At 59.7% G+C, this 56,790-nt stretch carries 51 protein-coding genes and 1 pseudogene (2 of these 52 cut by a window edge); 26 read left to right on the top strand and 26 right to left on the bottom strand.

What is annotated here, in order from left to right:
* On the bottom strand, positions 1-1,107 hold the 5' end (the start) of the coding sequence (locus ACYZTY_RS29910; protein WP_461956620.1) for a TonB-dependent receptor. 1,119 nt of this gene lie to the left of the window's left edge; 1,107 of the gene's 2,226 nt are visible here — the first part of the coding sequence; its start codon is at positions 1,105-1,107; its stop codon lies beyond the left edge, outside the window.
* Positions 1,108-1,313: 206 nt separating this feature from the next.
* On the opposite strand from ACYZTY_RS29910, the gene ACYZTY_RS29905 reads away from it, so the two are divergent.
* Positions 1,314-2,354 carry a LacI family DNA-binding transcriptional regulator gene (locus tag ACYZTY_RS29905; RefSeq protein ID WP_461956619.1) on the top strand — a complete coding sequence of 347 codons (1,041 nt, stop codon included), beginning with the start codon at positions 1,314-1,316 and terminating at the stop codon, positions 2,352-2,354.
* A 45-nt stretch (positions 2,355-2,399) separates the two neighbouring features.
* On the opposite strand, the gene ACYZTY_RS29900 is transcribed toward ACYZTY_RS29905, so the two are convergent.
* The 3 genes and pseudogenes from ACYZTY_RS29900 to ACYZTY_RS29890 all read right to left on the bottom strand — a co-directional run bounded on the left by ACYZTY_RS29900 (position 2,400) and on the right by ACYZTY_RS29890 (position 4,064).
* Positions 2,400-2,864: a type II toxin-antitoxin system HicB family antitoxin gene (locus ACYZTY_RS29900; RefSeq protein ID WP_461956618.1), complete on the bottom strand. Its 465-nt coding sequence runs from the start codon at positions 2,862-2,864 to the stop codon at positions 2,400-2,402.
* A pseudogene (locus ACYZTY_RS29895) lies at positions 2,861-3,044 on the bottom strand (type II toxin-antitoxin system HicA family toxin). The gene ACYZTY_RS29900 and the pseudogene ACYZTY_RS29895 overlap by 4 nt, the downstream one beginning before the upstream one ends.
* A 129-nt stretch (positions 3,045-3,173) precedes the next feature.
* Positions 3,174-4,064, bottom strand: a complete 891-nt coding sequence (locus tag ACYZTY_RS29890; RefSeq protein WP_461956617.1) for a LysR family transcriptional regulator — start codon at positions 4,062-4,064, stop codon at positions 3,174-3,176.
* 129 nt (positions 4,065-4,193) lie between these two features.
* Here ACYZTY_RS29890 and ACYZTY_RS29885 point away from each other — a divergent pair, with 129 nt between their 5' ends.
* Together ACYZTY_RS29885 and ACYZTY_RS29880 are read left to right on the top strand one after the other, a co-directional pair.
* Complete coding sequence (locus ACYZTY_RS29885; protein ID WP_461956616.1) at positions 4,194-4,934, top strand: SDR family oxidoreductase; 741 nt, start codon at positions 4,194-4,196, stop codon at positions 4,932-4,934.
* Positions 4,935-5,097: 163 nt separating this feature from the next.
* Complete coding sequence (locus tag ACYZTY_RS29880; RefSeq protein ID WP_461956615.1) at positions 5,098-5,358, top strand: hypothetical protein; 261 nt, start codon at positions 5,098-5,100, stop codon at positions 5,356-5,358.
* 18 nt (positions 5,359-5,376) lie between these two features.
* Here ACYZTY_RS29880 and betT read toward each other — a convergent pair whose 3' ends face one another.
* Positions 5,377-7,332, bottom strand: a complete 1,956-nt coding sequence (betT, locus tag ACYZTY_RS29875) for a choline transporter BetT (protein WP_461959415.1) — start codon at positions 7,330-7,332, stop codon at positions 5,377-5,379.
* A 536-nt stretch (positions 7,333-7,868) separates the two neighbouring features.
* A complete protein-coding gene (epsC, locus tag ACYZTY_RS29870) occupies positions 7,869-8,795 on the bottom strand; it encodes a serine O-acetyltransferase EpsC (protein ID WP_131060555.1) in 927 nt (308 codons plus the stop codon).
* Positions 8,796-8,985: 190 nt separating this feature from the next.
* Between epsC and ACYZTY_RS29865 the strand changes: the two genes are divergently transcribed.
* From ACYZTY_RS29865 to ACYZTY_RS29800, 14 genes are all read left to right on the top strand, one after another.
* Positions 8,986-9,978 carry a D-cysteine desulfhydrase gene (locus tag ACYZTY_RS29865; RefSeq protein WP_461956614.1) on the top strand — a complete coding sequence of 331 codons (993 nt, stop codon included), beginning with the start codon at positions 8,986-8,988 and terminating at the stop codon, positions 9,976-9,978.
* 350 nt (positions 9,979-10,328) lie between these two features.
* The gene (tcyJ, locus tag ACYZTY_RS29860) at positions 10,329-11,123 is read left to right on the top strand and encodes a cystine ABC transporter substrate-binding protein (protein WP_461956613.1); all 795 of its coding nucleotides are present in this window, start codon (positions 10,329-10,331) and stop codon (positions 11,121-11,123) included.
* Complete coding sequence (tcyL, locus tag ACYZTY_RS29855; protein ID WP_461956612.1) at positions 11,123-11,788, top strand: cystine ABC transporter permease; 666 nt, start codon at positions 11,123-11,125, stop codon at positions 11,786-11,788. The genes tcyJ and tcyL overlap by 1 nt, the downstream gene beginning before the upstream one ends.
* A gap of 4 nt (positions 11,789-11,792) precedes the next feature.
* Positions 11,793-12,548, top strand: coding sequence for an L-cystine ABC transporter ATP-binding protein TcyN (tcyN, locus tag ACYZTY_RS29850; RefSeq protein WP_461956611.1), 756 nt, complete (start codon positions 11,793-11,795; stop codon positions 12,546-12,548).
* Between the two features lie 490 nt (positions 12,549-13,038).
* Positions 13,039-13,803, top strand: a complete 765-nt coding sequence (locus tag ACYZTY_RS29845) for a hypothetical protein (RefSeq protein WP_461956610.1) — start codon at positions 13,039-13,041, stop codon at positions 13,801-13,803.
* A gap of 324 nt (positions 13,804-14,127) precedes the next feature.
* Positions 14,128-15,369 (top strand): SfnB family sulfur acquisition oxidoreductase, encoded by a 1,242-nt coding sequence (locus ACYZTY_RS29840; protein WP_461956609.1) that lies wholly within the window; start codon positions 14,128-14,130, stop codon positions 15,367-15,369.
* A 38-nt stretch (positions 15,370-15,407) separates the two neighbouring features.
* A complete protein-coding gene (locus ACYZTY_RS29835) occupies positions 15,408-16,601 on the top strand; it encodes an SfnB family sulfur acquisition oxidoreductase (RefSeq protein WP_461956608.1) in 1,194 nt (397 codons plus the stop codon).
* Positions 16,601-17,959 (top strand): LLM class flavin-dependent oxidoreductase, encoded by a 1,359-nt coding sequence (locus ACYZTY_RS29830; RefSeq protein WP_461956607.1) that lies wholly within the window; start codon positions 16,601-16,603, stop codon positions 17,957-17,959. The genes ACYZTY_RS29835 and ACYZTY_RS29830 overlap by 1 nt, the downstream gene beginning before the upstream one ends.
* A 143-nt stretch (positions 17,960-18,102) precedes the next feature.
* The gene (locus tag ACYZTY_RS29825; protein ID WP_461956606.1) at positions 18,103-18,912 is read left to right on the top strand and encodes a MetQ/NlpA family ABC transporter substrate-binding protein; all 810 of its coding nucleotides are present in this window, start codon (positions 18,103-18,105) and stop codon (positions 18,910-18,912) included.
* A 2-nt stretch (positions 18,913-18,914) separates the two neighbouring features.
* Positions 18,915-20,036: a methionine ABC transporter ATP-binding protein gene (locus ACYZTY_RS29820; RefSeq protein WP_461956605.1), complete on the top strand. Its 1,122-nt coding sequence runs from the start codon at positions 18,915-18,917 to the stop codon at positions 20,034-20,036.
* The gene (locus ACYZTY_RS29815; protein ID WP_461956604.1) at positions 20,026-20,670 is read left to right on the top strand and encodes a methionine ABC transporter permease; all 645 of its coding nucleotides are present in this window, start codon (positions 20,026-20,028) and stop codon (positions 20,668-20,670) included. Before ACYZTY_RS29820 ends, ACYZTY_RS29815 begins: the two co-directional genes overlap by 11 nt.
* A gap of 155 nt (positions 20,671-20,825) precedes the next feature.
* On the top strand, positions 20,826-21,884 hold the full coding sequence (locus tag ACYZTY_RS29810; protein WP_461959414.1) for an IS110 family RNA-guided transposase: 1,059 nt from the start codon (positions 20,826-20,828) through the stop codon (positions 21,882-21,884).
* 786 nt (positions 21,885-22,670) lie between these two features.
* Positions 22,671-23,027 carry a DUF6124 family protein gene (locus ACYZTY_RS29805; protein ID WP_461956603.1) on the top strand — a complete coding sequence of 119 codons (357 nt, stop codon included), beginning with the start codon at positions 22,671-22,673 and terminating at the stop codon, positions 23,025-23,027.
* Positions 23,028-23,185: 158 nt separating this feature from the next.
* Positions 23,186-23,812: a class I SAM-dependent methyltransferase gene (locus tag ACYZTY_RS29800; RefSeq protein ID WP_461956602.1), complete on the top strand. Its 627-nt coding sequence runs from the start codon at positions 23,186-23,188 to the stop codon at positions 23,810-23,812.
* A gap of 134 nt (positions 23,813-23,946) precedes the next feature.
* On the opposite strand, the gene ACYZTY_RS29795 is transcribed toward ACYZTY_RS29800, so the two are convergent.
* The 3 genes from ACYZTY_RS29795 to ACYZTY_RS29785 are packed head-to-tail and all read right to left on the bottom strand — an operon-like array spanning position 23,947 to position 29,164.
* Positions 23,947-27,000, bottom strand: coding sequence for an efflux RND transporter permease subunit (locus ACYZTY_RS29795; protein ID WP_461956601.1), 3,054 nt, complete (start codon positions 26,998-27,000; stop codon positions 23,947-23,949).
* Entirely contained in the window at positions 26,997-28,064 is a 1,068-nt protein-coding gene (locus ACYZTY_RS29790; protein WP_461956600.1) for an efflux RND transporter periplasmic adaptor subunit, read from the bottom strand. The genes ACYZTY_RS29795 and ACYZTY_RS29790 overlap by 4 nt, the downstream gene beginning before the upstream one ends.
* The gene (locus ACYZTY_RS29785; protein WP_461956599.1) at positions 28,061-29,164 is read right to left on the bottom strand and encodes an efflux RND transporter periplasmic adaptor subunit; all 1,104 of its coding nucleotides are present in this window, start codon (positions 29,162-29,164) and stop codon (positions 28,061-28,063) included. The genes ACYZTY_RS29790 and ACYZTY_RS29785 overlap by 4 nt, the downstream gene beginning before the upstream one ends.
* A 304-nt stretch (positions 29,165-29,468) precedes the next feature.
* Between ACYZTY_RS29785 and ACYZTY_RS29780 the strand changes: the two genes are divergently transcribed.
* Entirely contained in the window at positions 29,469-30,629 is a 1,161-nt protein-coding gene (locus ACYZTY_RS29780; protein ID WP_461956598.1) for an AAA family ATPase, read from the top strand.
* 135 nt (positions 30,630-30,764) lie between these two features.
* Here the strand turns inward: ACYZTY_RS29780 and ACYZTY_RS29775 are convergent, their stop codons facing one another.
* From ACYZTY_RS29775 to ACYZTY_RS29725, 11 genes are all read right to left on the bottom strand, one after another.
* The gene (locus ACYZTY_RS29775; RefSeq protein WP_461956597.1) at positions 30,765-31,628 is read right to left on the bottom strand and encodes a transporter substrate-binding domain-containing protein; all 864 of its coding nucleotides are present in this window, start codon (positions 31,626-31,628) and stop codon (positions 30,765-30,767) included.
* Positions 31,625-32,407 (bottom strand): amino acid ABC transporter ATP-binding protein, encoded by a 783-nt coding sequence (locus ACYZTY_RS29770; RefSeq protein ID WP_461956596.1) that lies wholly within the window; start codon positions 32,405-32,407, stop codon positions 31,625-31,627. The genes ACYZTY_RS29775 and ACYZTY_RS29770 overlap by 4 nt, the downstream gene beginning before the upstream one ends.
* Complete coding sequence (locus ACYZTY_RS29765) at positions 32,404-33,063, bottom strand: amino acid ABC transporter permease (protein ID WP_046047295.1); 660 nt, start codon at positions 33,061-33,063, stop codon at positions 32,404-32,406. Before ACYZTY_RS29765 ends, ACYZTY_RS29770 begins: the two co-directional genes overlap by 4 nt.
* A complete protein-coding gene (locus ACYZTY_RS29760) occupies positions 33,044-33,709 on the bottom strand; it encodes an amino acid ABC transporter permease (protein ID WP_008148239.1) in 666 nt (221 codons plus the stop codon). The genes ACYZTY_RS29765 and ACYZTY_RS29760 overlap by 20 nt, the downstream gene beginning before the upstream one ends.
* Positions 33,710-34,267: 558 nt before the next feature.
* Complete coding sequence (locus tag ACYZTY_RS29755; protein ID WP_461956595.1) at positions 34,268-35,050, bottom strand: MetQ/NlpA family ABC transporter substrate-binding protein; 783 nt, start codon at positions 35,048-35,050, stop codon at positions 34,268-34,270.
* Positions 35,051-35,353: 303 nt separating this feature from the next.
* The gene (locus ACYZTY_RS29750) at positions 35,354-36,283 is read right to left on the bottom strand and encodes a sigma 54-interacting transcriptional regulator (protein ID WP_461956594.1); all 930 of its coding nucleotides are present in this window, start codon (positions 36,281-36,283) and stop codon (positions 35,354-35,356) included.
* Between the two features lie 72 nt (positions 36,284-36,355).
* Positions 36,356-36,937, bottom strand: coding sequence for an alpha/beta hydrolase (locus tag ACYZTY_RS29745; protein ID WP_461956593.1), 582 nt, complete (start codon positions 36,935-36,937; stop codon positions 36,356-36,358).
* A gap of 279 nt (positions 36,938-37,216) precedes the next feature.
* On the bottom strand, positions 37,217-37,618 hold the full coding sequence (locus ACYZTY_RS29740; protein ID WP_003220570.1) for an ExbD/TolR family protein: 402 nt from the start codon (positions 37,616-37,618) through the stop codon (positions 37,217-37,219).
* A 1-nt stretch (position 37,619) separates the two neighbouring features.
* Entirely contained in the window at positions 37,620-38,345 is a 726-nt protein-coding gene (locus ACYZTY_RS29735; protein WP_461956592.1) for a MotA/TolQ/ExbB proton channel family protein, read from the bottom strand.
* Between the two features lie 44 nt (positions 38,346-38,389).
* Positions 38,390-39,199 carry an energy transducer TonB gene (locus ACYZTY_RS29730; protein WP_461956591.1) on the bottom strand — a complete coding sequence of 270 codons (810 nt, stop codon included), beginning with the start codon at positions 39,197-39,199 and terminating at the stop codon, positions 38,390-38,392.
* A 264-nt stretch (positions 39,200-39,463) separates the two neighbouring features.
* Positions 39,464-41,815, bottom strand: a complete 2,352-nt coding sequence (locus ACYZTY_RS29725) for a TonB-dependent receptor (RefSeq protein WP_461956590.1) — start codon at positions 41,813-41,815, stop codon at positions 39,464-39,466.
* A gap of 166 nt (positions 41,816-41,981) precedes the next feature.
* Between ACYZTY_RS29725 and ACYZTY_RS29720 the strand changes: the two genes are divergently transcribed.
* Both ACYZTY_RS29720 and ACYZTY_RS29715 read left to right on the top strand, forming a co-directional pair.
* Complete coding sequence (locus ACYZTY_RS29720) at positions 41,982-42,926, top strand: LysR family transcriptional regulator (RefSeq protein ID WP_461956589.1); 945 nt, start codon at positions 41,982-41,984, stop codon at positions 42,924-42,926.
* Between the two features lie 243 nt (positions 42,927-43,169).
* Entirely contained in the window at positions 43,170-44,744 is a 1,575-nt protein-coding gene (locus tag ACYZTY_RS29715; protein WP_461959413.1) for an alkaline phosphatase family protein, read from the top strand.
* A 105-nt stretch (positions 44,745-44,849) separates the two neighbouring features.
* Here ACYZTY_RS29715 and ACYZTY_RS29710 read toward each other — a convergent pair whose 3' ends face one another.
* On the bottom strand, positions 44,850-45,770 hold the full coding sequence (locus tag ACYZTY_RS29710; protein ID WP_461956588.1) for a TauD/TfdA dioxygenase family protein: 921 nt from the start codon (positions 45,768-45,770) through the stop codon (positions 44,850-44,852).
* Between the two features lie 183 nt (positions 45,771-45,953).
* Between ACYZTY_RS29710 and ACYZTY_RS29705 the strand changes: the two genes are divergently transcribed.
* Positions 45,954-46,874, top strand: a complete 921-nt coding sequence (locus ACYZTY_RS29705; RefSeq protein ID WP_461956587.1) for a LysR family transcriptional regulator — start codon at positions 45,954-45,956, stop codon at positions 46,872-46,874.
* 96 nt (positions 46,875-46,970) lie between these two features.
* On the opposite strand, the gene ACYZTY_RS29700 is transcribed toward ACYZTY_RS29705, so the two are convergent.
* The gene (locus ACYZTY_RS29700; RefSeq protein WP_461956586.1) at positions 46,971-47,984 is read right to left on the bottom strand and encodes an ABC transporter substrate-binding protein; all 1,014 of its coding nucleotides are present in this window, start codon (positions 47,982-47,984) and stop codon (positions 46,971-46,973) included.
* 384 nt (positions 47,985-48,368) lie between these two features.
* On the opposite strand from ACYZTY_RS29700, the gene ACYZTY_RS29695 reads away from it, so the two are divergent.
* The 3 genes from ACYZTY_RS29695 to ACYZTY_RS29685 are packed head-to-tail and all read left to right on the top strand — an operon-like array spanning position 48,369 to position 52,404.
* Entirely contained in the window at positions 48,369-49,967 is a 1,599-nt protein-coding gene (locus ACYZTY_RS29695; RefSeq protein WP_461956585.1) for an ABC transporter permease, read from the top strand.
* A complete protein-coding gene (locus ACYZTY_RS29690) occupies positions 49,964-50,779 on the top strand; it encodes an ABC transporter ATP-binding protein (RefSeq protein ID WP_461956584.1) in 816 nt (271 codons plus the stop codon). Before ACYZTY_RS29695 ends, ACYZTY_RS29690 begins: the two co-directional genes overlap by 4 nt.
* Positions 50,780-50,793: 14 nt before the next feature.
* On the top strand, positions 50,794-52,404 hold the full coding sequence (locus ACYZTY_RS29685; protein WP_461956583.1) for an arylsulfatase: 1,611 nt from the start codon (positions 50,794-50,796) through the stop codon (positions 52,402-52,404).
* 132 nt (positions 52,405-52,536) lie between these two features.
* Here ACYZTY_RS29685 and ACYZTY_RS29680 read toward each other — a convergent pair whose 3' ends face one another.
* Positions 52,537-53,610: a fatty acid desaturase gene (locus ACYZTY_RS29680; protein ID WP_461956582.1), complete on the bottom strand. Its 1,074-nt coding sequence runs from the start codon at positions 53,608-53,610 to the stop codon at positions 52,537-52,539.
* 100 nt (positions 53,611-53,710) lie between these two features.
* Here ACYZTY_RS29680 and ACYZTY_RS29675 point away from each other — a divergent pair, with 100 nt between their 5' ends.
* Positions 53,711-54,715, top strand: coding sequence for an AraC family transcriptional regulator (locus ACYZTY_RS29675; RefSeq protein ID WP_461956581.1), 1,005 nt, complete (start codon positions 53,711-53,713; stop codon positions 54,713-54,715).
* A 215-nt stretch (positions 54,716-54,930) separates the two neighbouring features.
* Here ACYZTY_RS29675 and ACYZTY_RS29670 read toward each other — a convergent pair whose 3' ends face one another.
* From ACYZTY_RS29670 to ACYZTY_RS29660, 3 genes are all read right to left on the bottom strand, one after another.
* The gene (locus ACYZTY_RS29670) at positions 54,931-55,179 is read right to left on the bottom strand and encodes a helix-turn-helix domain-containing protein (protein WP_461956580.1); all 249 of its coding nucleotides are present in this window, start codon (positions 55,177-55,179) and stop codon (positions 54,931-54,933) included.
* A gap of 110 nt (positions 55,180-55,289) precedes the next feature.
* On the bottom strand, positions 55,290-55,655 hold the full coding sequence (locus tag ACYZTY_RS29665; RefSeq protein WP_461956579.1) for a response regulator: 366 nt from the start codon (positions 55,653-55,655) through the stop codon (positions 55,290-55,292).
* Between the two features lie 70 nt (positions 55,656-55,725).
* A complete protein-coding gene (locus ACYZTY_RS29660; RefSeq protein WP_461956578.1) occupies positions 55,726-56,412 on the bottom strand; it encodes a Crp/Fnr family transcriptional regulator in 687 nt (228 codons plus the stop codon).
* Between the two features lie 84 nt (positions 56,413-56,496).
* Between ACYZTY_RS29660 and ACYZTY_RS29655 the strand changes: the two genes are divergently transcribed.
* A protein-coding gene (locus ACYZTY_RS29655) for an Mpo1 family 2-hydroxy fatty acid dioxygenase (RefSeq protein WP_131060527.1) crosses the window boundary here: on the top strand, positions 56,497-56,790 show its 5' portion. 225 nt of this gene lie beyond the right edge of the window; 294 of the gene's 519 nt are visible here — the first part of the coding sequence; its start codon is at positions 56,497-56,499; the stop codon falls past the right edge of the window.

The raw sequence follows: 56,790 nt of genomic DNA, 5'->3' as shown, positions 1-56,790 counted from the left end.
CAGCTCTTGCGAGTACTGATCGAACGCCAGATCGCCCTTGTCGGCGGTGCCGGGGAACGCGGCGGTGATCGTACCGAGACGGTCGCCATCCTGATATTGGGTGTTGTCCCAACCGCGCCACGCGGTAATCGAGGTCAGGGTGTAATCGCCGAAGCTCCAGTCGAGTTGCCCGGACAGACCTTTGTTTATGTCATCGACATGGGTGCGCGTATCGGTGTTGATCTTGCGGTTGTCGCTGGACGCCCGAACAGGGTTCAGGGCATTGGCAAAGGCTGGCGTCAGAGACTCGCTGACCACGCCATTCGGCGCATCGTCGTGGGACTGCATGTAGTCGGCGATGAAGGTGAATTTGAGCTCATCGTTAGGCGTGAACTCCAGCTTGCCTCGCGCGCCTTTGTGGTTGTAGCCGTTGACCTCCTGGCCGTTGTGCTCGTTGTCGACGTTGCCGTCGTAGCTGCCGAACAGCGTGCTGATCGACCCCTTCAGGGTGTCTGGAATCAAGCTGCCGCCGAGGCCGAATCGGGTACGGCTTTCGTTGCCGCTGTAATACGACTGATCGATGTAGCCGTGGGTTTCGGCGGTCGGTGCCTTGCTGGTGATGTTGAGCACCCCGGCCGAGGCGTTCTTGCCGAACAGCGTGCCTTGCGGACCGCGCAGCACTTCGACGCGCTCCAGATCCAGCAGGTCGAGGGTCGACTGACCCGGACGGGCGTACACCACGCCATCGATCACCGTGGCCACGGTCGGTTCGACGCCGGGCGAGGTGGAAATCGTGCCCATCCCGCGTACGAACAGCGACGTGTCCTTGTTGGAAGCGCCGGTGCGGAAGTTCAGCGAAGGCACCTGCTGGACGATGCTCGCCACGCTGTTGCGGTTGTCGCGCTCAAGCTGCTCGCCATCGATGACGGACACCGCGACAGGGACTTTTTGCAGCGACTCTTCGCGGCGCGTAGCGGTGACCGTGACGGATTTGAGTGTAGGTTCCTGATCAGCGCTGTCGGCGGCGAACGCCGTGGGCAGCGGCAACGCCGCCAACCCGGAAAGTAACCAGCCGGCGGCGCGAATCGATTGCGCCAGTTTTTGTGTTGCCCCAGGAAAATTGTGCATGGTCTGCCCGCTCGAAAGTGTGCCCTGAACCGCTGCCGTTCTACGACGACAACGCCTGAAATGTGTCTTGGGCATTCGCTCGAGCGAGTAGCAGACAGAACGCTTTGTTAGCGCTAACATCCTCAGTATCTGCAAGCGTCACATAGACCGTCCAATACTGAAAAATTACTTTTATATGCCTTTTGGTTTTTAAGAAGGATGACGAGTTGAGCGAAGACAAACCCCGTAAACGCCGTGGCGCCGGCCGCGTGACGCTGAACACTGTGGCGCGGCAAGCCGGAGTTTCGGCGATTACCGTGTCGCGCTATTTCAACCAGCCGGAACAGGTTTCGCCGGAGCGCCGCGAGCGTATCGCCGAAGTGGTCGCCGAATTGGGCTACGTGCCGAACCTGGTCGCCGGCGGGCTGGCGTCGGCGCGGGGGAAAATCGTCGGCATGGTCATCCCGAACATCTCCGGGCCGATCTTCGCCAACACCATTCAGGGTTTCAGCGACACCCTCAGCCGCCATGGTTATCAGCTACTGCTGGCGTCGAGTTACTTCAGCGCCAAGCAGGAAGAAAGCGCGGTGCGCGCATTCCTCGGCTGGTCGCCTGCAGCGTTGGTACTCACCAGCCATTTCCACAGCGCGGGCACCGAAAAAATGATTGCCGAAGCAGACATTCCGGTGATTGAAACCTGGGATTACCAGCCAGAGCGGGAGCCGATGCAGATCGGGTTTTCTCACTTTGAAGTGGGCGTCACCGCTGCGCGCTATCTCCATGGAAAAGGCTATCGACGCATCGCGTTTGTGCAGAACAGCGCGGCCGGAGACTTCAGTGCCCTGGAGCGCCGCGATGGTTATGCGCAGACGGTTCGTGAATTCGGATTGGAGCCTTGGGTGTTCGCACCGGATGTCGATCGGGCGCCGTTCGAGGCCGGGAAGCAAGCAATGGAAGCGCTGATGCAAGTCTCTCCAGCTCCCGATGCGATTATCTTCGCCAACGACAACCTCGCGGCCGGCGGCTTGCTGGCGGGGCAACGAGCCGGGCTGAAAATCCCCGAGGAGTGCGCGGTACTCGGGTTCGGCGACTACCCGTTTGCCGAGATGTTGCTGCCAAGTCTGAGCACCATCAAACCACCGGCGCTGGAGATTGGCGTACTGGCCGCAACGCGGGTATTGGAGAGCCTGGGGGTGCTGCCGGTGGAGGATGAGATTCAGCGGCTGAATTTGCTGGAGTGCCGAGTGATTGAGCGGGAGAGTGCCTGAAAACGGAAGGAGCCGAGCTTGCTCTGGCTCCTGGAGGTTTTCAAGTCAGGCGGATAACTCACGCAACGCGGCAGCAGCCAAAAAGCCAGACCGTGAGTTGTAACGCTGGTCCCGCCTGACCGTTTGATCGATACGCTCAAGCAGCTGTTCCGGCAATGTCGCGTTGAAACGCACTGACTTGCCGAAGTACGGCGTGATATCGAACTCGACCACACCCCACACACCACCCGCGTAATCAGGGTTATCAAGATGAGCATCGATCTCGCGTATCTGCGGCAATGGATCACCATCGGCAACCAGGCCTTCGTAATGCAATGACAATGCTTCTTTCACGTTTTCAAATGCCTGAGCAACAGTAGCGCCTGCGGAGAAGCAACCCGGAACGTCCGGGATAATTACTCCGTAGTCTGAGTCGGCATCCTTGTGCAGAACGACCGGGAATTTCATTTCAGTGAGTCCTTCCTGTGATGTGGCCTCTTCGAGGCTCTCGTTTCCGATCTCGGGCCTCATTTCAGAGCCGCCTGTTTCAATATGCTGTTGATCGTGCCTTTTGGAAGATCCGAGTCAGGGTGTTTTATCGTCACCCTTCCCAGGCTTGCACGGATGCTTGTACTGATGGTGGCTACCTTTCACGGCTACCAGATACCAACCATCCTCTTCGATCATCCTGATCATTTCTCGACTTCGCATCACCTTCGTCCTTGTGGGCAGCTTCTGCTGCGCACATTACGCGACGAACGTCTTTTCAATACACACCATACACACTCTGATAAATATTAGCCGTTCCGGCCCAACGCTTTTTTGCTCTCGGACCGGCGGCTATCGGGCCTCAGCAAACACCTCCCCCAACCAATCCACAAACACCCGAACCCGTGGCGACATGTGTCGGTTGTGGGGATACAGCACCGAAACCGGCATTGGCGGAGGTGGCGTGTCGATCAGGACTTCCTGCACCAGGCCTTGGGCAATCTGAGTTTCCATTCGGTAATGCGGGCATTGGATCAGGCCGAGCCCGGCAATCGCCGACGCTGCGTAAATTTCCGCACCGAACACTGAAACCGTCCCATCGATGGTGACCTCTTTAAGCTCGCCATCGACCATAAATTCGAAGGGGAACACCTTGGCGGTGGTGCGCGAGACGTAATTCACCGCCCGGTGGTGTTTCAGGTCTTCAAGGTTTTTCGGTTCGCCGTATTTGCGCAGGTACGCGGGGCTGGCGCAGGTGATTTGGCGCAGATTGGCGATGCGTTTTCCGATCAGCGCCGAATCGCTCAACGTGCCGGCGCGCAGCACGCAGTCGACGCCTTCTGCGATCAAGTCGACAAACCGGTCGGCCTCGCTGATGGACAGCTCGATGTCCGGGTAACGCGCCATGAACTGCGGTAATGCGGGGATCACAAAATGCCTGGCCAGGGTGCCGTGCACATCGACGCGCAATCGGCCTTTGGGTGCGCGGCCGCGAAAAGCCAGTTCGGCCTCTTCCAGCTCTGCCAGTAACTGCACGCAACGCAGGTAATACGCCTCGCCATCCAGGGTCGGGCGCACCTTGCGTGTACTGCGTTCAAGTAATCGCGTACCGAGCCACGCTTCGAACTGATTCAAGGTGTGAGTCAACGTCGCACGCGGCAGGTTCATGTCTTCGGCGGCCAGCGTAAAGCTGCTGCGCTCGTAGATACGTACGAACACCTTCATCGCTTTGACTTGATCCACGTTGCGCTCCCATCCATCGATTGTTGGCGATTATTGAACAGTCAAGGCAACTCTCGTGCATTTATCGGCTTGAGTAAACATGTGAATCTGGCTTCACCCCAAGCAAACACCTTCAAAGGAATCACCGCCATGACCACTCAAACTTCGAAAGTTGCCATCGTGACCGGTGCCTCCCGCGGCATTGGCGCAGTGATCGCCAGACAATTGGCCCGCGAAGGTTTCGCCGTCGCCATCAACTACGCCAGCAGCGCCACCGAAGCCTCAAAGCTAGTTGTTGAATTGCGCCAGGCCGGCCATCAAGCCATAGCGATCAAGGCCGATGTGGCCAGTGCCGATGACGTGCGCCGGATGTTCGACGAAACCGAAGCGCAACTGGGCAAGGTCGATGTGCTGATCAACAACGCCGGCATTCTCAAGGTGATGCCGCTGGCGCAACACACCGATGAGCTGTTCGACCAGACCTTCAACATCCATGCGCGCGGCACCTTCAACACTTTGCGTGAGGCAGCAACGCGTCTGAATAACGGCGGGCGGATCGTCAACTTCTCCAGCAGCACCGTCGGCCTCAACCTGCCGGGCTACGCCGTGTACATCGCCAGCAAAGCGGCGGTGGAATCCCTGACTCAGGTGTTCGCCAAGGAAATGCGCGGTCGCAACATCACCGTCAACGCCGTAGCCCCAGGACCGGTGGCGACCGAGCTGTTTTTGCATGGCAAGAGCGAAGAGCAGATTCAGAACTTCGCCAAGATGCCTCCGCTGGAGCGTCTGGGTCAGCCGGAAGACATCGCTCGCATCGTGTCGTTTTTGGTTGGGCCGGATTCGGCTTGGGTCAATGGACAGATTCTGCGGGCTAATGGTGGATTGGTTTAAGCTGGTTTGCAGGCAGGCCAGGCGCCTTCGCGGGCAAGCCTCGCTCCTACAGGGATCGCCAGTGAACATAATGCTTGTGTTCACCGGAGACCCTTGTAGGAGCGAGGCTTGCCCGCGAAGGCGGTCTTGAGGGCGACACACATCTGAAGGGAGGACACGCATTATGCACACCACGATCATCATCACCTTCGGCCTGATCCTGCTGGCGCTGATGCTGTTCATCGGCGAGAAAATCGGCTTCAGCCGCCAGACCCTGGCCTACAGCTTTGTCGTGCTGTGGCTGGCACTGACGTTGATCAACGGCGCGGTCGGCATGGTCCATGCCGGCCAGCCGTTGAGTACGGAACTGGTGGTCGGCAGCGCGGTGTTCGGTGTACCGGTGGCGGCGCTGGTGCTGTTCATGGTGCTGAGCACCGAAACGTGAGCGGCACCGCCCCGGCGATCAACGCACCAGATGCAAGAACTGCAAATGCCGTTCGTACTGATCAAGGATGTCGTTGATGATCTGCTCCTTGGTGTAACCCACCAGATCGTAGTCCTGACTGCCCTCGCTCAAATGCACTTCAGCCCGGTAATAACGACGGTTGTTGAGTTCCTTGGAACCCATGCCGCCACGGGCAAACGATGGCGTGAAGTAACCACGCATCTGCACCTGATAGATAAACGGATGCTCCTCGCCGTGACCGATTTCCAGGCTGACGTTGTCGTTGGCCGGGTCCGGCTGAGTGACCACGTTCAAACCTTTCTCGACGAACACCGCCGAGACTTCTTCAATTGCCGGGCGCACCGTCGTATCGAGGAAGCGATAAACCTCATCGCGAGACGGGAAATGCACGGCCTGGGTCAAGCGTTGACGCCAGCCGCCACGCCGCGATCCGGACACCGGTGCCAGGGAATGCAGTTGCGCGATCTGCTTCTGCGACTCCAGATAGAACGCCTTGTGCAGCCCCCACATCATCAGCAGCAAGATCAGCGAGAACGGCAACGAGGTCAGCACCACCGCGGACTTCAGCGCATCGATACTGCCGGAGAACAGCAGCGCACTGGTCACCAGCGCGGTCATTGCGCCCCAGAACACTCGCAGCCATTTCGGCCCGTCTTCATCGGGATTGCCCCCCTTGGCGGACAACGTCGACAACACCACGGTGCCGGAATCGGCAGACGTCACGAAGAACACGAAGCTGATGAACACCGTCACCGCGATCACGGTTTTGCTCCACGGATAGGTTTCCAGCAGCAGGTAGAGGGTCATCGACGGGTTGTCGATGGCCGACATACCGAGCGCGGTCATGCCGTGGTTGAGGACTTGGTCGATGGCGCTGTTGCCGAAGATCGACATCCACGCCAGGGTGAAACCGAGCGGAATCAGCAGCACGCCGAAGACGAATTCGCGGATGGTCCGGCCACGGGAAATCCGTGCGATGAACAGGCCCACGAACGGCGACCACGCGATCCACCAGGCCCAATAAAACACCGTCCAGCCGCCTAGCCAGTCGCTGGGTTTGTCGTAGGCATACAGGTCGAAACTCTTCATCGGCAACGCGCCGAGGTAGTCGCCGATGTTCTGGATCAAGGTGTTGAGCAGGTGCTGCGTCGGCCCGGCAAACAACACAAACAGCAGCAGCGCACAGGCCAGCAGCATGTTGATGTCGGACATCACGCGCACGCCTTTGTCGACGCCGGACACCGCGACGATGATCGCCGCGCCCATCATCAGCGTGATCAGGCCGACCTGAATCCACTGGGTGTGAGCGATGCCGAACAGGTAGTCCAGCCCCGAGTTGAGGTGCAACACGCCGAAGCCCATGTCGGCGCCGAGGCCGAACACGGTGGCGATGATGCCAAAACCGTCCACCGCGTAGCCGATCGGGCCGTTGATGCGCTTGCCGATCAGCGGGTAGAGCGCCGAGCGCAAGGCCAGCGGCAGGTTATGTCGATAAGCGAAGTATGCCAGCGCCATACCGACAAAGGCGAACACGCCCCAACCGTGCAGGCCCCAGTGCAGAAACAGAATCTGCATCGCCTGACGCGCCGCATCCGCCGTGCCGGCCTCGCCTTGCGGCGGTTGCGCCAAATGGGTCAGTGGTTCGGACACGCAAAAGAAAAACAGCGTGATGCTGATCCCGGCGGCGAACAGCATGCCGGCCCAGGACAGGTAACTGAATTCGGGCTCGTCGTGGTCGGCACCGAGCTTGATCTTGCCGTAGCCGGACAAGGCGGTGACCACCACGAAGACCAGATACAGCGTCATCGCGAGCATGTAATACCAGCCGACCGTATTGGCCGCCCAGTTTTGCGCTTCCAGCAACCAGGCGCCGGCCTGTTCAGGCATGGCGATGACGACGATGCCGAACAGCAGAATGAAGGTCGCCGCGAAATAAAATACCGGCGGATTCATGCGGACCTGGCCGCTTGGAGGGAGGGACGATGCACTCATGAAAGGTGCACCTCGAAAGGGTGAAACAGGTCAATCAATAACGGACTCGGCAAGGCAAGCCTCCTGTTGTGAACGGGCAGCAAACCGGCGGTTTAACTTGAATGAGCGTTCAAGTTAAACATGGATAGGGTGCTAAGGACTAATCGCAAGGCTCGGCGGTACTCTGTGGCGAGGGAGCTTGCTCCCGTTGTGCCGCGCAGCGGCACCCGGTTTTTGCAAAGGTACGGCTGCTTCGCACCCGAGCGGGAGCAAGCTCCCTCGCCACAAAATCTTGTGCCTTTACGCTAGCTCAAGGATGGGTATGACGGGGGATTTGGAGGATTCGTTCAGAGGGAAATTAGCTAAATGCCGGTATTGGGCTCGGCTTGAAACCATTCGCGGGCAAGCCTCGCTCCTACAGGTTTTGTGTCGATCACAAAATTGTCGTTCGACATAGACCCTGTAGGAGCGAGGCTTGCCCGCGAAGAGGCCGGGCCAATCAGCCGAGATTTCGGGTCTTATTTCTGCGTCCCATCATCATGCTGCAAATTCGCCTGCGTCAGGTTGCACCCGGCCGGCACACTGCGGGTCAGCCAGACGTTGCCGCCAATGGTCGAACCCTTGCCGATGGTGATCCGTCCCAAAATCGTCGCGCCGGCATAGATCACCACATCATCCTCAACAATCGGATGCCGTGGATGGCCCTTCTGCAACTGGCCGTCCTCATCCGACGGGAAGCGCTTGGCGCCCAGCGTCACGGCCTGATAAATCCGCACGCGCTCACCAATGATCGCCGTCTCGCCGATCACCACACCCGTCCCGTGATCAATGAAGAAGCTGCGACCGATCTGCGCGCCTGGATGAATGTCGATACCGGTGGCCGAGTGCGCGATTTCCGCGCTGATCCGTGCCAGCAGCGGCAGCCCCGCGCGGTACAAATGGTGCGCCAGGCGATGGTGGATCACCGCCAGAATGCCCGGATAGCAGAGCAACACTTCATCGACGCTACGCGCCGCCGGGTCGCCGTGATAGGCCGCCAGCACATCGGTGTCCAACAAGCTGCGCAGCCCCGGCAATGCGAGGGCGAAGTCCTGAATGATCGAAATGGTCTTGGCCTCGACTTCGGTGTCGGCCTCGGCGCTGTGGCGAGCGGCGTAACGCAGTTCGAGTCGCGCCTGCGCCAGCAATGCGTTCAACGCGACGTCCAGCGTGTGGCCGACGTAGAAGTCTTCACTCTCCTCACGCAAATCCACCGGCCCCAGACGCATCGGGAACAAGGCGCCGCATAGCGCTTCAAGAATCTCCGCCATGGCCGCTCGGGAAGGCAACTCGCGACCGCCCTGCTCGCCGCTGGCGCGGCCATTTTGGGCGCGCCACTGGTCGCGCGCTGTACGCAGTTGGCTGACGATGGTCTGCAATTGCCAATGGCTGGAACGTTCGCTCACGGTAAAAACTCCTCACGGGCGGCCGGACTGCCTGGCCACGCTGACGGCGATTACTTTACGGCAAGGTCTTGAAGCCGAATTAAGAACCAATTGTGCTGTGTTCAGCACTTTCGGATATAAGCGATTGGCGGTTGCCCCCACTTATAGCCGTGCCTATAGTCCTGAGATCTTCCTCCGCCAGTACGGACCCATGATCAAACAACAGCTCGCCCGTTTTGACCGCCTCGACCTCCTCGGCCACCCTACCGCGCTTGAAAAACTCGAACGCTTGTCGACCTGGCTCGGACGCGATGTGTACGTCAAACGCGATGACCTGACACCGCTGGCCATGGGCGGCAACAAGCTGCGCAAACTCGAATACCTGGCGGCCGATGCCTTGGCCCAGGGCGCCGACACGTTGATCACCGCTGGCGCGCTTCAGTCCAACCACGTGCGTCAGACCGCCGCCATTGCAGCCAAACTTGGCCTTGGCTGTATAGCGTTGCTGGAAAACCCGTTGGGCACCGACGACCCCAACTATCTTGGCAACGGCAATCGGCTGCTGCTCGACCTGTTCGATGCCAAGGTCGAGCTGGTGGAGAACCTCGACAACGCCGACGAGCAACTGCAAGCCCTGGCCGATCGTCTGCGCAACAACGGCAAGAAGCCGTACCTGGTGCCGATTGGCGGCTCCAACGCACTGGGCGCCTTGGGTTATGTGCGCGCCGGGCTGGAACTGGCCGAACAGATCAAGGACACCGGCCTGGAATTTGCCGCCGTGGTTCTGGCCTCGGGCAGCGCCGGCACCCACAGTGGCCTGGCGCTGGCACTGAGTGAAGTACTGCCGGATTTGCCAGTGATTGGCGTCACGGTTTCCCGTAGCGATGAAGATCAGCGCCCAAAGGTCCAGGGCCTGGCCGAGCGCACTGCCGAGTTGCTGGGCGTGAGCCTGCCGGCGAGTTTCAAGATCGAACTGTGGGACGAGTATTTCGGTCCGCGTTATGGCGAGCCGAATGCCGGGACGCTTGCGGCGGTGAAGTTGCTGGCGGGTCAGGAAGGTTTGTTGCTGGACCCGGTGTACACCGGCAAGGCCATGGCCGGGTTGCTCGACGGCATCGGTCGTCAGCGCTTCAACGATGGCCCGATCATCTTCCTGCACACCGGCGGGGCGCCGGCGCTATTCGCCTACAAAGACTTCTTGTAGACGATGGTTCTGTGGCGAGGGAGCTTGCTCCCGCTGGGTGCGAAGCACCCCAAAACCTGCGATGCGGTGTTTCATTTGAATTGCGGTGATAGGGTTTACGACTGCTGCGCAGCCGAGCGGGAGCAAGCTCCCTCGCCACAGGGAATTGCACCAGCCTTATATTCCATTAAAGAATAACAAACTGAATATTTATTATTTTCCTATCTAAAAGCGCCATCATATAGTCACGCCGCAGGCGAATTTGCAGCGAGACGCATACGCTGCTTTAGGGCAGGATATTGCAGTCGTCCAAATCCCGATTTTGCCAACATTCCTAAAAGCGTCTTCATAAGAAAACACAGGGGCTTGTCATGAATTTTTCCGCACTACGTCGAAATCTGCTGGTCGGTTCGCTGGGCCTGGCGCTGAGCGCCGGTCTTCTGGGGCAAGCGGTTGCCGGTGAGCAGCTGCAAAAAATCAAAGACGCAGGCGTGATCAACGTCGGTCTGGAAGGCACTTACCCACCGTTCAGCTTCGTCGACGCCGACGGCAAACTGGCCGGTTTCGAAGTCGAGTTCTCCGAAGCCCTGGCCAAAGAGCTGGGCGTGAAGGTCAAACTGCAACCGACCAAATGGGACGGCATCCTCGCGGCGCTGGAATCCAAACGTCTGGACGCTGTAATCAACCAGGTGACCATCTCCGAAGAGCGCAAGAAGAAGTATGACTTCTCCGAGCCGTACACCGTTTCCGGGATTCAGGCGCTGGTTCTGACCAAGAACAAAGACACCATCAAGACCGCCGCCGATCTGGACGGCAAGAAAGTCGGCGTAGGCCTGGGCACCAACTACGAACAATGGCTCAAGGACAATCAGCCTAAAGCCATTATCAAGACCTATGACGATGATCCGACCAAGTTTCAGGATCTGCGCGTCGGCCGCATCGACGCCATTCTGATTGACCGCCTCGCCGCACTGGAATACGCCAGGAAGGCCAAGGACACTGTCGCCGCCGGCGAAGCGTTCTCCCGTCAGGAAGCCGGTATTGCCCTGCGCAAAGGCGAGCCTGAATTGCTGGCCGCCGTGAATAAGGCCATCGACAAGCTGCGCGCCGACGGCACGCTGAAAAAGCTTTCGGAAAAATACTTCAGCGCTGACGTCACCAAATAATGGAAGAAGCTTTCCAACTCGCACTGGACTCCCTGCCCTTCCTGCTCAAGGGGGCCTACTACACGGTCATCTTGAGCCTGGGCGGGATGTTCTTCGGCCTCATGCTGGGCTTCGGCCTGGCACTGATGCGCCTGTCGCGCTTCAAGCTGGTGAGCTGGATCGCCCGCATCTACGTGTCGTTCTTTCGCGGAACGCCGTTGCTGGTGCAACTGTTCGTGATCTATTACGGCTTGCCGCAATTGGGTATGGAACTCGATCCGCTGCCGGCGGCCCTGATCGGCTTCTCGCTGAACATGGCCGCTTACGCCTGTGAAATCCTGCGTGCCGCGATCAGCTCCATCGAGCGCGGTCAGTGGGAAGCTGCCGCCAGCATCGGTATGACCCGTGCGCAGACCCTGCGCCGGGCCATCATCCCGCAAGCGATGCGCACCGCATTGCCGCCGCTGGGCAACAGCTTCATTTCGCTGGTCAAGGACACCGCGCTGGCCGCCACCATCCAGGTGCCGGAGCTGTTCCGCCAGGCGCAGCTGATCACAGCACGCACTTTCGAAGTGTTCACCATGTACCTTGCCGCCGCGCTGATCTACTGGATTCTGGCCACGGTGCTCTCGCACCTGCAGAACAAGTTGGAAGAGCGGGTCAATCGGCACGATCAGGAGTCCTGACCCAATGATTGTCGTGGAAAAACTGACAAAGCAGTTCAAGGGTCAAGTGGTGCTCAACGGCATCGATCTGGAAGTGAAGGAAGGCGAGGTGGTGGCGATTATCGGGCCTAGCGGTTCGGGTAAAACCACCTTCCTGCGATGCCTGAATTTTCTGGAGGAGCCCACCAGCGGCCGGATCAAGGTCGGTGACATCGAGATCGATGGCAGCCGCCCGTTGAACCAGCAGCAGAGCCTGGTGCGGCGCTTGCGTCAGCACGTCGGCTTCGTGTTCCAGAGCTTCAACCTGTTCCCCCATCGCACCGCCCTGGAAAACGTCATCGAAGGCCCGATCATCGTGAAGAAGATCCCGCACGCCGACGCCGTTGCCCTGGGTAAAAAGCTCTTGGCCAGGGTTGGCCTGGCGGGCAAGGAAGACGCTTACCCGCGACGCCTTTCCGGTGGTCAGCAACAACGTGTGGCGATTGCCCGTGCGCTGGCGATGGAACCGGAAGTGATCCTGTTCGATGAACCTACCTCGGCGCTCGATCCGGAGCTGGTGGGTGAAGTGCTGGCGACCATCCGCAGCCTGGCCGAAGAGAAGCGCACCATGGTCATCGTCACCCACGAAATGGGCTTTGCCCGGGACGTGGCCAACCGTGTGGTGTTTTTCGACAAAGGTGTGATCGTAGAGCAAGGCGAAGCCAAGGCGCTGTTTTCCAACCCGAAAGAAGAGCGGACGAAGCAATTCCTCAGCAAGTTTCTGAACAACACCAACCACTAATATCGCTTCATTATTTATTAACTTCCATGGATGGAAGTGACAACTATCCCCGCTACTAAATCCTCCCAACACTCTCTCATCGCTCATTCGAACAATGGATTATTTTTTACAGCCGCGTGCGGTACATATATATGTCCTGCAACATATTTACCTCGCCTAAAATTCGCCAAATTCGGCGCCCTCACCCAGCACATGGTCGCCGCCACCCAGCCATGAAAATCGACAAATATGCGGCCAAATTCGACAGAGCGATGCGGCTTATTAACTTCAAAGCGTAGGATTTTTCTGAATAACACTGAATGCACTACTTAACTAGCCAGCTCTATTGACACCTATTCAAGCGCACTCTTATCTAGTCGCCAGCAGGCGTCAGCCATCGTTCCAAGTCATTATTTAAACTTGCAAATAGTGATCAACTTTGTTGCTCGGTAATTCACGCCTTTTGATCTTTCAGAAACGGACTTCGCTGCAAGGCTTCAAGGAGAAACCCATGACAAGCATCTCGAATAAATCCGGACTTGCGGCCCCTACCCTGGCGCAATCTCACAAGACCGGCATCAATGTCACGTCGGCGGCCCATCTGCTGATCGACGTGGCGCCCTACCCCGGCATGGACGAAGGCGACCTGATCGAACTGTTCTGGGACAACTGCTACGTCGCCTCCCGCGCCCTCACGGCCGATGACATCGGCGAAGCCGTCAGCCTGCGTGTGCCGCAAAGCTTCATCGCCAATGGCGCCTCCAGCATTCACTACCGCGTCATGCAGGTTGGCCAAGGGCCGGCGCTGTCACTCGCTGCTCAGGTACAGATCAAGCTCGATTGCCCGGGCGGCCAGCCGCTCACGCTGTGCGGCCACGAAAACGAGCACCTCGCACCGGTGGGCATTCCCGAAACCATTCGCCGCCAGGGAGTCAATCCGAACCAGATCAAGCGGGGTGTACCGTTGACCATCGAGCCTTACCTGAACATGGCCGTCGACGACGAAATCACCCTGCGCTGGGGCGACGTGCGCATGGACCTGCCGAAGCTCAAGGCTGGGGACATCGGCGAGCCGATTCAGGTCTGGGTGCCGCCGGCGATCATTCTCGAAGCCGGCGAAGACCTTCGGCTGGAAGTGACCTACTGCATCCTCGATCGAGTGGGCAACAACTCCGGCTGGGCACCGCCGCGCAGGTTGAAGATCGGTTGCGCCAATCCTTATCTGAAATTGCCGTTCAAAGAGGAATTGAAAGCCGCCGAACCGCGCAAGAAGTGAAAACACCGCCGCCCTTGTAGGAGCGAGGCTTGCCCGCGAAAGCGGTGTGTCAGTCAACATTTACACGGCCTGACACACCGCTTTCGCGGGCAAGCCTCGCTCCTACAGGGGAAAGCAGTGCCCTTCTATGTATATTCCTAAAAGTTAGTTTATTAATTTTTTATACACGCTTAGGGTATATGCACCGGACCACCGGACATTCTTGATTTTCGTTCGCCGCATCCATCGCGGCGACTCCATGAGATGTGAGGTAGGTATGGTCCGGAACACAATCACCCCAGTGCAGATCGCCAGGGCATTGCGTGCAGCCAAGGAGCGGCACTGATGTCCAGTCTGGCAGATGCAATCGTTCAGAGTGATCTGGACATCGCCCCGTTGTTGTTGCCCGCGCAAGTCTTGCGCAACGACGCACAAGCCATCAAGGCCGCCCATGAGCTGGCGCAAGTCGCCCGCCTGCAAGCAGCCAAACGTGACCGGCAGCGCAAGTTGCCATGGTCGGAAATCGAACAGTTCACCCGCAGCGGATTAGGCAGTATTGCCATCCCGCGCGAGTACGGTGGCCCGCAGGTTTCGTTCGTCACCCTCGCCGAGGTCTTCGCGATCATTTCCGCGGCGGACCCGGCACTAGGGCAAATCCCGCAGAACCAGTTTGGCATTCTCAACCTGGTACTCGGCAGCGCGACGGAATCGCAAAAAAAACAGCTGTTCAAAAGCGTGCTTGAAGGCTGGCGCATCGGCAATGCCGGGCCAGAACGCGGCACCAAAAACACCCTCGAACTCAAAGCACGGATCACCGCCGACGGCGACGGTTTTGTCATCAGCGGGCAGAAGTTTTACTCCACCGGCGCGCTGTTCGCCCATTGGGTGGCAGTCAAGGCGTTGAACGATGACGGCAAGCAAGTGCTGGCCTTCGTCCGCCGTGGCACACCGGGCCTGCGCATCGTTGATGACTGGTCGGGCTTCGGTCAGCGCACCACCGCCAGCGGCACCATTTTGCTCAACAACGTGCGCGTCGACGCCGAGTTGGTGGTGGACAACTGGAAGATTAACGACAGCCCGAACATCCAGGGCGCCGTGTCGCAACTGATTCAAGCGGCCATCGACGCCGGCATCGCTCGCGGCGCCATCGATGACGCCATCGAGTTTGTGAAAACCCGCGCCCGGCCGTGGATCGACGCCAAAGTCGAACGGGCCAGCGACGATCTCTACGTAATCGCCGACATCGGCAGACTGAAAATCGAGCTGCATGCCGCCGAAGCGCTGCTGCGCAAAGCCGGGCAAGTGCTCGACCAGGTCAGCGCCGCGCCACTCACGGCCGAGTCCGCCGCGCGCGCCTCGATTGCCGTGGCCGAAGCCAAAGTGCTGACCACCGAAATCTCGCTGCTCGCCAGCGAAAAGCTCTTCGAACTGGCCGGCAGCCGCGCGACCCTCGCCGAATTCAATCTCGACCGCCACTGGCGCAACGCCCGTGTGCACACGCTGCACGACCCGGTGCGCTGGAAGTATCACGCCGTCGGCACCTATCACCTAAATGGCACGTTGCCCGCTCGCCACTCCTGGATCTAACGACCAGAACACTTTTGACCAGATCTCTGGAGAAACACATGACTCTTTCTCACCACGTCGCGGTCATAACCAGCGATGAGCAAGCCCTGATCGTCGCAACCGATCTGGCCGAAGATTTCAAACGCGACAGCGCCCTGCGCGACCGCGAACGCCGCCTGCCGCACCCGGAGCTGGAAGTGTTTTCCCGTTCGGGTCTGTGGGGCATCAGCGTGCCCAAAGAGTACGGCGGCGCGGGCGTTTCCAACGTCACCCTGGCCAAGGTAATCGCGTTGATTGCCCAGGCGGACGGCTCGCTCGGACAGATCCCACAAAACCATTTCTACGCCCTCGAAGTGCTGCGCGTGAACGGCAGCGAAGAGCAGAAAAAACGCCTGTACGCCGAAGTGCTCGCCGGCCAGCGCTTCGGCAACGCCTTGGCGGAACTGGGCACCAAAACCGCCCACGACCGCGTCACCAGCCTGACTCGAGACGGTGACGGCTACCGCATAAACGGCCGCAAGTTTTACGCGACCGGTGCTATCTACGCGCAACGCATTCCGACCTCGGTCGTGGATGAAAACGGCGTGCAGCAATTGGCGTTCGTCCCTCACAGCAGCAAAGGCCTGACCGTCATCGACGACTGGAGCGGTTTCGGTCAGCGAACCACCGGTAGCGGTTCGGTGGTGTTCGAAGACGTCTACGTCGCCGCCGAAGACGTCATCCCGTTTCAAAGTGCCTTCGAGCGCCCGACCACTGTCGGCCCGCTGGCGCAGATTCTTCACGCCGCCATCGACACCGGTATTGCCCGTGCCGCTTACGAAGATGCACTGCACTTCGTGCGCACCAAAACCCGGCCGTGGATCGACGCCACCCATGAAAAAGCCACTGACGACCCGCTGACCATCAAGAGCTTCGGCCACCTGAGCATTCGACTGCACGCGGCTGAAGCCTTGCTGGAACGCTCTGGCGAATTCCTCGACAAGGCCCAGGCCAACCCCAACGCCGAAACCGTCGCCGCTGCCTCGATTGCCGTCGCCGAAGCCCGCGCCATCAGCACCGACATTTCCCTCGCCGCCGGCAGCACGCTGTTTGAACTGGCCGGCAGCCAGGCGACGCTGATCGAACATGGCCTCGACCGCCACTGGCGCAACGCACGGGTGCACACGCTGCATGACCCGGTGCGCTGGAAGTATCACGCCGTCGGCAATTACTACCTCAACGATGAAAACCCTCCGTTGCGAGGGACCATCTGATGGCTGACACCAAAAAGAAGATCCTGCTCAACGCGTTCAACATGAACTGCATCGGGCACATCAACCATGGCCTGTGGACGCATCCACGGGACAACTCCACCCAGTACAAAACCATCGAATACTGGACCGAACTGGCGCAGTTGCTGGAGCGCGGGTTGTTCGACGGTCTGTTCATCGCGGACATCGTCGGGGTGTACGACGTCTACCAAAACTCGGTCGACGTGCCGCTGAAAGAGTCGATCCAGCTGCCGGTCAACGACCCGCTGTTGCTGGTTTCGGCCATGGCCGCGGTGACGAAAAACCTCGGTTTCGGCCTCACCGCCAACCTGACGTACGAGCCGCCGTATCTGTTCGCCCGACGCATGTCGACGCTCGATCACCTGAGTCGCGGCCGGGTCGGCTGGAACATCGTCACCGGTTACCTCGACAGCGCCGCCAAAGCCATGGGCCTGAGCGAACAGGTCGAACACGACCGCCGTTACGACCAGGCCGATGAATACCTCGAAGTGCTCTACAAACTCTGGGAAGGCAGCTGGGAAAACGGCGCGGTGCTCAACGATCCGCAACAACGGATCTACGCCTTACCTGCGAAAGTGCACAAGGTCGAGCACAAAGGCGAGTTCTATCAGGTTGAGGGTTATCACCTGTGCGAGCCATCGCCGCAGCGCACACCGGTGCTGTTTCAGGCCGGCAGTTCTGATCGCGGTTTGCTGTTCGCCGGGCGTCATGCCGAGTGCGTGTTTATCAGCGGGCAGAACAAACCGTCGACCAAGGCTCAGGTGGACAAGGTCCGCGCCAGCGCGGTTGAAGCCGGGCGTAATCCAGAGGACATCAAGGTGTTCATGGGCTTGAACGTGATTGTCGGCGCCACCGAAGAACTGGCGTGGGCCAAGCATGCCGAGTACCTGAGCTATGCCAGTGCCGAGGCCGGAGTCGCGCATTTTTCGGCATCGACCGGGATCGATTTTTCCGAATACGAGATCGACGAACCGATCCAGTACGTGAAGAGCAACGCGATCCAGTCGGCGACCAAAAACCTGCAAAACAACGACTGGACCCGACGCAAATTGCTCGAGCAACACGCCCTCGGCGGCCGCTACATCACGGTGGTGGGTTCGCCTGAACAAGTGGCGGATGAACTGGAATCGTGGATCGCCGAGACCGGGCTGGATGGCTTCAACCTGACGCGGATTGTCACGCCGGAAAGCTATGTGGATTTCATAGAACTGGTGATTCCGGAGTTGCAGCGGCGCGGGTCGTACAAGACGGCTTATGACCACGGCAGCTTGCGGGAAAAACTGTTCCACGGTGAGGCGCATCTGCCTGAGCAACACACGGGCTCCGCGTTTCGCCGCTAAAAGCTTCGCGGGCAAGCCTCGCTCCTACAGGTTCAGAGCGTACCGGTCATTTGTGAACGACCAATACCTGTAGGAGCGAGGCTTGCCCGCGAAGAGGCCCGCCCAAACACCCAAAAATTTATGCACTGACTGGAAAACCCATCATGAAAAAGACCCTCCTCTCCCACCCAGTCAAAGCACTGGCCCTGGCCCTCGGCCTCTTCAGCTCCATCACCTTCGCCGCCGACGCGCCGTTGAAAGTCGGCACCACCGCCGCCTTCGCCATCCCGCTGGAAGCCGCCGTCGAGGAAGCGAAAAAACAAGGCCTGCAAGTCGACCTGGTGGAGTTCAGCGACTGGATCGCCCCCAACGTCAGCCTCGCAGCCGGCGACATCGATGTGAATTACTTCCAGCACGTTCCGTTCCTGGAAAACGCCAAAGCTGCTGCCGGTTTTGACCTGGTGCCGTTCGCGCCGGGGATCATCAACAACGTCGGCCTCTACTCGAAAAAATACAAAAGCTTCGACGAGTTGCCGCAAGGCGCCAGCGTCGCCATTGCCAACGACCCGATCAACAGCGGTCGTGGCCTGCAACTGCTGGCCAAGGCCGGGCTGATCACCCTCAAACCGGGTGTCGGCTACAAGGCCACCGAAGAAGACATCATCGCCAACCCGAAGAAAATCAAAATCCTTCAGGTCGAAGCCGTGCAACTGGTGCGCGCCTATGACGACGCCGATCTGGTCCAGGGCTACCCCGCCTACATCCGCCTGTCGAAGACCTTCGATGCCGGTTCGGCCCTGCTGTTCGACGGCCTCGATCACAAGGAATACGTGATCCAGTTCGTGATCCAGCCGAAAAGCAAAACCGACCCGCGCCTGATCAAATTCGTTGATATCTATCAGCATTCGCCGGCCGTTCGTGCCGCGCTGGATAAGGCCCACGGCAAGCTCTATCAAGCTGGCTGGGAAAGCTGAGGATGACGGCCGCCACCCAACTGCGACTGGAAGTTCCAGAGCCCCACAACGCGATACACACTGAACTGCATCCCGCCCTTAACCGTGCTCACGTGCGCTTCATTGGCCTGGGCAAAACCTACACCGGCCAACAAGGCCCGGTGGCGGCGCTGCACGGCATCGACCTGGCGATCCAGCGCGGCGAGGTGTTCGGCATCATCGGTCGCAGCGGTGCCGGCAAGTCGTCGCTGATCCGCACCATCAACCGCCTCGAACAACCGAGCACTGGCCGGGTGCTGATCGATCAAGTGGACATCGGCGAGTTCGATGAAGACCGCCTGGTGGCGCTGCGCCGACGGATCGGCATGATCTTCCAGCACTTCAACCTGATGTCGGCCAAGACCGTTTGGCAGAACGTCGAGTTGCCGTTGAAAGTCGCCGGCGTGCCCAAGGAAAAACGCGAGCGGAAAGTCCGTGAACTACTGGAACTGGTGGGCCTGCAAGGCAAGCACAAGGCCTATCCGGCGCAGCTGTCCGGCGGGCAGAAACAACGCGTCGGCATCGCCCGCGCCCTGGTGCACGACCCGGAAATTCTACTGTGCGACGAAGCCACTTCGGCGCTGGACCCGGAGACCACGCAATCGATTCTCGGCCTGCTGCGCGAGATCAATCAGCGCCTGGGTTTAACCATTGTGCTGATTACCCACGAGATGGCGGTTATTCGCGATATCTGTGATCGGGTCGTGGTGCTGGAACACGGGCAAATAGTCGAGCAAGGGCCGGTGTGGGAAGTGTTCGGCAACCCGCAGCATGAGGTCAGCAAGACCTTGCTCGCGCCGCTGCAACACGCGTTGCCGGAAGAACTGCAAAGCCGCTTGCGCCCGCAACCTCAGTCCTCGGATGCCGCGGTGGTGTTGCGCTTGCAATTCACCGGCAGCGCTAAGGATGAACCGGATCTGGCCGCACTCTTTAGCGCCCTCGGTGGACGCGTGCGTTTGCTGCAAGGTGGTATGGAGCGGATTCAGGGCCATGCGCTGGGGCAGTTGCTGCTGGCAGTGACCGGCTCGTCGCTCGGCGCTGAAGAATTACGTCAGCGTGCCGGCCACTGGGCGCAACAGGCGGAGGTATTGGGTTATGTGGTTTGATCGTTTGCTGCAAGGCTTCATCGACACGTTTTTGATGGTCGGCGTGTCGTCGCTGATTGCGCTGCTGGCGGGTATTCCGTTGGCGGTGATTCTGGTGACCAGTTCCAAGGGCGGCATCTACGAAGCACCGGCGCTGAACCGCGCACTGGGCGCCTTCGTGAACCTGTTCCGCTCGGTTCCGTTTCTGATTTTGATGGTGGCGCTGATTCCGTTTACCCGGTTGATCGTCGGCACCACCTACGGTGTCTGGGCCGCCGTGGTGCCACTGACGATTGCGGCTACGCCGTTCTTTGCGCGCATCGCTGAGGTCAGCTTGCGCGAGGTGGATCACGGGTTGATCGAAGCGGCGCAGGCGATGGGTTGCCGTCGCTGGCACATCGTCTGGCATGTGCTGTTGCCTGAGGCGCTGCCGGGGATTGTCGGGGGTTTCACGATCACGCTGGTGACCATGATCAACTCATCGGCCATGGCCGGGGCGATTGGTGCGGGCGGGTTGGGGGACATTGCGTATCGGTACGGGTATCAGCGGTTTGATAGCCAGATCATGTTGACGGTGATTGTGTTGCTGGTGGTGTTGGTGGCGGTGATTCAGTTGAGCGGGGATCGGTTGGCTCGCGGACTCAACAAGCGCTAACCGAGTTAGCAGCCGCGACGCACCTTTGTAATTGGATGGACTCGCCCAAGCCGAGGCGTCAATGCGCCACGGTGGCAGTCTAAACAGCCAACGACAGCGAGGGCGAGTCCATGAAAAAGCATACTTCGGTTGATCAATCCCTGTCTTCTTCCGATTTGTCGGCCTGCACAACCGTAGCGGTCGATCTGGCCAAGCAGGTCTTTCAGGTCGCCGGGGAAGATGTCCTCGGCCAGGTGCACTACGAGCAACGGATCAAGTCGCGCGAGGCGTTTTATGAGTTTCTACGCCAGTTGCCGCCTCATGTCGTGGTTCTGATGGAGACAGGTCCGGGTGCTCAAGCCTGGGCCCGGCAGCTGCAAGACCAAGGCAATCTGGCGCGGATTCTTCCAGCCGGTTTGGTGGCCACACATCGCAGCGGGCCTAAAAATGATCGCAACGATGCGCTGGCGATTCTGCGGGCTGGTCGCGATGAAAAGATCTACGCAGTGCCGGTCAAAAGCGTTGCGGCGCTGGCAATGCAGGCGTTGCATCGCGCCCGCCAAGGCTATGTGCGTCGACGCACGGCGGTGAGCAATCAGATGCGCGGCCTGCTGCTCGAGCATGGCGTGGCCTTGGCGCAGGGCGATGTTGCGATCAGCCAGAAAATTCCGCGGGTACTGGAAGATGCCACCCAGCCGGTGCCGGGCGTGCTGCGTGAACTGATCGACGAACTGTTGGCCGAGTGGCGCCATTTGGGCGAACGCATCAGCGTGCTGACGGGGCGCCTGGAAGTGGCCGCCAACGCCGACATGACGGCGAAGCGACTGATGACTGTGCGCGGCATCGGCCCAGTCACTGCCACGGCACTGGTGGCCAAGGAAACCAAGCCTGAGCGATTTCCCAATGCCCGCAAGTTTGCCGCGTACTTTGGCATGGTGCCTGACCAGCACAGCAGCGGGCAGACGGTCCGGCTGGGGGGCATGACCAAGCGAGGCGATGTTTATTTACGCAGCCTGATGATCCAGGGAGCCCATGCGGTACTGCAACAACTACGACCTGATTCCCAGCAACCCGATGACCGCCGCTTGTTGCGCTGGATGAGCCGACTGGGCCGTAAGGAGGCTGCGGTCAGGTTGGCCAACCGCAACCTGCGAATCGTCTGGGTGCTTCTACAGAATGACCAGACTTATCGTCGCCAGGCTGGTGATGGCCAGCAAGCGACGATGAGCCACTGAGCGACAGAGTTCTGCCACCGAGGTACTAACTGTCCGGCCCTTTGCTGAAAAAAAAATTGACCCCAGGTAAGACCGGCGTGGATTGATGCCTAAGCTGCTACTGGCCTTCGAGGCCTGACTGTAATCGGCATACCACGAGCTCTTCCAATTTTGGCCAGAAGCCGACGACGACTTCCACGAATAGGCCTTATACATAGATGCAACGGGGCGGCGGTTTTTCAAAAGCGGGTAGACAGTGGGGGCGAGTCCATACATAGCAGCTGGCGAAGCCTGCGTTCGGCTGCGAAGCAGTCGTAAAATCATAGTCCGCGGTGTTTCAGGAAGACTATGCACGCAGGATTTACGACTGCTTCGCAGCCGAACGCAGGCTTCGCCAGCTGCTACAAGATCGCATTGCGGCTTAACTGACTGCCAGCAGGACAATCCTCCTCGCCAAAGGGGAACATTTCCCACAGGAAAATCAGTGTGCCTACAGGCCTGTTCCCTTTCATTTGCAGGACATTTCCTAGATCATTCCGCTCGCTTGCGCCTGCCAATTCCGGTGGCTAGTCTCCGTCCGTCACTGCTCATCAGTGATCGGGTTTAGTCGCCCGGATCTTCCAGGCGCACAGCGCCACCTCATTCCAGGTGTTTTCATTGCCTGAAAGTTATGGTGGCTGTGCGCAGGGCACCTTCGGGTGCGCCGGTATTGCCTGGAGACCGGTCGACTAACCTGCGTGCAGCCGCCACCCCTGTTCGTTTAGTCGCGATAACGGTTGGCTCCAATTATTTCCAGGAGTTTTACCAATGAAAAGATCCGTCCCCGATCCACCTCCCGAAACCTCCACCAAAAATAAACCCGCCGACGACCCGCCAAGAGACCGTTCCGCACTTTATCGTGCAATCGATTTCTATCTCACCGGAGAACAGCCTTCGGCCCCCGATGAATTGCGCTTCTACAACGTCAGCGAAGACGTGAGTTTCGAAGACACCCAACTCTACGTCGCGGATTTGCTGCGCTGTGCCTCGGTCACCGCGTATCAGTGTGGCGATCACCTGAAAGGCGCGGACCGGGCCATGGTGTTCTCCATTTGGCATTTGCTGGAGATTGCCAAAGCCATGGTTGATCGCTCCATTGATTGTTTGGGGATGAAGCAGGGCTGAGTCATCGGTCGTCAGTGAAATTGCCTTCGCGGGCAAGCCTCGCTCCTACAGGGAAATGCGGTCAACTGTAGGAACAGGCTTGCCCGCGATTGGCTGCGCAGCAGCCACCGTCCTCATGGCGTATATTCGGCAAATCCCCATTGCCTGCGCAGCCCACCATGAAACAAACCCCCGACGACCTCGAGCAGATCACCGCCACCACCCTGGGCCATTACAACTCGGTGGCCGAAGGTTTTCGCGAGGGCACTCGCGATCATGATGTCAGCCAGAACATCGATGCCCTGCTGCGGCATATTCAGGGCGAGGCGCCGTTCGACATTCTCGATTTCGGCTGTGGACCGGGGCGTGATTTGCAGACGTTCACGCGCATGGGCCACACGGCTGTCGGGCTGGATGGGTCAGAGAAGTTTGCGCAGATGGCGCGTGAGGACAGTGGTTGTGAGGTGTGGCAACAGGATTTTCTGAAGCTGGACCTGCCAGCCGAGCGCTTCGACGGGATTTTTGCCAATGCGGTGCTGTTTCATATCCCGCGCCAGGAATTGCCTCGGGTGTTGAAGGAGTTGCGCGGGGCGTTGAAGCCGGGTGGCGTGTTGTTCAGTTCCAATCCTCGGGGTGAAAATCAGGAGGGGTGGAATGGGCCGCGGTATGGGGCGTATCACGATCTTGCGGCCTGGCAGCAATTGCTGACTGAGGCGGGGTTTGTGGAGCTGGAGCATTACTACCGGCCGGCGGGGCTGCCGCGGGAGCAGCAGCCTTGGTTGGCGAGTGTTTGGCGTAAGGTGTAAGGCCTTAAGACTTGCGGTGTCTGTACTGGCGCCTTCGCGAGCAGGCTCGCTCCTACAGTTGACCGAGTTGTCCAGACTGACGCGGTCAAATGAGGGAGCGGGCTTGCTCACGAATAGAGCGCGAAGCGCTCGCCTTACTGCACCTCTTTTTTCGGCTCGCGGATTTTGTACCAGGCGACGTACAGCGCCGGCAAAAACAGCAGCGTCAGCAACGTCGCAATGATGATCCCGCCAATCATCGCGTACGCCATCGGCCCCCAGAACACTTCCCGGGCAATCGGAATCATCCCCAGACTCGCCGCCGCAGCGGTCAGCAGAATCGGCCGGCGCCGATGCTCCGTGGCCTGCGCCACGGCATCCCAAGGTGCAACGCCCTCTTTCTCCAGGGCATCGATCTGGGTCACCAGAATCACCGAGTTGCGGATGATGATGCCGATCAGCGCCAGAATCCCCAGGATTGCCACAAAGCCCATCGGCGTCCCCGTCGGGATCAGCGCCAGCACCACGCCAATCAGGCCGAGCGGCGCGACGCTGGCCACCAGGAACAGCTTCTGCACGCTGTGCAGCTGGATCATGAGGAAGGTCGCCATCAGGAACAGCATCAACGGCACCACTTTGGCAATCGGCCCCTGAGCCTTGCCGCTTTCCTCCACCGTACCGCCCGTGGCGACCGAGTAACCCACCGGCAAACTGGCGGCGAATTTGTCGATATCGGGCTTGAGCTGTTTCACCAGGTCGGTCGGCTGAATCTCATCACGCACCGCCGCCTTGATGGTAATCGTCGGCTTGCGGTCGCGGCGCCAGACCAGCGGTTGCTCCAGTTCATAGCGCACCGTGGCGAAGGCCAGCAGCGGAATCGAGGTGCCGCTCGGGGTGACGATCTGCAAGTTCTGCAGGGTCTCCGGCGTACCGCGTTCCGCGTCCACAGCGCGGCCCACGACGTTGATCAGGTAGATATCGTCATCGACCTGAGTGACCTGCGAGCCGACCACGATGCTGTTCATCAGGTTGGCCACGTCTTCCGACGACAACCCCAATTGCCGCGCCTTGTCCTGAGCGATCTCGATGCGCAGGACTTTGCCCGGTTCGTTCCAGTCGTAAATGATCTCGCCGATGTGTGAGTTCTTGTCCAGTTCGGTGGCCAAGGCGATCGCGTGTTTGCGCACCTGATCGATGTCCTTGCCGCTGACCCGGTACTGAATCGGCCGCCCCACCGGCGGGCCCATTTCCAGCGCCTGGACGTAGCTGCCGATGCCGACAAAATCTTTGCGCAGCCGCTCGCGCAAGCGTTGGCTGAGGGCGTTACGCGATTCCAGGCCTTTGCTGACGATCACCAATTGCGCGTAGTACGGGTTCTGCAATTGCTGGTCGAGGGGCAGGTAGAAACGGATCGCACCCTCGCCGATGTAAGTGCTCCAGCGCACGATGTCGGGGTCATCCTTGAGCGTCGCTTCGAGCTTATCCACCGCCTTGCGGGTTTCGGCTATAGAGGCGTTTTGCGGCAGGTTCAGGTCGACGAGGATTTCCGGGCGGTCCGAGGACGGGAAGAACTGGTTTTGCACGAACTGCATGGAAAACACCGACGCGACAAACAGCGCAATTGTGATGCCGATGGCCCACCAACGATTGCGCATCGCCCAGAGCATGCCGTAATTGAACGCACGGCCGATGCGACCCGGCTCGGCGTCATGGGGTTTTACGTTGGCGCTGAGGATGTGCACGCCGATCACCGGCGCGAACAGTACAGCGACAATCCATGACACCAGCATCGCCACGGCGATTACCGCAAACAGGGTAAAGGTGTACTCGCCCGCCGAGCTGGCGTTCAACCCGATGGGCACGAAACCGGCCACCGTCACCAACGTACCGGTGAGCATCGGGAATGCGGTCGAGGTGTAGGCAAACGTCGCCGCCTGCTCCTTGGTCTCGCCCATTTCAAGGCGCGTGACCATCATCTCGACGGTAATCATTGCGTCGTCCACCAGCAGGCCGAGGGCGATGATCAGCGCGCCGAGGGAAATCCGCTGCATGGTGATGCCGCTGTATTCCATGAAGATGAAGACCATCGCCAGCACCAGCGGGATCGAGCACGCCACCACCAGCCCGGCGCGTACACCGAGGCTGACGAAGCTGACGATCAACACGATCACTACGGCTTCGAACAAGGCACTGGTGAAACCGCCGACGGCTTTTTCCACCACTTCGGCCTGGTCGGAAACCGTGTGCACACCGACGCCCACCGGCAAGTCCGCAGTCAGGTCGGTCATGCGCTGGTGCAACGCCTTGCCGAACTCCTGGATGTTGCCGCCCTTCTTCATGGCGATGGCGAGGCCGATGCCCGGATGGCCGTTGAAACGGAACTCCGGTGTCGCCGGGTCAACGTAGCCACGGCTGATGTCGGCGATGTCGGCCAAGCGGTAGAAGCGATCATTGAGCCGCAGGTTGACGTTGGCCAGGTCTTTCTCGGAAGCGAACTGCCCCGAGGTGCGCACCGAAATGCGCTCGGGACCGGCCTCGATCACCCCGGCCGGGGTCACCGCGTTCTGGGTTTGCAGGCTCTGCACCACCTGGCGCTGATCGATGCCCAGCGCCGCCAGTTTACGGGTGGAGAAATTCAGGTAGAGGACTTCGTCCTGCTCACCGATCATCTCGACCTTGCCCAGCCCCGGCACTTCACGAATTTCGGCGCGGACCTGTTCCACGTAATCGCGCAACTGGCGCATTGACAAGCCGTCGGCGGTAAAGGCGTAGACCGAACCGAACACATCACCGAACTCGTCGTTGAACCCCGGCCCTTGCAGGCCCTGAGGGAAGTCGCCGCGAATGTCGTTGATCTTCTTGCGCACCTGGTACCAGATTTCCGGAATGTCCTTGGCACTGGTGGTGTCGCGCAGGTTGACGAACACCGTCGATTCGCCGGGCCGCGTATAGCTTTTCACGTAGTCGAGGGAGTCGAGTTCTTCGAGCTTCTTCTCGATGCGATCCGTGACCTGCTTGAGGGTTTCTTCCTGGGTAGCGCCCGGCCAGCGGGTCTGGATGACCATGGTTTTGATGGTGAACGACGGGTCTTCTTCGCGGCCCAGGTTCATGTACGAGAACACGCCCATCAGCAGCGCGACGAACATCAAATACCAGACAAACGACTGATGCTTGAGGGCCCATTCGGATAAGTTGAAACTCCCTTTCATTGTGGGCTGTCCTCATCGATTTTCACTTTTTGCCCGGGTTTCAGGCTGTTCACACCGGCGCTGACCACCCGCTCACCGGACTTCACGCCACTGGCCAGGATCATCGTTGAGTCTGTGCGGCTGACCAGGCTGACGTCTCGTGGAGCAACGGTCTGGGTCTGCATATCGATGACCCAGATGCGGGTTTTGCCATCGACCTCCTGAAGCGCACTCAAGGGCAATTCGATGCGCGGTTTGATCGCGGAGCTGAGGGTCACGCTGATCGCGGTGCCCAGGCGAAAGCCGGGCGGTGTGTCGGTCAGGGTCAGGCGGGCTCGGCGGGTACGGGTCGCACTCTGGGCCTGGGGCTCGATCTCACGAACGATGGCAGTGGTGGTTATTCTCGGGTCCAGTTGGGCGGCGACTTGAAACACGACGTCGGTCGGCAACTGATCGACCAATGTGTCCGGCAGGTCGATCACGGCTTCCTTGATGTCCGGCTGCGCCAGGGTCACCACTTGCTGGCCGGCGGTGACGACTTGCCCGGCTTCGGCATTCCACGCGGTGACCACGGCTTTGTGGTCGGAGCGCAGTTCGACGTAATTGAGCTGGTCCTTGGCTTGATCGACCGCCGCCTGCGCTTGATCGAGGGAGGCCTGGGTGGTTTTCAGGTCGGTCTGCGCGATGTCGAGTTGCGCCTGGGCGCCGACGCCGCGATCGAACAATTCCTTTTGGCGCCGGGCGTTGGCCTGGGCGTTGATGAGTTGGGCCTGGACGCTGGCCAGATTGCCTTGGGCGGAACGCAACTGGTTCTGCTGATCGCTGGGATCCAGCGTGGCGAGTAACGCGCCCTTTTCGACTTCGGCACCGACATCGACGCTACGGCTGGCGATGCGCCCCGGCACACGGAACCCGGTATTGCTTTCATAGCGGGCCTGTATGCTGCCGGCGAAGCGGCCGAGATTTTCCTCATCCAACGCCTGGACCTTGACCGATAGCACCGGGCGTACTGGCTCCGGCGGCGGTTCTTCTTTCGAGCAGGCCGCCAGCATCACCGCGGTGCACACCAGTAACAGACGCTTCATGGCTGGGCTTCCACTGCTAAATCCTTGTAGGTGTTTTCGGCGATTTCGACTTTCACGCCGGGGTGCAGTAACTGGCCACCCGCGATGACAACTTTTTCGCCACCCTGCAGACCGGCGCTGATGATCACTTTGCCGATCAGGTAGCGACCGACCGTGATGGTGTGCAGTTGCGCTTTGCCCTCTGCGTCCACCAGCCATACCGCTGGATCGCTGAGGTTTTTGGTCAGCGCCGACCACGGCAATTCCACGGCGGATTTGCCCGGCGTCTTCGCCGTGGCGCTCACCACCGAGCCCAATTGCATGCCTTCAGGCAGGCCGTCGAGGGTGACTTTGACTTGCACGGTGCCGGTCTGCGCGGACACGGCCGGGGTGACTTCCCGCACGGTGCCGGTGGTTTTGATCGCCGGGTTGTCGAGCAGGCTGACCACGACTGTTTTATCCTGCGGTGCCTCGGCCAGCAGCGATTCGTAGACGTTGAACACCGCGTCGCGCTCGCCATCGCGTGCCAGGCTGAAAATCGGCACTGTCGCCTGCACCACCTGGCCGACCTCGGCCTGACGCGCAGTAATCACCCCCGGCGCATCGGCAACCAGCGCGGTGTAGCGCAGTTGATCGCGAGCGTTGGCCAGTTGCGCCTGGGCAGCGGTCAACGCGCTCTGACTGCTGCGCAACGCGGCTTGGGCGGAATCGTATTCGCTTTGGCTGGTGTAGCCCTTGGGCAAGAGTTTTTGCTGGCGAACGAAAGCGGCGGCGGTCTGTGTGACCCGGGCCTGCTCGGCGACGACCTGGGCCTGGGCCGAGTCGACGTTGGTCTGCAGGTCTTTGGGATCGAGTCTGGCCAGCACTTGTTTGGCCGACACCCGGTCACCGACATCGACCATGCGCTGAATGATCTTGCCGCCCACGCGGAACGACAATTCGGTCTGGACCCGGGCCTGGACATCGCCGGTGAGCGTCACCGACGCGGCGTAATCCTTGGGTTTGACCTCTTGGACGAACACCCGTGGACGGTCCTTCTCGACCGGTTTTTTATCACCACACGCGGTCAGCAGGGCAAGGAGGCTCAGGCCAACCACTGTTTTCAATCCGGGACCAGCCATGCAGACTCCTTTGCGTTGTACGGACGTGCCAATGGCGATACGACTGTGAGCTTAGAACAGGGTTCCACGGGTGCACTGACTGCAACAAATAAACCGATCACGTCGTAATCCTTGTAGCAGCTGGCGAAGCCTGCGTCCGGCTGCGCAGCAGTCGTCAATCCGGCTTGCACAATCCGCTTGATAGACCGCGTGCGCTGATTTTACGACTGCTGCGCAGCCGAACGCAGGCTTCGCCAGCTGCTACAGGGATCACGGTATTTGTGACAATAAGGCAAACTGGCAGCCTCTGCAGCAGGAAGCGCTTATGCTCAAAACCCTCGCGGTGGCCAATTACCGCTCGATCAATAAATTGGTGATTCCGCTGGGCCGGTTGAACCTGATCACCGGCCCCAACGGCAGCGGCAAATCCAACCTCTACCGCGCGTTGCGGCTGCTGGCGGAAACCGCTCAGGGTGGCGTCGTCAACGCCTTGGCCCGTGAGGGCGGGCTGGATTCGACGTTCTGGGCCGGGCCGGAAACCATCACCCGGCGCATGCGTAATGGTGAAGTCCCGATCGAGGCGACCGTGCGCCACGGCGCCAAACGCCTGCGTCTGGGGTTTGCCGGTGAGGATTTCAGCTATTCGATCGCGCTGGGTTTGCCGGAACCAAGCCTGTCCGCGTTTTCCCTGGACCCGGAAATCAAAAAGGAATGCATCTGGAACGGCCCGTTTTACCGCCCGGCCAGTCTCATGGTGGAACGTAACGGTCCGATGATCCGCGCCCGGGTCGGCCGCGACTGGGACGTGCTGGCCCAGCACACACCGAATTTCGACAGCCTGTTCGATCAGGTCGGCAGCTTCCGTACCTCGCCGGAAGTCATGCAGTTGCGTGAGTTCATCCGCCGCTGGCGCTTCTATGATCACTTTCGCAGCGATGCCGATGCGCCAGTGCGCCAACCGCAACTGGGCACCCGCACGCCGGTGTTGCACCACGATGGGCGCGACCTCGCCGCCGCGTTGCAGACGATTCGTGAAATCGGCGACCCCGAGGCGTTGCAGTCTGCGATCAGTGACGCGTTCCCTGGTGCACGATTGAACATCGCGCCGCTGCAGGGCGGGCGGTTTGCGATTGAGTTTTTTCAGGAAGGGTTGCTGCGACCGTTGTCGGCGGCCGAACTGTCGGACGGTACGTTGCGTTATTTGCTGCTGGTGGCGGCGTTGCTGACGCCCCGGCCGCCGACGCTGATGGTGCTGAACGAGCCGGAAACCAGTTTGCATCCAGACCTGTTGCCGGCGTTGGCACGGTTGATTATCCGGGCGTCGGAACAGTGTCAGGTATGGGTGGTTTCCCATGCGCGGCGGTTGATTTCGGAATTGCAGGAAGATTCGGAATGCAATTGCATTGTGTTGGAGAAGAACCTCGGCCAGACCGGGATTGTCGGGCAGCGGTTGCTGGATGAACCGGCGTGGTATTGGCCAGACTGAATCAGCGTCTGATAAACCGCTATCGCGAGCAGGCTCACTCCTACAGTTGACCGAGTTATCCCGGCGGACACGGTCAAAAGTGGGAGCGAGCCTGCTCGCGATGACGGCTGAGAGAGCACTGCAAAAGCTAGAGAATCACCCCTGCCACTTCCCACCCTCAACAATCACGCTCTCAGGCTTGGTGTCATCGCTCAGCTCTTTACGCACATATTGGTCGTAAAGCTTCAGCAGGTACTTCTCCTCGCCCAGTTTCTCCAACTCGGAATTCACCCAATCACGCAGTTCGATGTTGCCCTTCTTCACCGCCGGTGCAATCGGTGCTTCTGCGCCCAGCGTCTGGGTCAGCACGCGGTAGCCAGGGTTTTGCTTGGCCCAGCTGAACAGCACCAGATTGTCCTGTGCATAAGCATCGCCGCGCCCATTGGCCAGCGCTTGCAGAGACTCGGAGTTTTTCTCGAACTTCAGCAGTTTCCAGTCCGGGTGATTCTTGGTCAGCCAGATATCGGCCGTGGTGCCCGTGGTCACGATGGTGGTGCGCGTCGCCAGGTCATCTAGGTTTTTCACCGTGCTGGCTTGCGGAACCAGCGCCTGCACCGCGACCTTGAGGTTCGGGTTGGTGAATTCCACCGCTTCCTTGCGCTCCGGGGTGACGGTCATGTTGGCCAGGATCAGGTCGACCTTGTCGCTTTGCAGGAACGGAATCCGGCTGGCAGGTTCCACCGCGACGAACTCGACTTTGTTCTCATCGCCCAGCAGGTCCTTGGCGAATTGACGGCCGATGTCGGTATCGAAACCCACATAACGCCCGGCCTCATTGACGAAACCAAACGGCGGTTTGTCGGTGAAGACCCCGACGATCAACTTGTCCCGCGCCTTGATTTTTTCCAGGTAGCTGGCGGTGGCCGCAGGCTTGGCGGGTTCATCGGTTTTGTTGCAACCGGCCAGCAACGCGAGGCCGAGCAGCGGGAGTAGCAGCAGTGAAGTCTTGGCAGTTTTCATAGCGGTTCCAGTTCCTTTGTTTGAGTCGTTTTGGGTAAAGCGGCGACGTAGGAGAACTTCTCCAGGAACTGCTGCGCTCGTGCGGTTTGCGGGTTCGTAAAGAAAATCTCGGGTGGGTTTTGTTCGAGGATTCGCCCGGCATCCATGAACACAATTCGGTCCGCCACGGCGCGGGCGAAGGCCATTTCGTGGGTGACGATCAACAGGGTCATGCCCTCGCGGGCCAGGCCCTGAATGACTTCCAGCACTTCCTTGACCATTTCCGGATCGAGGGCGGCGGTGACTTCGTCGAAGAGCATGACTTTGGGGTTCATGCACAGCGAACGGACGATGGCGATGCGTTGCTGCTGGCCACCGGAGAGCTGACGCGGGAAGGCGTCGCGCTTGTCCAGCAAGCCCACGCGCGCCAGCAAGGCTTCGGCCTGATCCCGGGCTTCGCGGCGGTCGCGTTTTTGCACTTTGACCGGGCCGAGCAACAGGTTGTCGAGCACGCTCATGTGCGGGAACAGGTGATAACTCTGGAACACCATGCCGATCTGCTGCCGCACTTCGCGCCAGTCGGTGCCCTTGTCCAGCAGCTCGCGGCCGGCAAAGTTCAAGCTGCCGCTGTGGGCGACTTCCAGTCCGTTGAGGCAGCGCAGCAAGGTGCTTTTGCCACAGCCGCTGGGGCCGAGGATGACGATCACTTCGCCTGACTTCACGTGCAGGTCGATACCGTCCAGCACTTGCTGCTCGCCGAAAAACTTGTTGAAACCCTTGAACTCAATCAATGCGCTCATGCTTGCGTCCAGCGCCGCTCCAGCACGCGCGAAGCGGCCGACAGCGGGTAGCAAATGAAAAAGAAAAACAGGAACAGCGCGCCGTAGATCAGCACTGATTCATAGGTGCGTTCGATGATTTGCTGGCCGACCTTGATCACGTCCACCACGCCGATCAGCACCGCCAGGGAGCTGGTCTTGATGATTCGCGTGTAGACGTTGATGGTCGGCGGCGTCATGCGTTTCAGGGCCTGAGGCAGCAGCACGTAGCCGTAGAGTTGCGGGCCATCCAAACCAATCGATAACCCCGCTTCACGCTGCCCGCGCGGCAACGAATGCAACGCGCCACGCACCACTTCGCCGACCTCGCTGGCGCCCCACAGCGACAGCACCAACACCGCGCACCAGAAGCTTGGAATGCTCAGGCCGAAAAAAATCGGCAGACCAAAAAACAGCAGGTACAGCCACACCAGTACCGGGATCGCCCGGAACAATTCCAGGTAGACCCGCAGGATCGCGTTCAGCCATTTCGAATTCAGAGTGCGCAATACGCCGTAAAGCACGCCGCCTACGGTGCTGATGGCGATGCTCAAGAAGGAAATCGACAAGGTTTGCGCCGCGCCCTTGCCCAGTTGCGGCAGGGACACCCAGAGCAATTCAAGACCCGAACTGGCCATGCTGGAGCCTCCTTTCCAGGCGGCTGAGCAGCAGCGACAGCGGCAAGAACAACAGCACGCAAATCAACGTCAGCACAGCGAGCATTTCGTAGGTTTTGTAGTAGAGCGCGATGTAGCTTTTGGTGGTGTAGAGAATCTCCGGCACCGCCACCGCCGAGACCACGGTGGTCTCCTTGAGCAGGAAGATGAAATTGGCGAACAGCGACGGCAGGCTGAGAATCCCGGCTTGCGGCAGGATCACGTAGCGCAACAATTGCCCGTGGGACAAGCCAATGGAACGGCCGGATTCGAGTTGTGCCTGGGGCACCGCATCCACGCCAGCGCGCAGTACTTCGGTCAGATAAGCGCCGCCGAGAAAAGTCATGGTGATGATCGCCGCAGCAAACCCCGAGACCTTGATGCCCAGCGCCGGCAAGGCGAAGTACACGAAGAACAGCTGGATGAGCAGCGGCGTGTTGCGCGCCAACTCGACATAGAGTCCGACCAGCCGCTGCAGGTAGGGCGTGCGAAACACTAGAATCGTTGCGTTGATCAGGGCCACCAGCAGCGATGTGCCGATGGCGATAAAACCGACCTGCAGCGTCACGCCCACGGCTTTGAGAAACGCCGGCAGGGTGCTGAGGATAAAAGCGTAATCGAAGTTCATTGAACATCCTGGACGTCGCGGGGGTAAGCGACGGTGGTGCAGTCCATGGGCAGCGGATAACCGCGCGGCAGGCACCGACTTTAAAGGTATAAAAAGAAGAATTTAAATACCGTTAAAGCATATTGATATCACGCAAAAAACTATCCGCCGGATTTGCCCAGGCGAAGGAAGACGACTATTTTCCTTCCAGCTGTAGGAGGGATCCTTTTTTCAAAAAGCCCCTCCAAGGACGCACAGCTTTTGGCCAGACTCCCTGGCCGAACCATCACAAGGAAGAGAAAAATGGCTGACGTGAAAGTGCCACAGCGGCTGGATCCGCAAGAAATCGTGAAATTGTTGGTGGCGTTGCGCAGGGCGCTGGAGGCCAGGGTGGCCTGAGTCTGTAGGAGCGAGGCTTGCCCGCGAAGGCGTTCTCGCGACAGACCGAGTCGCCTGCTTCGCGAGCAAGCTTTGCTCCTACAGAACGCTGTGATTCTTTTGATTTTCACGCGCCATAAAAAACGCCGACGCTTAATCAGCCGTCGGCGCTCGAAACCTTGAAAGGGTTTACCTCGCGAATCAGAACGCCGGCAGTACCGCGCCGCTGTACTTCTTGGCGATGAATGCTTTCACTTCCGGGCTGGTCAAGGCTTTGGCCAGTTTCTGGATGGCAACGCTGTCCTTGTTGTCCGGACGAGCCACCAGGAAGTTCACGTAAGGCGAATCGGCACCTTCGATCACCAGCGCGTCTTTAGCCGGGTTTAGACCTGCTTCCAGCGCGTAGTTGGTGTTGATCATGTCCAGGTCAACCTGATCCAGAACACGCGGCAACATCGCGGACTCAAGCTCCTTGAACTTGAAGTTGTGCGGGTTCTTGGCGATGTCTTTCGGGGTCGCCAGGGCGTTTTTCGGGTCTTTCAACTCGATCAGGCCAGCCTTCTGCAACAGGATCAGGGCACGGCCGCTGTTGCTGCCTTCGTTCGGGATGGCGATGGTCGCGCCGTCCTTCAGCTCAGCCAGGGATTTTACTTTCTTCGAGTAGCCGCCGAACGGTTCGACGTGAACGCCGATCACGGTCACCAGATTAGTGCCTTTGCCTTCGTTGAAGCTTTTCAGGTACGGCAGGGTCTGGAAGTAGTTGGCGTCCAGACGCTTCTGATCAACCTGTACGTTGGGTTGAACGTAGTCGGTGAAGACTTTGATTTCCAGGTCCACGCCTTCTTTGGCGAGGGTTGGCTTGATCAGTTCAAGAATCTCGGCGTGTGGAACAGGGGTTGCCGCAACCACCAGTTTCTCGCCAGCCTGGGCCAGGCCCGCAGTCAGGGCAGCCGCCAGTGTGGTGAACAACAGAACCTTTTTCATGCAGTGTCCTTATCGAATATCACGGTCGTCATCGACGACGGCTAATTAGTACGTGTGCCAGTGAAGTGCTATCGCTGGCGTGAAGCGGACAATACCGGGATTTTTTATTCCCGAACAATATCTTTTATTCACTTTGATATTCCATTTTGTTCATACAGCTCTAGCTCGCGTGCTTTACCTGTAGGAGCGAAGCTTGCTCGCGAAAGCGTCTCCCCTGACACACCCCATCGCCTGGTTCGCGAGCAAGCTTCGCTCCTACAGGGAATGCGTTTTTTCCGATAGATCGCGTCGTCTGCTTCGCTCCTACAGAAGCCCGGTCTGTTTGAGCAGTTGTTTCAAAGCTTCTTTCTCGGCGGCGGAGCCACTTCCGATGATCTGCTTGAGTTGCTGTTCGATCTGCACCAACGACACGGGCACTTCAGGCAGATTTAAATGCTCCGGCAAAATCTCGTCGCCGGTGCTGACCAGCAGCGCAAAGTGAATGACGTTTTCCAGCTCCCGGGTATTGCCCGGCCAACTGTGCCGCTCCAGCACAAGCTGCGCTGCCTCGCTGATCAGCGGCACCGGTAGGTCGAGGCGTTGGCTGTAAATGCCAAGGAAATATTCGGACAGCGAAAGGATATCGCCGACGCGCTCGCGCAACGCGGGCAGTTCGAGCTGGCCTTCGCTGAGGTAGTGATAAAGCCGTTCATGGAATTTTCCGGCCGCCACCGCTTGCGCCAGATCGATGCTGGTGGCGGCGACGAGGCGCACATCCACCGGGCTCGGCTGAGGCGCGCCAACGCGGGTGACTTCGTGGTTTTCCAGGGCGGAAAGCAATTTGATCTGGATCGGCAGCGGCAAGTCGCCGATCTCATCCAGGTAGAGCGTTCCACCGTTGGCCGAACCGAACCAGCCAGCGCGGCTGCTGGCCGCACCGCTGTAACTGCCGGCGGCATAACCGAACAGCTCAGCGTCGGCATAGGTCGGGCTGATGGCGCCGCAATTGACCGAGACGAACAACCCGCCGCGATCACTCGCACGATGGATGTGCCGGGCGAGCAATTCCTTGCCGCTACCGGTCTCGCCACGGATCAACACCGAGATCGAGCGCGGCGCCAGTTGCTCCAGCTCCTGGCGCAACTGGCGAGAGCGTGGATCGACAAACACCAGCGCCTTGGCGCGAATGCTGAGGGGGCTTTTTTCTGCGTCGGGAAAGGTCAGCAGTGGCTGACCGAAAGCTTCAAAACTCATGGCAGACTCCCGCCCAAAACCGCCGGGAGACGGGGGCGTTGTTTTAAATAACAAAAGCAAAAAAGAAAAGGTTCAGGCTCGTCGCAGGGCGTGGTGTTCCATTCGGTTTTGCAGGCGGTAGAGGTAGGCAAAACCTTGCTCCCAGCGCTGGTGTCCGGACTTGACGTTGATGTGTCCGGCACCCGCCAGAATCCCCGCCTCGGCGCCCCAATTGCGGGCCAGTTCGAGGGCTCGCGGCGCACTCACGGCGCTGTCGTTGTCGGAACTGACGACCTGGCTCGGAAAGGGCAACAAGTGGTTCGGGATCGGTGCGAAATTACGCAGCGCCGGCGAGCACGCCGGGCGCTCGACGTCCGCGGGTGCGACCAGCAAGGCACCGCGAACCTGACGCAAAAAATGCAGTGGTGCAGTGGCGGCCCAATGGGCGACGGTGATGCAACCCAGACTGTGCGCAATCAAGATCACTGGCGTGCTGTCGGCGGCAATCGCTTCTGCCAGCGCCGCGACCCAGTCTTCACGACGCGGCGTCAGCCAATCGGCCTGCTCCACCCGCGCGCTGTTCGGCAGGCTGTTCTGCCAGTGGCTTTGCCAATGATCTTCCGGCGATCCTTGCCAGCCCGGCACAATCAGGTAGCGAATTGATTCGTTGCGCATGGGGGAACTCTCCTGCTGCGTGTCTGTTCCCGATCGAGTATAGGGAGGAGAGTTATATTCGTTAAGGAATAAGAAGCTATTTATTAAGACCTATATCGAATATAAACAAATCCCCTGTAGGAGTGAGCCTGCTCGCGAAGGCGGCCTCACATTCAACATTGATGGTGGCTGAAAGGCCGCTTTCGCGAGCAGGCTCACTCCTACAGGGTTTGGTGTTTGCCTGGAATAAAAAAAGGGCCGCACCCTGCCAAGGAGACGGCCCCGGAAATCGAAAATCTGTCAGCGCGCGGTAATCACCGACAACTTGGTAATCCCTGCCCGCTCGATGGACGCCATGGCCCGCGCCACTTCGCCGTAATTCACGCCATCATCGGCCTGCAATTGCACGCGTACTTCCGGGTCCTTGGCCTTCGCCGACTTCAGGTTGAACTCAAGCAAATCCGGCTGGATTTCATCCTTGTTGATAAACAGTTTTCCAGCGCCATCGATACTCACCACCAGCGGGTCTTTCTGCTCCACCGGTGCCACGGCCTCGGTCTTCGGCAGGTTGATCGGTATCGCGTTGGTCAGCAGCGGTGCGGTGACGATGAACACCACCAGCAGCACCAGCATCACGTCCACCAGCGGCGTCACGTTGATTTCGCTCAGCACCTCATCGCTGTCTTGCGTGGAGAAGGCCATATCAGGACGCCTCCTTCACTTTTTGCGCGCCGCCCTGTGCGGCGACTTTATGCGCCGTCGGATGGATCAACACGCGGAACGAGCTCTTCTGCGCCAGGCTGTAGAAGTCATGGGCAAAGTCATCCAGGTCCGCCACGGTCAGTTTCAAGCGCCGCAAAAAGTAGTTGTAAACCAGCACTGCCGGCACCGCGACGGCGATCCCCACTCCCGTGGCGACCAGCGCCGCACCAATCGGCCCGGCGACGGTTTCCAGGCTTGCCGAGCCCGCTGCGCTGATGCCTTTCAACGCCTCCATGATTCCCCACACCGTGCCGAACAAACCAATGAACGGCGACGTACTGCCAATACTCGCAACGACCGCCAAACCGGTTTCCAGGGAGCGCCGCTCACGAACAATCTGTTGGCGTAAGGCTCGCTCGAGGCGGTCCTGATGGTTGATCGCCTGACTCAAATCGGTTGCCTGTGGCGCCTCACCCACCTGAATCGCCGCATATCCTGCCTGGGCCACCCGAGCCGCTGCACCGGGCTGGGTCTCGCTCAACTCGGCCGCCGAATCGAGGCTAGAAGCGGCCCAGAACTGCTGATGAAATGTGCGATCCTGTGCCTTGAGGCGACCAAACTGCACACCCTTGAGCAATGCCAGCCCCCAAGTGGCGACGGAAAAAACCACCAGCAGCCAGATCACCGCGCTTTCGATGGACTCAAGTGGAGATGCCAATAACGTCATGGTGAATTCCTCGTGTAAACATTTCGCGCAATAAAGGTTTCGGTTTAATGAATCTTGAAATCGATGGGCACGCTGACCCAGCCGTCCTGGGCGACATCACCCTGCTTGGCCGGCACAAAACTCCAGCGTTTCACGGCGCTTAAGGCCGCGTCGTCCAGCGCTTCGCGGCCGCTGCTTTTCTGGATCTGGATCTCACCGGGCTTGCCGTTGGCGAGCACATGCACGCGCAACAACACCGTGCCTTCCCAACCACGACGCTGGGCCAGGGACGGGTATTCCGGCGCCGGGTTCTTCAGGTACGCGGCGTTGGCCGAAGCCGGGGTAACCGGTGCGGGCGCGGGTGGCGCGGGTGGCGCCGGGGCCGCGACCGGCGCTGCGGGTTGCGGCGGCGCGGGCGGTTGCTCGACAGCTTTCGGGGCCGGTTTCGGGATCGGTTTGGACACTGGCTTGGGTTTGGGAATCGGTTTTGGTGGCGGCGGTTTCACGGCCAGTTCGTCTTGCACCGGAGGCGGCGGTTCGACAACCGGTTGAACCGGCTGCGGTGGTGGCGGCTCGACCACGGGCGGTGCCGGGCGCGAAAACTCGATGGTCATCGGCGGAATTTCCGGCGGTACGATTGGCAACACCTTGGTCGGCTGTTGATTGACCCAATAGATCACCGCGCCGTGCACCAGCAACGCCAGTACACCCAGCAGGATTGCCTCGCGCCGGCTCAAAATGCCTTTGGGCGCACGCTGCAATCGCAACTGGCCCAAGGGCACGCGGTGCGGCCGGCCGAGGTCGACCAACTCACCGCTCGGTGCCTGGCGCCACAGCACCTCATGCGCACTGGCGGCGGTCTGGACATTGCCCATTGTTTAACTCCCTGCGGTCTCTTTGCGAATAACCCGAAACGCCGTGCCTGATTTCCCCCGCACAACGTGTCGATGGATGAATCATTGGCGCAGACGCTTATCTCCGAAAGTAATCTTTAAAGTTATAGTTAGATCAAAAACGAATATTTAAAACCATCCGTTTGCTGCAGGCCTTGTCCCGTAAGGGCTCTAGGGCGAAGGTAAAAAACCCATGCTTTCCAGGCATTGAAGATATTCCCCGCATGCATGCCTTCGAGACCTCCACTAGAAGTCGTAACGACCGGTCACGCCCAACGTCCTAGGCGTTCCAAGCAACCCCTCATAACCGCCATTGCCACCGGTCCAGAGCGTCGTGTAATAGGTTTTGTCGAAGGCGTTTTTCAGCCACAACGAGACGTCCCACTGACCCTGGTTGAAGTCGCCACGCAGGCCGGTGGACAGGTTGACGATGGCGTAGCTCGGGATCTGGCCGAAGTCGGAATCCTCCACCGTGCCCACCGCTTTGGAGCGGAAGGCGTAGCTGGCGGTGACGTATTCTTCGAAGCCGCTACTCAGGTTCCATTTGTATTCGCCGTTGGCGTTGCCGATCCATTTCGAGGCGCCGACCACTTGATGGCCAGTCAAGTCGCAAGACGCCGGGGCACCCGGCGCGAGGCTGACTTCCGGCGGGCATGGAGCATCTTTGTAGGAGAGGTAACTGACGTCGTTGTAGGAGCCGTTGATGTTCAATGTCAGGCCGCGCAACGGGATCAGCGTGCTCTCGAATTCCACGCCGCGTGAGCGCACGGAGCCGGCGTTGGTCAGGTACTGCACGCGGTTGACGTCATCGTAGGCGTTGGTCTGGTAGGCGTTGACCTGGGTCCAGAAGACGTTGGCGTTGAGTTGCAGGCGACGGTCCCACAGCGTGCTTTTGAAGCCGAGTTCGGCGTTGTTGGCGCGTTCGGTGCCGATCAGCAGCGAGTCGGCGCCAGCGGTGGGCGCCGAACCGACACTGAGGTTGACCCCGCCGGATTTTTCGCCGTGGGACAACGTGGCATAACCGAGCAAGTCATCGGTGAAGCGGTAGCTGAGGTTCAACAGGCCCGATGGACTTGAGCTGTACTGATTCAAATCACCAGAGTCATACGCCCCGGTGCGGCCACGTCGTGCCGTGGCGGCCGCGCCCGTCACCGCTGCACCACCCTGCGGCGCATCACGAGTGACCCAGGCATTTTTCTCTTCATAGGTGCCGCGCACGCCGGCAGTAAAGTCCAGCCGTTCAGTGAGGTGCCAGGTGCCTTGGGCGAACAGCGCGAAGCTGTTGGTTTCGATATGACCGTGACCGACGCTGTCGACGTTGGCCAGTGCGCCACGTGGCGTGCCGTTCCAGATGTCCGCTTGCGGGCCGTAATAGGCGAAGGATTTGTTGTCCAGATCGGAGCCGAAGTAATAAGCGCCGAGCACATAGTCGAAAAATTCGCCCTTGGGCGACGCCAAACGAAACTCCTGCGAGTACTGCTTATCCTCCACCGAAACGCCTGCGTTAAAAGTCGCCGGGACGTTCAAGCCATCGTCGTTGCGCGGGGTGAAATTCCACCAGCGGTAGGCGCTGATGGAGGTCAGGGTAAAGTCGCTCGGCAACGTCCAGTTGGCCTCCACCGACGTGCCGCCCTGATGCACGGTGACGTGCTGGTCGTTGTCCAGATTGACCTTGCGATGCGTGCCGTTGACCAGCGTCGCGCCGGCCGCGTTGGCCCGTGACTGGTAGAGGTTGACCCCATTGATGGTCGGCCCGGTGTTGTACAACACGCGGGTGCCGGCGCTGGAATCCTCTTCGTTGTAGTCGCCGATCCAGCGCAGGTTGAACGATTCGTTCGGCTTGAACAGCAACTGCCCACGGAAGCCTTCGCGCGAGCCGCCGTTCAACTCATGGCCGTTGAATTCGTTCTTGATGTCGCCGTCGCTGCGGGTTCGATAGGCGGAAAAACGCCCGGCGAGTTCATCGTTCAGCGGGCCGGAAATCGTGCCCTTGGTCTGGAAATAGCCGTCCTCGCCCACCGAAGTTTCGATGCTGCGCTCAGGCGTAAATGTCGGTGCACGGGTGCTGATGTTGATCACGCCGGCGGTGGTGTTTTTACCGAACAACGTGCCTTGAGGGCCGCGCAAGACTTCGAGCTGCTCGATGTCCATCAAGTCGAACACTGCCATGCCCGGGCGGCCGAGGTAAACGTTGTCGATGTACAGCCCGACGCTGCCCTCCAGGCCATCGCTTGCCGGGTTGTTACCGAGGCCGCGAATCGACACGCTCGACTGGCGCGCATGCATGTAGGCGACGTTGACGCTGGGCACCAGTTGCTGAAGATCCTGGATGCGATAGACCCTTTGCGTTTCCAGCACCTGGCCGCTGACCACGCTCATTGGCGTCGGCACATCCTGCGAACTTTCTTCACGGCGGCGGGTGGTGACCGTCACGGTTTCCAGTTGCGAACTGTCGGCCGTGGTTTTGCCTGCGGGAGCCGCTTCGGGGGGCGCGGTATCGGCCGCGTAAGCCTGGGCGCTCCCCGCCAGCAACATGGCCAGGGGCAGGTGTTTGAGCCGTCTCGGCGATAGGGGTGACGCAAGGTTCAACGGGCTCATTAAGCGGCTCCTGGTCAAAAAACGCACAGCGACTTTTCAGCCCTGCATATTCTTTAAAGTTATTTATTTATGTTTTTACAAAGATTTACTGCATAAGAGATTGCCTTTATAAGGAGTCGACCTAATGCATATCCAATGCATTTCCCCGATATTTTTTATGTGAAAAATGCATATCGATTTGCGTCAGCTCCGCCACTTCATCGCCCTCGCCGAGCAGCGCAGCTTTGTCGCGGGCGCCATGGCGGTGAACCTGTCGCAATCGGCGTTCAGCCGCAGCATTCAGGCGCTGGAGCACAGCGTCGGGTGTCAGTTGGTGGATCGCGGACGCAAGGACCTGGCGCCGACCAAACAGGGGCAGATGCTGTTGGAGCATGCGCGGCGGCTGGTCAGCGGCGCGCAGCAGATGGCCAACGAGATCAGCCAGTTCAATGGCCTGGAAGCGGGCGAGTTGCGTTTCGGTTGCGGGCCGGCACCAGCGGCGGGATTGATCCCGCGAGCGATCGGCAGCTTCATCGGTCGCTACCCGAAAGCGCGGGTGCAGTTTCAGGTGGATGACTGGCAGAGCCTGAGCAAACGCCTGCTGAGTGAGGAGTTCGAATTCTTCGTCGCCGACACCCGCTATTTCGAGGCGGATCCGGATTACCTGACCCAGCGTTTGCGCCCGCGTAAATGGCACTTCTGCTGCCGTGCGGGGCATCCGTTGGCCGGTCGCGAGAGCGTCAGCGCGCAGGAATTGATGAGCTATCCGATGGCGGTGACCATCCGCCCACCGAACCTGCGCAAAGTCATCGTCGACTTGAGCGGCCGGCCGGATTTCACGCCGAATGTGGAGTGTGAGAACAGCTCCAGTTTGTTGAGTGTGGTGATGCGTTCGGATGCGATCGGCATTGTCGGGGCCTATTCGGATGCGTTGCACAACGCCAAGGGTGAGTTGGTGTGTTTGAAGATTGATGGGTTGGCGGATGATCTGGAGGAGATGTACACCCGCTATGGGATTGTCAGTCGGGCGGGGTATCGGTTATCGCCCTTGGCCGAGGCGATGATTGCGCAGGTCAAGGAGGTTGATGCGCAGGATGAAGAGGTGTGTTCGCTGGACAATCTCGCTGTCTGATCGGGCCTCTTCGCGGGCAAGCCTCGCTCCTACAGGGGATTGGTGAACACTGAAGATCAACTGTAGGAGCGAGGCTTGCCCGCGAAGGCGTCGGTCCAGGCGATGATGCATCTTCTGCATAAAAACCATTCCCCAAATGCACTTGCCCCACCCCCACCTCACCAGCGAAAACCCTCATCTGTCTTCTGATCGGTGAACCCCGTGCCCAACCCTCCAAAACCCGTGCGCAACGTGCTGTACATCATGTGCGATCAACTGCGCCGCGATTACCTGTCCTGCTACAGCCACCCCCATCTGCACACGCCGAACATCGATCGGCTGGCCGCTGCCGGCGTGCGTTTCAGTCGCGCCTACACCCAAGGCACGATCTGCGGGCCGTCGCGGATGTCGGCCTACACCGGGCGTTATGTCAGCAGTCACCAGGTGGCATGGAACGCCGTGCCCTTGCCGCTGGAAGAATTGACCCTGGGCGATTACCTCCGGCCTCACGGTATTCGCACCGCGCTGGTCGGCAAGACCCACGCCACGCCCAATCTGGATGCCTTGCAACGACTGGCCATCGACCGGCTCGGCGAGCAGGCCGAAGCACTCAACGAAGTCGGATTCGAAGCGTACTTTCGCCATGACGGAATCTTCCCCGATGACCCGCTGTTCGACGACAAACGCGAGTCCGCGCCTTACACCCATTACCTGCGCGACCTGGGTTTCGAAGGCCGCAACCCATGGCACGACTGGGCCAATGCTGCGGAAGGTGAACAAGGCGAAATCCTCAGTGGCTGGCACATGCGCAATGCTCATTTGCCGGCCCGCGTCCCGGAACAGCACTCAGAAACCGTCTGCACCACCGACCGCGCCATCGACTTTATTGCCGAGCAAGGCGAACAACCGTGGTGCCTGCACCTGTCGTACATCAAACCCCACTGGCCCTACATCGCCCCGGCGCCGTATCACGCGTTGTATGGTGCTTCGCACGTCGTTGCACCCATCCGCGCAGCGCTTGGCGAAGAAAGCGATCACCCGGTGTACAACGCGTTTCGTCAGCATGAGGAGAGCCTGAACTTTTCCCGGGACGAGGTGCGGTTGAATGTGATCCCGACTTATATGGGCCTGATCAAACAGGTCGACGATCAGCTTGGGCGGTTGTTCGATTTTCTTGAGAGCAGCGGTCGTTGGGACGACACGTTGATTGTTTTTACCAGCGATCACGGCGACTTTCTCGGCGACCATTACCTGGGAGAGAAAGAGTTTCTGCTGGAGCCGGCGGTGGGCGTTCCGTTGATCGTTCGCGATCCTCGTGTGGAAGCGAATATCACGCGGGGTTCGGTGGATGATCGACTGGTGGAAACCATTGATGCGTTGCCGACGTTTCTTGAAGCGCTCGGACTGCCAAGCGCCGAGCATCGACTTGAGGGCCGCTCACTGATCCCCCTGCTACACGGTGTTGAAACCGACTGGCGCCGCTATGCGATCAGCGAATACGACTACGCATTCCAGGCCCCGGCGCGGGAGCGACTGGGACAGCCGATCGACCGATGCCGCATGACCATGGTCCGCAGCGAGCGCTGGAAATACCTGGCGTATGACGGCTTTCGACCGCAGCTGTTTGATCTGCTGAATGATCCGCAGGAGTTGCGGGATTTGGGGGCTGATCCGGTATATGCGTCGGTGCGCGAGGAACATGCGGGGTATTTGTTCGAGTGGGTACGCGGGTTGAAGCGCAGGACGACGATCAGTCATCAGGAGATTGATTTGCGCGGGCAGCGGTTTCGGTATGGCGAACCGCAGACCGAGAAAATGGTCCAGATCGGCGTGTGGTGAAAAAGCATCGCGGGCAAGCCTCGCTCCTACAAGGTCAGTGTCGTTCGGAATATTGGGAACGACACTGACCTTGTAGGAGCGAGGCTTGCCCGCGAAGAGGCCGGATCAGACACCGACGATCTCAGCTCCCTTGATCGTCTGACTCCGTTGCCCCGCCACCCCCACCGGCACCTCACCCTTCAACGTCACCCGCCGCACCACGCGATCCTGAATCCCGTAATCATCCACCGCATAATGCTGGGTCGAACGGTTGTCCCAGATCGCCACATCACCGGCCTTCCAGCGCCAGCGCACGGTGTTTTCCAACCGCGTGACATGGCTCTGCAGCAACCCGAACAAGTGCGCCGAATCTGCCTGGGAGTAACCCTTGATGCGTTTGACGAAATGCCCCAGCAGCAAGCTCTTCTCGCCGCTGATCGGGTGCACACGAACCACCGGGTGCTCGGTTTCGTAAACGGTCGAGGTGAAGATCTTGCGGTAACGCTCCAGCTTCTCCGCCGACACGTCAGGCTTGGCGCCGGCATAGTCATATTCGTTGCTGTGAACCGCCACGAGTTTGTCCGCCAATTCGCGCAGCTCAGGCGCCAGCTCGTTGTACGCGGTCGCGGTGTTGGCCCAGACCGTGTCGCCGCCGAAGGCCGGCGCCACGACCGAGCGCAGGATCGAGGCTTTCGGGTAGGCCTCGACGAAGGTTACGTCGGTGTGCCAGGAGTTGGCGCGCTGACCTTCAGCGCCGTCCAGTTCCAGCAGGTAACGGGTGCCGTCACGCACCGGCACTGTCGGGTGCGCCACCGGCTCGCCGAGCAAGTGAGCGAAGGCCTCCTGGCGCTGATCGTCGAGCTGGGTCTGCTCGCGGAAGAAGATCACTTTGTACTGCACCAGCGCTTGTTGAATGGCTTCGACGGTGCTGGCGTCCAGCTCACCGGAGAGGTGCACGCCACGAATCTCGGCGCCGATCCGACCGGCCACCGGATGGATTTCAAGCGCGTGAACAGCGGGTTTTACAGCTAAAGCGGCATTGCTCATGGGTAGACCCTCGATCTGACTGCTGACGGTTGAACGGCAGCGAAACAACGCTCTATCTATATTCAATTTAGGTCTAATAGATATTCACATGCTTCGTTGACGGAATAAGAGCTTGCATTTAAAACCTCAAGCAACCCTCGTCGCAAATGCCTTCGAGCTATTTTTAGGATGCAGGAAAAGCATATGGATCTTCGTCAGCTGCGCTACTTCATCGCCCTCAACGAACACCGGAGTTTTGTCCGCGCGGCCGACGCCATGGGCATCACTCAACCGGCGTTCAGCCGCAGTATCCAAGGGCTTGAACAAGAGTTCGGCTGCGTGCTGGTGGACCGCGGCAATAAGGATCTTCGCCCCACGCCCGAAGGCCAGGTGGTGCTGCAACATGCCCTGACGCTGGTGCAGGGTGCGGCGCTGCTCAACGCTGAAGTGACGCAGATGACCAAGCTCGACGCCGGTGAACTGCGCTTTGGTTGCGGCCCGGCACCGGCGGTGAAACTGGTGCCGGACGCGGTGGCGCAATTCATCAATGCGCACCCGAAAGTGCGCACCTGTTTTCAGGTGGATAACTGGGAAAAACTCAGCCGCGCCCTGAGCCGTGAAGAGATCGAGTTCTTCATCGCCGACATCCGCCATTTCGAGGCCGATCCGAACTTCCAGACCCAGGCGCTGACACCCAAGCGCGGGGTGTTTTTCTGCCGGCCGGGGCATCCGTTGCTGGCCAAGGAAAGCCTGTCGACCAACGACATGTTCGACTACCCGCTGGCGACCACGCTGATCCCGCCGGGTATTCGTAAATTGCTGGCAAACCTCAGTGGGCGGATGGATTTTTCCCCGACCATTGAAACCGAGCATTTTCCGGCGCTGGTGAAGATCGTGCTGCAATCGAATGCGATTGGCGTGGGGACCGAGGAGGCGTTTGTCGAGGACATTGCCCAGGGCTCACTGGTGTTGCTGCACTGGCGCAATTTGCCGCAGAACATTGAGAGCATGAATGCGCGGTGCGGGATTGTGAGTCGTACGGGGTTTCGGTTGTCGCCGGCGGCGAGGGCGATGATTGAAACATTGGTGGCGGTGGATAAGCAGCAAATTAGCGTCGCCGTTTAGGACCTCTTCGCGGGCAAGCCTCGCTCCTACAGATCATCCGCGATCACTGTAGGAGCGAGGCTTGCCCGCGAAGAGGCCCGCTTAGACGCTAAAGATTCAGAGCTTTGCCGCAGCCAATTCAGGCGCCACCCAATCACTCACCTTGAACGGCTTGCGAATCAGCTTCTGCTGCGAAGCCAGGTCCACCGCATCCTGCAACTTGCCCAGGAACACCGGATCAAGCGTCGACGGGAAAACTTCGCTCAACTTCTGGTCGCTCAGATCCTGCGTCAGGATCACCGCCGGGTAATTCGCCAGCCCCGACACCAACTGAATGTACGCGTCCTTGTTGCTGTCCTGAGTCAGCCACGTTACCGCCTGCTGCTGCGCTTTCAGTAATTTCGCGACTACCTCAGGATTTTCATCGACGAACTTTCCAGTCCCCACCAACACAGCCTGAACACTGCCCGCGCCGCCCAGGTCCTTGGTGTTCAGCGGCAATTCGGCCAACCCTTTCGCCTGCAACGCGGTCAACCCGGAACTGCCCCAGGACGCGTCGATCTGCTTGGCCGCCAGTGCCGCAACGGCGCCGTTGAAGTCGAGGTTGATGACCTTCACGTCCTTCTCGCTCAGACCCTGGCTGGCCAACGCCGCATCGAAGGACAACTGCGTCGCGGTTCCGCGAAAGATCGCCACGCGTTTGCCTTTGAGGTCTTGCAGCGTCTTGATCCCCGAACCCGGCACCACGCCCAGATACTGCTTCACGCCGCGTGCGGTGGCGCTGAGCAGTCGTGTGTCGAGGCCGTTTGACTTGCCAATGATTGCAGCGAGATCACCCAGGTAGGCCAGGTCGACCTGCCCGTTGGCAAAGGCTTCGTTGATCACCGGCCCTGCGCCCTTGAAGAAACTCCACTGGATCTTGATGCCCTGCTCGGCGAAGGCTTTTTCGAAGATCTGCTGGTCGCGCAACACGTCCACGACACCGCCGCCGCTGTGCTGGGTACCCGCGCTGAGGTCCGGCACGGCGATCCTGATTTCCTTGAGTTCGGCGGCGTTGACGGTAAAGGCCAGCAAGCCCGCCAGAGCCGGTGCGGTGAACAGGTTGATGACACGTTTGAACGGGAAATTCATGAGTGCAGCTCCTTGAGGGCGACGGGCGTTGAGGAGCTGAAAGTAGGCCTAATCCGGACCAGCACTTAAATACTATAAATTCACATTTTTATATCTTTTGGAGATAAGCCAGCGAAGACGCGGGCCGCGGCGGGGTATGCATAACCAGCATCGAAAATATTCTTCGAATGCATTGGATGCGTGTGGGCTGTAGGCCTTAAATGGCTTGGCTTATCGCTCAATAGCATTGATTTAAATTTTTATAGATCGATTTTGCATACACCTCAAACCCTGTAGGAGCGAGGCTTGCCCGCGAAGAGGCCATCAAATCCAACGTAGATGTTGGCCATGAAATCGCCTTCGCGGGCAAGCCTCGCTCCTACAGGTCAAGACAGGAGGTCATCCATGGCCCGTGTTTCCCTTCTCTCCCTGCCGCTGGCCGCGCCGCCGCTCTACGGCCGGCGCCTTTGGCCGAGCCTGAGCCAACGACTGTTGCCGTGGTTGTTGCCGATCAGTTTGTTTGCATTGTGGTGGCTGGCCAGCCGCAACCACTGGATGAGCGAGCAGATCCTGCCGGCGCCGTCATTGGTCTGGAGCAGCGCGGTGGAGTTGTCCCAGGGCGAGTTGTGGAGCCACTTGTGGATCAGCCTGCAACGCTTGTTCCTGGGCCTGCTGGCCGGGATCAGCGCCGGTGCAGTATTGGGCGCGGCATTGGGTTTCAATCGACATCTCGAACGTCTGGTGTTCCCGACATTCGCCGGGCTGGCGCAGGTTCCGACTCTGGCGTGGATTCCGCTGTTCATGGTGTTTTTCGGCATCGGCGAAGTGCTGAAGCTAGTGGTGTTGATCAAGGCCATCGTGGTGCCGGTGACGCTGCACACTTTAGTCGGCGTGCGTGATGCACAACCCAAACTGCGTGAAGCCGCTGCGGTCTTGCGCCTGCCACCACGCCTGCTGATCCGGCGTCTGGTGCTGCCCGCTGCGCTGCCGGCGTTCATGGCGGGCGTACGCCTCGCATTGGCCGCCGGTTGGACTTCGTTGCTGGCGGTCGAACTGCTCGCCTCCAGCGAAGGCATCGGCTACCTGATGGTCTGGGCCCGGCAGTTGTTCATGCTCGACATCGTGTTTGTCTGCATCGTGGTGATCGGTTTGATCGGTGTGGCCATGGACCGCGGCATCGGCTTGCTGGATAAAAAACTGGTGCACTGGCCGCACCCGGCCACGGCTGAAATCCGTCGTGGCCCGCGCTATCAAGGATGGCAACGTCTGCAACCCTGGTTGCTGCCGTTGGCGTTATTGGCGTTGTGGCAATTGACGACGGATCAACAGTGGGTCGACGCGAACATCCTGGTCAGTCCGTTGGCGGTCCTCGATACCACCTGCAATGGCCTGCTCGACGGCACGCTGATCAGCGGGATGGCCCTGAGTCTGGGACGCACCCTCGGCGGTCTTTTGCTGGGTGGCGGCCTCGGGTTTGCCTTGGGTTTGTTACTCGGACTGTCGCGCACCAGCGAACGCGTACTGGGGCCGACCCTCGCCTCGATCCGTCAGATCGCAATTTTCGCCTGGGTGCCACTGCTGACCGCATGGTTCGGCCTTGGAGAGTTGGCCAAGTGGGTATTCGTCGCCCTCGCCGCGTTCTTCCCGCTGTTCATCGCCACCCAACGCAGCGTCGCCAACCTCTCGCCGCAACTCAATGAAGCCGCCCAGGTGTTGCGCCTGAACCTCGGTCAACGCCTGCGTCGATTGGTTCTGCCGGGCGCCGCACCGGGGATTTTCGCCGGCCTGCGGCTGAGCCTGATTTACGCCTGGCTCGGCACCATCGGTGCCGAGTATTTCATGCCGTCCAACGGCGGCATCGGCAGCCAGATGATCGGCGCCCAACAACTGCTGCGCATGGACTTGATCATGGCCGGCATGCTGCTGGTCGGCCTGACCGGCGCCCTGCTCAACCTCATTGGCCAACGCCTGGAAATCCGCGCCACCCGCTGGAGACACGCATGAACGCACCGATTGTCAGCTTCAATCACGTGGGCAAATCCTTCGACGTCGACGGCTTTGAGCTGGAGGCGATTCGCGAATTCAACCTGGAGATCGCCGAGGGCGAATTTGTCGCCATTGTCGGTTCCAGCGGCTGTGGCAAATCCACTTTGCTGCGGCTGCTGGTCGGCCTCGACACGCAGTTTCGCGGACAGATCAGCGTCGACGGCAAAGCCGTCACCGGTATTGGCGGCGAGCGCGGCATTGTCTTTCAGGAACACCGCTTGTTTCCGTGGCTGACGGTCGAAGAAAACATCGGCCTTGGCCTGGTCAACGAGCCGCTGAGTGCCGAGCAAAAACACAAACGCATCGGCGACTTCATCGAGTTGGTAGGCCTCACCGATTTTACTCGGGCCTATCCGCATCAACTCTCCGGCGGCATGGCGCAGCGCGTGGCAATCGCCCGAGGCCTGGTGGCCAGCCCACGGATTCTGTTGCTTGACGAGCCCTTCGGCGCCCTTGATGCGCTGACCCGCCAGCAGATGCAGGACGAGCTGTTGGCGATCCGCGCGCGGGCAAAAATCACCACGATTCTGGTCACCCACGATGTCGAGGAAGCGATCTTCCTCGCCGACCGCGTGGTGGTGATGGAGCCGCGTCCCGGACGGATCAAGCAAGTGGTCGACATTGCCCTGCCACATCCGCGCCAGCGCAGCAGTTTCGACTTCCACCTGCTGCGCGAAGAACTGCTTCACGAGCTCACCAGTGACGACCATTACCAACCGACCGTGCCGGTGCAGATCAGTGACCTGCCGCTGTCCTTCATTGCCTGCTGAACAGGAGATTTTTGATGCCGCAACGTCCCAACTTTCTGGTGATCCTGGCCGATGACCTGGGCTTTTCCGATATCGGCGCGTTCGGCGGCGAAATCGCCACGCCGAACCTCGATGCCCTGGCCAACAATGGCCTGCGCCTGACCGACTTTCATACCGCGCCCACCTGCTCGCCGACCCGCTCGATGCTGCTCACCGGCACCGACCACCACATCGCCGGCATCGGCACCATGGCCGAAGCGCTCACCCCGGACCTGATCGGCAAACCGGGATACGAAGGCTATCTGAATGACCGGGTGGTGGCGTTGCCCGAGCTGCTGCGTGAGGCCGGTTACCAGACGTTGATGAGCGGTAAATGGCACCTGGGCCTGACCGCTGAACTGGCGCCTCACGCCCGGGGATTCGAGCGTTCATTTTCATTGCTGCCCGGCGCAGCCAACCATTACGGTTTCGAGCCTATCTACGACGAGCAGACACCCCGACTGCTGAAATCGACCCCGGCGCTGTACATCGAGGATGACCAATTCGTCGACGAGCTGCCGAAGGATTTCTATTCCTCCGATGCCTTCGGCGACAAGCTGCTGCAGTACCTCAAGGAGCGCGATCAGACCCGGCCATTCTTCGCCTATCTACCGTTTTCAGCGCCACACTGGCCGTTGCAGGCACCGGCCGACGTCGTCGAGAAATACCGCGGCCGGTATGACGCCGGTCCCGAGGTGCTGCGGCTTGAGCGTCTGGAAAAGCTCAAATCCCTGGGGCTGATCGATGCCGATGTGGAACCTCATCCGCTGATCCAGCTCAGCGCGCAGTGGGCGGCGTTGAGCGATGAGCAACGACAGATATCCGCGCGAGCCATGGAGGTTTACGCGGCGATGGTCGAGCGCATGGACTGGAACATCGGTCGCGTTGTCGATTACTTGCGCAACCAGGGGCAACTGGACAACACCTTCATCCTGTTCATGTCCGATAACGGTGCCGAAGGCGCGTTGCTGGAGGCGTTTCCGAAATTCGGTCCGGAGCTGCTGACATATTTGAATCAGCATTACGACAACAGCCTCGACAATATCGGTCGCGCCAACTCTTACGTCTGGTATGGGCCGAACTGGGCCCAGACGGCGACCGCGCCGTCGCGGTTGTTCAAGGCGTTCACCACCGAAGGCGGGATTCGGGTGCCGGCGCTGGTGCATTACCCGCAGTTGTCGCTCAAGGGGCAGATCAGCCACGGGTTTGGCACGGTAATGGACATCACGCCGACCATTCTCGACCTTGCCGGCGTGCGGCATCCGGGCAAGCAATGGCGTGGCAAGGAAGTGGCCGAGTTGCGCGGGAAATCGTGGCTGGGGTTTCTGGCGGGCGAAACGGCGCAGGTGCATGACGAGCACACGGTGACCGGGTGGGAGTTGTTTGGCCGGCGGGCGATTCGCCAGGGGCAATGGAAGGCGGTCTACATTCCCGGGCCGGTGGGGCCGGCGACCTGGCAGCTTTATGATTTGGGGAGTGATCCGGGGGAGATTCATGATTTGGCGCTGCTTCAGCCAGAGAAGCTGAGCACCCTGATCGAGCACTGGCAACAGTATGTGAAGGAGACCGGGGTGATTCTCAGTGAGTCGCCGTTTCAGCCGGATTGATGTCGCCTGGACTGCCGCCTTCGCGGGCAAGTCGGACCGCCGCACCGCTCGCTCCTACAGGTCAACGCCACAATTGACGGAAACCTGTAGGAGCGAGCGGTGCGGCGGTCCGACTTGCCCGCGAAGAGGCCTTCAGACGCGCACACTCTCCACGGTCTGCCCGCGGACTTCTTCCTCACGCACAAACCGGTTCGCCCGCCCAAACGTCCCGAAATCATTAAACCGCACGCCCATCTCGCGCATCACTTCATGCGCCACCGGCACGGTCATCTGGCGGATGTAAAACGGTTCCTTCACCACAAAATGATGAATCCCGTGGCTGCTGCCGAAGTTGAAGCAGAACGCCTGCATCGGCCACATCCACCAAGGGTTCAGCACCTGGGTTTGCTGAATCACATTCCCCGGCTCCACGTCACCGTAGTAGTGCATGTTGGAGCTGACAAAGTGCAGGCAAAACGTGCGCAACACGTTCGGGCCGATGATCACCACGACCGCGATATCGATTACCTGAATCACCGACAGCGTGGTCGCCGACCATTCGATCGGTGCACCCAGCAGATAGGCGACACCATTCGCCGCATGGAAACCGAGGAACACATACCACGCCCCCCAATGCACCAACGCCAGCGGCGCGTAGACCTTCAGTGCGCGTTTGATGATGCTGATCTTATGAGTCCAGGTCTTGGCCCGCAGCATGCGAATGAACGCTGACATCACGTTATCGCCGACCATCAACAGCCGCGCAAAACCCCAAGGCTCGCCGTTGGTGATCGCGCGTTCTTCCATGTCGGCTTCCGTACCGGACACCTTGTGGTGATTGAGGTGCAGATGCCGACGAATCCACGGATTGATCGTGCTCGGCCGCGCCAGCCACACCAGGCCCATCATCAGATTGTGCGGCACGCGCTGCTTGCGAAAGTACATGCTATGAATCAGGTCGTGTTCCAGCTCATGGGTCAACGAGGCGAAAAACGCATTGAGCAACAGGCACACCCACCAGGCCATGTGCCCGGTCATGTAGAGCGCCGCTGAACCGATCATTCCAGCCAGTGCGAAGGCCAGAATGCCCGCGCCCATCGCGTCTTGATGGTTGAGAACCGGGTAGCGTTTGCGCAGTTCGACCCCTCTGGCCAGCACCGCTTCGCGAATATGGGATGATCGTTGAGCTGCATTCAGTCGCTGGGGACTTGCAGAAGTACCGTCCATGCTTCCATCCTCTGGTTATTGATGTTCGCATCCTGCCTTGTGAACCCTCACAACGCGGTAGCCGTGAACGCCAACCTGTTGACCGGAAGCGCCAATCAGCATGACTGAACCGACCTCCCTCGCCAGCTGGACCCGCGCCCTGCGCAAGCAACTCGATGCGCTGGGCCTCGACAGCACCGCCCTGTGTCACCAGGCGGGGCTCGACCCGCAATTGATGGACGACCCGAACGCCCGTTACCCGTTGTCGGGCACCACGCGCCTGTGGGAAATCGCGGTGCAGGTCAGCGGCGACCCGGCGATCGGCCTGCGGGTGTCGCGCTTTGTCAGCCCGACCACGTTTCATGCGCTCGGTTATGCGCTGGTGGCCAGTGGCAGTCTGCGCGAAGTGTTCGAGCGCATCGTGCGTTATCACCAAGTGGTCAGCGATGCGCTGGAACTGGAACTGACCCGCGCCGAAGATCGTTACCGTTTCCGTCTGAAAATTCCCGCCGGCAACCCCGCGCCGGCGCTGGAGGCCATCGACGCGTTTGCCGCGATCTACGTGCGCACCTGCCGCAATCGCCTGGGACGAGATTACGCACCGCTGGCGGTGTACCTGCGCCGCCCGGAACCGGCCGACCCGCATCAATGGCACAAAGTCTTTCGTTCGCCGGTGTATTTCGCCGCCGACGAAGACCGGCTGGAATTTGCGCTCGTGGACTTCGACAGTCATTTGGACGACGCCAACCCGGAACTGGCCGAACACAACGAAGCGGTGCTCAAGCGCACCCTGGCGCAACTCAAACCGCTGACGTGGGAGCGCAAGGTCCGCGACGCCATTGAAGAGCAACTGCCCGAAGGCGAACCCGGCGCCGAGCACATCGCCAAGGCCCTGCACCTGAGCTTGCGCAGCCTGCAACGGCATCTGGCGGACGAAGGCTGTCGATTCGACACGCTGCTCAATGAAAGCCGCGAGAACCTGGCGCTGCTGCACCTGCGCGACCCGCAATGCTCGTTGAGCGAAATCAGTTATTTGTTGGGGTTCGCCGATACCAGCAGCTTCAGCCGCGCGTTCAAACGCTGGACCGGGATGACGCCGGGGCAGTTTCGGGATGGGCTGCGGTGACAGATCCGGAAGGTAGGCTGGATTACCGACCTCATCGCGAGCAGGCTCACTCCCACATTGGATCTGTAGCGGATACGAAAATCGGGTAACACCGAGGATCCCATGTGGGAGCGAGCCTGCTCGCGAAGGCGACTTTCAGCTCACCCTAACATCCTCGGTTTTTTGACCAGACTTCGCGCAACACATGATTTTAAAATCTGCCATTGTCCTGCGGCTCAACCATGGAAGCTCTTAGTTTTCAGGGTATCCAGAGTCGGACGTGTCGACCGTCGAGCCACACCCGTGAGTTCAAACCCAAAGCCATTGAGAATCGCCTGAACCTTACGGATACCAACTTCGGCGATAGTGTTGTTCTCGATACCCGAAATGGTAGAGCGGCTCATACCGTACTGTTGCGCCAGCGCCTGCTGAGAGAGCTTTCTCTCCTTGCGCAATGTTCGGATCAGTTCACCAAGGTTTTCCATTTGATAACCTGCATCGTATACCGTGCAAAATTCCACCAATCGTGGGTATGCATTGTATTTAGTGCAGTTCCGATGCGAAGTCCAGTTCGTTTATGACCAGACTCTAGCAATCACCGCCCTCGATCCCGCCGCAACAACTTGCGCACCCGCGCCACCAGCTCGCTCACGGTAAACGGCTTGAGTAAGTAGTCATCGTCATGCAGCTCCAACCCGCGCAGACGATCTTCGATGCCATCCTTTGTCGTCAGGAACAGCACCGGCGTGTCACCGAGCTTGCGGATCTGTTGCTGCAACTGCCAGCCGTTGAGCCCCGGCAGCATCACGTCGAGGATGATCAGTTCGTATTCGCCGGACTCGATAAAGCGACGGCCGTCCATTCCGTTGAGCGCCACGTCGACCGCATAACTCGCCTCTTTCAGGCCGTTGGCCAGGAGTTTGGCGATCTCCGGTTCGTCTTCTACTAACAGCACACCCATGGCACACCTCGATTGTCGTCATCACAGGCTAGGCGCGTTCGCGGACAAAGCCCATCAATAACGCTGTGTTTTAAAAAATCGCCAGTGCCCGCAACCGCTCGGCATCGACAATCTCGATCTCGCCGTACTTCAAATTCAGAATGCCCTGCCCCTGCAAGTCCTTGAGGATCTGGTTGGTGGTCTGGCGCGACAGCGACAACATCGACGCCAATTGCTCCTGGGGCAGTTGCAGCACCCGGCGCGGCGGGTCGAATTCGCCGTAACCCTTGGCAATCATCAGCAAGCGATGAGCCAGGCGTGCCGGGGCAGGCATCAGGCTCAGCTGTTCGAGGCTGATGAAGGTCAGGCGCAGTTTGTGGCTCATCAGCAACGCCAGTTGCCGCCAGTACACTGGTTGTTCATCGAGCAATGCCAGCAGCGCCGCCTGAGGGATGTGCAGCAGGGTGCACTGACCCACGGCGAAGGCATCGTGGGTACGTGGCTGGCCGTCGAACAGGCAGATTTCGCCGAACCAATGGGGCGACTCCACGAGGCTCAGCAGCGCTTCCTTGCCCTGCTCGCTGACCGCGCCGATGCGCACCGAGCCTTCGAGCACCGCGTACAACCCGCACGGCGGATCACCGCGTTTGAACAACAGCTGCCCCGTCGATAACCGCCGCACCCGGGCCGCAGCCAGCAGACTATCCTGTAAGGGAGCAGGCAAATGACTGAACCACTGCCCCGACTCCAGGCGCGCACGCCAAACCTGCATGTCCATCAAAACTCCTGGAGATTGTCGCCTGCCTGACAGAGCGAAAGGTGAACCCGAGGCATGATCAATCACCCTACAGGAGGAATAACAATGAAAAGCCTCGTTGACCATCTCAGTCAATACGCCGCTTACCACCGTGACCCGCGCAATATTGCCAGCCACTTTATCGGTATTCCGCTGATTGTGGTGGCCGTGGCGGTGTTGCTGTCGCGGCCGCAATGGGCCGGGGGCTGGGTTTCGCCGGCGGTGCTGGTGGCATTGGCGTCGGCGTGGTTTTACCTGCGCCTGGAGGTGCGGCTCGGCGTTCTGATGACCTTGTTGCTGGCGCTGTGCGTTTGGGCGGGTCAGGTTCTCGCGCAGCAAAGTACGCTGGTGTGGCTGGCG

It is taken from the genome of Pseudomonas sp. LB1P83 (assembly GCF_054897885.1).
This window is presented reverse-complemented; position numbering and strand designations above follow the sequence as displayed.

What these genes read in the sequence shown, in the direction of transcription:
- ACYZTY_RS29900 (WP_461956618.1), bottom strand. Translation starts at nt 2,864, where the DNA reads ATGAGGCCCGAGATCGGAAACGAGAGCCTCGAAGAGGCCACATCACAG.
- ACYZTY_RS29885 (WP_461956616.1), top strand. Translation starts at nt 4,194, where the DNA reads ATGACCACTCAAACTTCGAAAGTTGCCATCGTGACCGGTGCCTCCCGC.
- ACYZTY_RS29880 (WP_461956615.1), top strand. Translation starts at nt 5,098, where the DNA reads ATGCACACCACGATCATCATCACCTTCGGCCTGATCCTGCTGGCGCTG.
- betT (WP_461959415.1), bottom strand. Translation starts at nt 7,332, where the DNA reads ATGAATCCGCCGGTATTTTATTTCGCGGCGACCTTCATTCTGCTGTTC.
- ACYZTY_RS29865 (WP_461956614.1), top strand. Translation starts at nt 8,986, where the DNA reads ATGATCAAACAACAGCTCGCCCGTTTTGACCGCCTCGACCTCCTCGGC.
- tcyJ (WP_461956613.1), top strand. Translation starts at nt 10,329, where the DNA reads ATGAATTTTTCCGCACTACGTCGAAATCTGCTGGTCGGTTCGCTGGGC.
- tcyL (WP_461956612.1), top strand. Translation starts at nt 11,123, where the DNA reads ATGGAAGAAGCTTTCCAACTCGCACTGGACTCCCTGCCCTTCCTGCTC.
- tcyN (WP_461956611.1), top strand. Translation starts at nt 11,793, where the DNA reads ATGATTGTCGTGGAAAAACTGACAAAGCAGTTCAAGGGTCAAGTGGTG.
- ACYZTY_RS29845 (WP_461956610.1), top strand. Translation starts at nt 13,039, where the DNA reads ATGACAAGCATCTCGAATAAATCCGGACTTGCGGCCCCTACCCTGGCG.
- ACYZTY_RS29840 (WP_461956609.1), top strand. Translation starts at nt 14,128, where the DNA reads ATGTCCAGTCTGGCAGATGCAATCGTTCAGAGTGATCTGGACATCGCC.
- ACYZTY_RS29835 (WP_461956608.1), top strand. Translation starts at nt 15,408, where the DNA reads ATGACTCTTTCTCACCACGTCGCGGTCATAACCAGCGATGAGCAAGCC.
- ACYZTY_RS29830 (WP_461956607.1), top strand. Translation starts at nt 16,601, where the DNA reads ATGGCTGACACCAAAAAGAAGATCCTGCTCAACGCGTTCAACATGAAC.
- ACYZTY_RS29825 (WP_461956606.1), top strand. Translation starts at nt 18,103, where the DNA reads ATGAAAAAGACCCTCCTCTCCCACCCAGTCAAAGCACTGGCCCTGGCC.
- ACYZTY_RS29820 (WP_461956605.1), top strand. Translation starts at nt 18,915, where the DNA reads ATGACGGCCGCCACCCAACTGCGACTGGAAGTTCCAGAGCCCCACAAC.
- ACYZTY_RS29815 (WP_461956604.1), top strand. Translation starts at nt 20,026, where the DNA reads ATGTGGTTTGATCGTTTGCTGCAAGGCTTCATCGACACGTTTTTGATG.
- ACYZTY_RS29805 (WP_461956603.1), top strand. Translation starts at nt 22,671, where the DNA reads ATGAAAAGATCCGTCCCCGATCCACCTCCCGAAACCTCCACCAAAAAT.
- ACYZTY_RS29800 (WP_461956602.1), top strand. Translation starts at nt 23,186, where the DNA reads ATGAAACAAACCCCCGACGACCTCGAGCAGATCACCGCCACCACCCTG.
- ACYZTY_RS29795 (WP_461956601.1), bottom strand. Translation starts at nt 27,000, where the DNA reads ATGAAAGGGAGTTTCAACTTATCCGAATGGGCCCTCAAGCATCAGTCG.
- ACYZTY_RS29790 (WP_461956600.1), bottom strand. Translation starts at nt 28,064, where the DNA reads ATGAAGCGTCTGTTACTGGTGTGCACCGCGGTGATGCTGGCGGCCTGC.
- ACYZTY_RS29785 (WP_461956599.1), bottom strand. Translation starts at nt 29,164, where the DNA reads ATGGCTGGTCCCGGATTGAAAACAGTGGTTGGCCTGAGCCTCCTTGCC.
- ACYZTY_RS29780 (WP_461956598.1), top strand. Translation starts at nt 29,469, where the DNA reads ATGCTCAAAACCCTCGCGGTGGCCAATTACCGCTCGATCAATAAATTG.
- ACYZTY_RS29775 (WP_461956597.1), bottom strand. Translation starts at nt 31,628, where the DNA reads ATGAAAACTGCCAAGACTTCACTGCTGCTACTCCCGCTGCTCGGCCTC.
- ACYZTY_RS29770 (WP_461956596.1), bottom strand. Translation starts at nt 32,407, where the DNA reads ATGAGCGCATTGATTGAGTTCAAGGGTTTCAACAAGTTTTTCGGCGAG.
- ACYZTY_RS29765 (WP_046047295.1), bottom strand. Translation starts at nt 33,063, where the DNA reads ATGGCCAGTTCGGGTCTTGAATTGCTCTGGGTGTCCCTGCCGCAACTG.
- ACYZTY_RS29760 (WP_008148239.1), bottom strand. Translation starts at nt 33,709, where the DNA reads ATGAACTTCGATTACGCTTTTATCCTCAGCACCCTGCCGGCGTTTCTC.
- ACYZTY_RS29755 (WP_461956595.1), bottom strand. Translation starts at nt 35,050, where the DNA reads ATGAAAAAGGTTCTGTTGTTCACCACACTGGCGGCTGCCCTGACTGCG.
- ACYZTY_RS29750 (WP_461956594.1), bottom strand. Translation starts at nt 36,283, where the DNA reads ATGAGTTTTGAAGCTTTCGGTCAGCCACTGCTGACCTTTCCCGACGCA.
- ACYZTY_RS29745 (WP_461956593.1), bottom strand. Translation starts at nt 36,937, where the DNA reads ATGCGCAACGAATCAATTCGCTACCTGATTGTGCCGGGCTGGCAAGGA.
- ACYZTY_RS29740 (WP_003220570.1), bottom strand. Translation starts at nt 37,618, where the DNA reads ATGGCCTTCTCCACGCAAGACAGCGATGAGGTGCTGAGCGAAATCAAC.
- ACYZTY_RS29735 (WP_461956592.1), bottom strand. Translation starts at nt 38,345, where the DNA reads ATGACGTTATTGGCATCTCCACTTGAGTCCATCGAAAGCGCGGTGATC.
- ACYZTY_RS29730 (WP_461956591.1), bottom strand. Translation starts at nt 39,199, where the DNA reads ATGGGCAATGTCCAGACCGCCGCCAGTGCGCATGAGGTGCTGTGGCGC.
- ACYZTY_RS29725 (WP_461956590.1), bottom strand. Translation starts at nt 41,815, where the DNA reads ATGAGCCCGTTGAACCTTGCGTCACCCCTATCGCCGAGACGGCTCAAA.
- ACYZTY_RS29720 (WP_461956589.1), top strand. Translation starts at nt 41,982, where the DNA reads ATGCATATCGATTTGCGTCAGCTCCGCCACTTCATCGCCCTCGCCGAG.
- ACYZTY_RS29715 (WP_461959413.1), top strand. Translation starts at nt 43,170, where the DNA reads ATGTGCGATCAACTGCGCCGCGATTACCTGTCCTGCTACAGCCACCCC.
- ACYZTY_RS29710 (WP_461956588.1), bottom strand. Translation starts at nt 45,770, where the DNA reads ATGAGCAATGCCGCTTTAGCTGTAAAACCCGCTGTTCACGCGCTTGAA.
- ACYZTY_RS29705 (WP_461956587.1), top strand. Translation starts at nt 45,954, where the DNA reads ATGGATCTTCGTCAGCTGCGCTACTTCATCGCCCTCAACGAACACCGG.
- ACYZTY_RS29700 (WP_461956586.1), bottom strand. Translation starts at nt 47,984, where the DNA reads ATGAATTTCCCGTTCAAACGTGTCATCAACCTGTTCACCGCACCGGCT.
- ACYZTY_RS29695 (WP_461956585.1), top strand. Translation starts at nt 48,369, where the DNA reads ATGGCCCGTGTTTCCCTTCTCTCCCTGCCGCTGGCCGCGCCGCCGCTC.
- ACYZTY_RS29690 (WP_461956584.1), top strand. Translation starts at nt 49,964, where the DNA reads ATGAACGCACCGATTGTCAGCTTCAATCACGTGGGCAAATCCTTCGAC.
- ACYZTY_RS29685 (WP_461956583.1), top strand. Translation starts at nt 50,794, where the DNA reads ATGCCGCAACGTCCCAACTTTCTGGTGATCCTGGCCGATGACCTGGGC.
- ACYZTY_RS29680 (WP_461956582.1), bottom strand. Translation starts at nt 53,610, where the DNA reads ATGGACGGTACTTCTGCAAGTCCCCAGCGACTGAATGCAGCTCAACGA.
- ACYZTY_RS29675 (WP_461956581.1), top strand. Translation starts at nt 53,711, where the DNA reads ATGACTGAACCGACCTCCCTCGCCAGCTGGACCCGCGCCCTGCGCAAG.
- ACYZTY_RS29670 (WP_461956580.1), bottom strand. Translation starts at nt 55,179, where the DNA reads ATGGAAAACCTTGGTGAACTGATCCGAACATTGCGCAAGGAGAGAAAG.
- ACYZTY_RS29665 (WP_461956579.1), bottom strand. Translation starts at nt 55,655, where the DNA reads ATGGGTGTGCTGTTAGTAGAAGACGAACCGGAGATCGCCAAACTCCTG.
- ACYZTY_RS29660 (WP_461956578.1), bottom strand. Translation starts at nt 56,412, where the DNA reads ATGGACATGCAGGTTTGGCGTGCGCGCCTGGAGTCGGGGCAGTGGTTC.